Annotated in this window: 56 protein-coding genes (2 of these 56 only partly in view); 17 read left to right on the top strand and 39 right to left on the bottom strand. The window is 66.9% G+C overall.

Annotated features, from left to right (window positions below):
* Positions 1 to 229, top strand: partial view of a PaaI family thioesterase gene (locus tag VHP37_01775; GenBank protein HEX2825050.1) — the final stretch only. The gene continues 239 nt to the left of window position 1, outside the view; the window shows 229 of its 468 coding nt (coding positions 240–468); its start codon lies off the left edge, out of view; its stop codon occupies positions 227 to 229.
* Between the two features lie 51 nt (positions 230 to 280).
* Here VHP37_01775 and VHP37_01780 read toward each other — a convergent pair whose 3' ends face one another.
* Positions 281 to 895 carry a carboxymuconolactone decarboxylase family protein gene (locus VHP37_01780; GenBank protein ID HEX2825051.1) on the bottom strand — a complete coding sequence of 205 codons (615 nt, stop codon included), beginning with the start codon at positions 893 to 895 and terminating at the stop codon, positions 281 to 283.
* 88 nt (positions 896 to 983) lie between these two features.
* On the opposite strand from VHP37_01780, the gene VHP37_01785 reads away from it, so the two are divergent.
* Positions 984 to 1,949 carry a tripartite tricarboxylate transporter substrate binding protein gene (locus VHP37_01785; protein HEX2825052.1) on the top strand — a complete coding sequence of 322 codons (966 nt, stop codon included), beginning with the start codon at positions 984 to 986 and terminating at the stop codon, positions 1,947 to 1,949.
* A gap of 128 nt (positions 1,950 to 2,077) precedes the next feature.
* Here VHP37_01785 and VHP37_01790 read toward each other — a convergent pair whose 3' ends face one another.
* From VHP37_01790 to VHP37_01830, 9 genes are all read right to left on the bottom strand, one after another.
* Positions 2,078 to 3,274, bottom strand: coding sequence for a CoA transferase (locus tag VHP37_01790; protein ID HEX2825053.1), 1,197 nt, complete (start codon positions 3,272 to 3,274; stop codon positions 2,078 to 2,080).
* Between the two features lie 301 nt (positions 3,275 to 3,575).
* The gene (locus VHP37_01795; protein ID HEX2825054.1) at positions 3,576 to 3,710 is read right to left on the bottom strand and encodes a hypothetical protein; all 135 of its coding nucleotides are present in this window, start codon (positions 3,708 to 3,710) and stop codon (positions 3,576 to 3,578) included.
* Between the two features lie 31 nt (positions 3,711 to 3,741).
* Complete coding sequence (locus VHP37_01800) at positions 3,742 to 4,350, bottom strand: Spy/CpxP family protein refolding chaperone (protein HEX2825055.1); 609 nt, start codon at positions 4,348 to 4,350, stop codon at positions 3,742 to 3,744.
* A gap of 151 nt (positions 4,351 to 4,501) precedes the next feature.
* Complete coding sequence (locus VHP37_01805) at positions 4,502 to 5,386, bottom strand: LysR family transcriptional regulator (GenBank protein ID HEX2825056.1); 885 nt, start codon at positions 5,384 to 5,386, stop codon at positions 4,502 to 4,504.
* Positions 5,387 to 5,445: 59 nt separating this feature from the next.
* Positions 5,446 to 6,138 carry a response regulator transcription factor gene (locus tag VHP37_01810; GenBank protein HEX2825057.1) on the bottom strand — a complete coding sequence of 231 codons (693 nt, stop codon included), beginning with the start codon at positions 6,136 to 6,138 and terminating at the stop codon, positions 5,446 to 5,448.
* 4 nt (positions 6,139 to 6,142) lie between these two features.
* The gene (locus tag VHP37_01815; protein ID HEX2825058.1) at positions 6,143 to 7,882 is read right to left on the bottom strand and encodes a hypothetical protein; all 1,740 of its coding nucleotides are present in this window, start codon (positions 7,880 to 7,882) and stop codon (positions 6,143 to 6,145) included.
* An 82-nt stretch (positions 7,883 to 7,964) separates the two neighbouring features.
* Positions 7,965 to 9,473, bottom strand: a complete 1,509-nt coding sequence (locus VHP37_01820; protein HEX2825059.1) for a tripartite tricarboxylate transporter permease — start codon at positions 9,471 to 9,473, stop codon at positions 7,965 to 7,967.
* A gap of 1 nt (position 9,474) precedes the next feature.
* On the bottom strand, positions 9,475 to 9,927 hold the full coding sequence (locus VHP37_01825) for a tripartite tricarboxylate transporter TctB family protein (GenBank protein HEX2825060.1): 453 nt from the start codon (positions 9,925 to 9,927) through the stop codon (positions 9,475 to 9,477).
* A gap of 92 nt (positions 9,928 to 10,019) precedes the next feature.
* Positions 10,020 to 10,397 carry a response regulator gene (locus tag VHP37_01830; GenBank protein ID HEX2825061.1) on the bottom strand — a complete coding sequence of 126 codons (378 nt, stop codon included), beginning with the start codon at positions 10,395 to 10,397 and terminating at the stop codon, positions 10,020 to 10,022.
* 471 nt (positions 10,398 to 10,868) lie between these two features.
* Between VHP37_01830 and VHP37_01835 the strand changes: the two genes are divergently transcribed.
* Complete coding sequence (locus VHP37_01835) at positions 10,869 to 11,372, top strand: TerD family protein (protein HEX2825062.1); 504 nt, start codon at positions 10,869 to 10,871, stop codon at positions 11,370 to 11,372.
* Between the two features lie 107 nt (positions 11,373 to 11,479).
* On the opposite strand, the gene VHP37_01840 is transcribed toward VHP37_01835, so the two are convergent.
* The gene (locus VHP37_01840) at positions 11,480 to 12,280 is read right to left on the bottom strand and encodes an alpha/beta hydrolase (protein ID HEX2825063.1); all 801 of its coding nucleotides are present in this window, start codon (positions 12,278 to 12,280) and stop codon (positions 11,480 to 11,482) included.
* A 131-nt stretch (positions 12,281 to 12,411) separates the two neighbouring features.
* Positions 12,412 to 13,368: a tripartite tricarboxylate transporter substrate binding protein gene (locus VHP37_01845; GenBank protein HEX2825064.1), complete on the bottom strand. Its 957-nt coding sequence runs from the start codon at positions 13,366 to 13,368 to the stop codon at positions 12,412 to 12,414.
* A gap of 79 nt (positions 13,369 to 13,447) precedes the next feature.
* Here VHP37_01845 and VHP37_01850 point away from each other — a divergent pair, with 79 nt between their 5' ends.
* The 3 genes from VHP37_01850 (at position 13,448) to VHP37_01860 (ending at position 16,251) form a co-directional block, all read left to right on the top strand.
* A complete protein-coding gene (locus VHP37_01850; protein ID HEX2825065.1) occupies positions 13,448 to 14,425 on the top strand; it encodes a tripartite tricarboxylate transporter substrate binding protein in 978 nt (325 codons plus the stop codon).
* A gap of 203 nt (positions 14,426 to 14,628) precedes the next feature.
* Positions 14,629 to 15,480, top strand: coding sequence for an aspartate/glutamate racemase family protein (locus VHP37_01855; GenBank protein HEX2825066.1), 852 nt, complete (start codon positions 14,629 to 14,631; stop codon positions 15,478 to 15,480).
* 9 nt (positions 15,481 to 15,489) lie between these two features.
* Positions 15,490 to 16,251 carry a glucose 1-dehydrogenase gene (locus VHP37_01860; GenBank protein ID HEX2825067.1) on the top strand — a complete coding sequence of 254 codons (762 nt, stop codon included), beginning with the start codon at positions 15,490 to 15,492 and terminating at the stop codon, positions 16,249 to 16,251.
* Positions 16,252 to 16,396: 145 nt separating this feature from the next.
* On the opposite strand, the gene VHP37_01865 is transcribed toward VHP37_01860, so the two are convergent.
* Positions 16,397 to 16,870 (bottom strand): RidA family protein, encoded by a 474-nt coding sequence (locus VHP37_01865; GenBank protein HEX2825068.1) that lies wholly within the window; start codon positions 16,868 to 16,870, stop codon positions 16,397 to 16,399.
* 323 nt (positions 16,871 to 17,193) lie between these two features.
* Between VHP37_01865 and VHP37_01870 the strand changes: the two genes are divergently transcribed.
* Positions 17,194 to 18,162: a tripartite tricarboxylate transporter substrate binding protein gene (locus VHP37_01870; protein HEX2825069.1), complete on the top strand. Its 969-nt coding sequence runs from the start codon at positions 17,194 to 17,196 to the stop codon at positions 18,160 to 18,162.
* Here VHP37_01870 and VHP37_01875 read toward each other — a convergent pair whose 3' ends face one another.
* The 8 genes from VHP37_01875 to VHP37_01910 all read right to left on the bottom strand — a co-directional run bounded on the left by VHP37_01875 (position 18,163) and on the right by VHP37_01910 (position 29,814).
* Positions 18,163 to 19,116, bottom strand: coding sequence for a tripartite tricarboxylate transporter substrate binding protein (locus tag VHP37_01875; protein HEX2825070.1), 954 nt, complete (start codon positions 19,114 to 19,116; stop codon positions 18,163 to 18,165).
* 220 nt (positions 19,117 to 19,336) lie between these two features.
* A complete protein-coding gene (locus tag VHP37_01880) occupies positions 19,337 to 20,299 on the bottom strand; it encodes an SDR family NAD(P)-dependent oxidoreductase (GenBank protein ID HEX2825071.1) in 963 nt (320 codons plus the stop codon).
* A 35-nt stretch (positions 20,300 to 20,334) separates the two neighbouring features.
* Entirely contained in the window at positions 20,335 to 21,744 is a 1,410-nt protein-coding gene (locus VHP37_01885; GenBank protein ID HEX2825072.1) for an MmgE/PrpD family protein, read from the bottom strand.
* Positions 21,741 to 22,727, bottom strand: a complete 987-nt coding sequence (locus VHP37_01890; GenBank protein HEX2825073.1) for a tripartite tricarboxylate transporter substrate binding protein — start codon at positions 22,725 to 22,727, stop codon at positions 21,741 to 21,743. Before VHP37_01890 ends, VHP37_01885 begins: the two co-directional genes overlap by 4 nt.
* Complete coding sequence (locus tag VHP37_01895; GenBank protein ID HEX2825074.1) at positions 22,687 to 24,759, bottom strand: acetate--CoA ligase family protein; 2,073 nt, start codon at positions 24,757 to 24,759, stop codon at positions 22,687 to 22,689. Before VHP37_01895 ends, VHP37_01890 begins: the two co-directional genes overlap by 41 nt.
* A gap of 7 nt (positions 24,760 to 24,766) precedes the next feature.
* Positions 24,767 to 25,729 carry a tripartite tricarboxylate transporter substrate binding protein gene (locus tag VHP37_01900; GenBank protein HEX2825075.1) on the bottom strand — a complete coding sequence of 321 codons (963 nt, stop codon included), beginning with the start codon at positions 25,727 to 25,729 and terminating at the stop codon, positions 24,767 to 24,769.
* A gap of 214 nt (positions 25,730 to 25,943) precedes the next feature.
* Entirely contained in the window at positions 25,944 to 28,637 is a 2,694-nt protein-coding gene (gene acnA, locus VHP37_01905; protein ID HEX2825076.1) for an aconitate hydratase AcnA, read from the bottom strand.
* Between the two features lie 16 nt (positions 28,638 to 28,653).
* Positions 28,654 to 29,814 (bottom strand): acyl-CoA dehydrogenase family protein, encoded by a 1,161-nt coding sequence (locus VHP37_01910; protein ID HEX2825077.1) that lies wholly within the window; start codon positions 29,812 to 29,814, stop codon positions 28,654 to 28,656.
* Between the two features lie 109 nt (positions 29,815 to 29,923).
* Here VHP37_01910 and VHP37_01915 point away from each other — a divergent pair, with 109 nt between their 5' ends.
* Both VHP37_01915 and VHP37_01920 read left to right on the top strand, forming a co-directional pair.
* Positions 29,924 to 30,631: an enoyl-CoA hydratase/isomerase family protein gene (locus VHP37_01915; GenBank protein HEX2825078.1), complete on the top strand. Its 708-nt coding sequence runs from the start codon at positions 29,924 to 29,926 to the stop codon at positions 30,629 to 30,631.
* 34 nt (positions 30,632 to 30,665) lie between these two features.
* The gene (locus VHP37_01920) at positions 30,666 to 32,789 is read left to right on the top strand and encodes an acetate--CoA ligase family protein (protein ID HEX2825079.1); all 2,124 of its coding nucleotides are present in this window, start codon (positions 30,666 to 30,668) and stop codon (positions 32,787 to 32,789) included.
* Between the two features lie 390 nt (positions 32,790 to 33,179).
* On the opposite strand, the gene VHP37_01925 is transcribed toward VHP37_01920, so the two are convergent.
* Both VHP37_01925 and VHP37_01930 read right to left on the bottom strand, forming a co-directional pair.
* Positions 33,180 to 33,704 carry a carboxymuconolactone decarboxylase family protein gene (locus VHP37_01925; protein HEX2825080.1) on the bottom strand — a complete coding sequence of 175 codons (525 nt, stop codon included), beginning with the start codon at positions 33,702 to 33,704 and terminating at the stop codon, positions 33,180 to 33,182.
* A 93-nt stretch (positions 33,705 to 33,797) separates the two neighbouring features.
* Positions 33,798 to 34,349 carry a peroxiredoxin gene (locus tag VHP37_01930; GenBank protein HEX2825081.1) on the bottom strand — a complete coding sequence of 184 codons (552 nt, stop codon included), beginning with the start codon at positions 34,347 to 34,349 and terminating at the stop codon, positions 33,798 to 33,800.
* Positions 34,350 to 34,529: 180 nt separating this feature from the next.
* Between VHP37_01930 and VHP37_01935 the strand changes: the two genes are divergently transcribed.
* Positions 34,530 to 35,432 (top strand): DUF2971 domain-containing protein, encoded by a 903-nt coding sequence (locus tag VHP37_01935; protein ID HEX2825082.1) that lies wholly within the window; start codon positions 34,530 to 34,532, stop codon positions 35,430 to 35,432.
* A gap of 77 nt (positions 35,433 to 35,509) precedes the next feature.
* On the opposite strand, the gene VHP37_01940 is transcribed toward VHP37_01935, so the two are convergent.
* The 4 genes from VHP37_01940 to VHP37_01955 all read right to left on the bottom strand — a co-directional run bounded on the left by VHP37_01940 (position 35,510) and on the right by VHP37_01955 (position 37,512).
* Entirely contained in the window at positions 35,510 to 35,902 is a 393-nt protein-coding gene (locus VHP37_01940) for a PPOX class F420-dependent oxidoreductase (GenBank protein ID HEX2825083.1), read from the bottom strand.
* Between the two features lie 10 nt (positions 35,903 to 35,912).
* Positions 35,913 to 36,266: a VOC family protein gene (locus tag VHP37_01945; GenBank protein ID HEX2825084.1), complete on the bottom strand. Its 354-nt coding sequence runs from the start codon at positions 36,264 to 36,266 to the stop codon at positions 35,913 to 35,915.
* Positions 36,267 to 36,375: 109 nt separating this feature from the next.
* The gene (locus VHP37_01950; GenBank protein HEX2825085.1) at positions 36,376 to 36,702 is read right to left on the bottom strand and encodes a hypothetical protein; all 327 of its coding nucleotides are present in this window, start codon (positions 36,700 to 36,702) and stop codon (positions 36,376 to 36,378) included.
* Between the two features lie 135 nt (positions 36,703 to 36,837).
* A complete protein-coding gene (locus tag VHP37_01955; protein ID HEX2825086.1) occupies positions 36,838 to 37,512 on the bottom strand; it encodes a lytic transglycosylase domain-containing protein in 675 nt (224 codons plus the stop codon).
* A 193-nt stretch (positions 37,513 to 37,705) separates the two neighbouring features.
* Between VHP37_01955 and VHP37_01960 the strand changes: the two genes are divergently transcribed.
* On the top strand, positions 37,706 to 38,608 hold the full coding sequence (locus tag VHP37_01960) for an SMP-30/gluconolactonase/LRE family protein (GenBank protein HEX2825087.1): 903 nt from the start codon (positions 37,706 to 37,708) through the stop codon (positions 38,606 to 38,608).
* Here VHP37_01960 and VHP37_01965 read toward each other — a convergent pair.
* The 7 genes from VHP37_01965 to VHP37_01995 form a co-directional block, all read right to left on the bottom strand.
* The gene (locus tag VHP37_01965) at positions 38,605 to 38,799 is read right to left on the bottom strand and encodes a zf-HC2 domain-containing protein (GenBank protein HEX2825088.1); all 195 of its coding nucleotides are present in this window, start codon (positions 38,797 to 38,799) and stop codon (positions 38,605 to 38,607) included. The two genes, VHP37_01960 and VHP37_01965, sit on opposite strands and share 4 nt — an antisense overlap.
* Positions 38,800 to 38,895: 96 nt before the next feature.
* Positions 38,896 to 39,474, bottom strand: a complete 579-nt coding sequence (locus tag VHP37_01970; protein ID HEX2825089.1) for a sigma-70 family RNA polymerase sigma factor — start codon at positions 39,472 to 39,474, stop codon at positions 38,896 to 38,898.
* Positions 39,452 to 40,402: an FHA domain-containing protein gene (locus tag VHP37_01975; GenBank protein ID HEX2825090.1), complete on the bottom strand. Its 951-nt coding sequence runs from the start codon at positions 40,400 to 40,402 to the stop codon at positions 39,452 to 39,454. The genes VHP37_01970 and VHP37_01975 overlap by 23 nt, the downstream gene beginning before the upstream one ends.
* A complete protein-coding gene (locus VHP37_01980) occupies positions 40,390 to 41,670 on the bottom strand; it encodes a serine protease (protein ID HEX2825091.1) in 1,281 nt (426 codons plus the stop codon). The genes VHP37_01975 and VHP37_01980 overlap by 13 nt, the downstream gene beginning before the upstream one ends.
* A 53-nt stretch (positions 41,671 to 41,723) precedes the next feature.
* Positions 41,724 to 42,047, bottom strand: coding sequence for a hypothetical protein (locus tag VHP37_01985; protein ID HEX2825092.1), 324 nt, complete (start codon positions 42,045 to 42,047; stop codon positions 41,724 to 41,726).
* 22 nt (positions 42,048 to 42,069) lie between these two features.
* Entirely contained in the window at positions 42,070 to 42,279 is a 210-nt protein-coding gene (locus VHP37_01990; GenBank protein ID HEX2825093.1) for a hypothetical protein, read from the bottom strand.
* Positions 42,280 to 42,521: 242 nt separating this feature from the next.
* Entirely contained in the window at positions 42,522 to 43,496 is a 975-nt protein-coding gene (locus VHP37_01995; GenBank protein ID HEX2825094.1) for a tripartite tricarboxylate transporter substrate-binding protein, read from the bottom strand.
* Between the two features lie 161 nt (positions 43,497 to 43,657).
* Between VHP37_01995 and VHP37_02000 the strand changes: the two genes are divergently transcribed.
* The 3 genes from VHP37_02000 to VHP37_02010 are packed head-to-tail and all read left to right on the top strand — an operon-like array spanning position 43,658 to position 46,345.
* Entirely contained in the window at positions 43,658 to 44,638 is a 981-nt protein-coding gene (locus VHP37_02000) for a tripartite tricarboxylate transporter substrate binding protein (protein HEX2825095.1), read from the top strand.
* 59 nt (positions 44,639 to 44,697) lie between these two features.
* Positions 44,698 to 45,480 (top strand): aldolase/citrate lyase family protein, encoded by a 783-nt coding sequence (locus VHP37_02005; protein ID HEX2825096.1) that lies wholly within the window; start codon positions 44,698 to 44,700, stop codon positions 45,478 to 45,480.
* 1 nt (position 45,481) lies between these two features.
* The gene (locus VHP37_02010) at positions 45,482 to 46,345 is read left to right on the top strand and encodes an isocitrate lyase/phosphoenolpyruvate mutase family protein (GenBank protein ID HEX2825097.1); all 864 of its coding nucleotides are present in this window, start codon (positions 45,482 to 45,484) and stop codon (positions 46,343 to 46,345) included.
* On the opposite strand, the gene VHP37_02015 is transcribed toward VHP37_02010, so the two are convergent.
* Entirely contained in the window at positions 46,332 to 47,165 is an 834-nt protein-coding gene (locus VHP37_02015) for an amidohydrolase family protein (protein ID HEX2825098.1), read from the bottom strand. The genes VHP37_02010 and VHP37_02015 overlap by 14 nt on opposite strands.
* A gap of 1 nt (position 47,166) precedes the next feature.
* Positions 47,167 to 48,042 carry a tripartite tricarboxylate transporter substrate binding protein gene (locus tag VHP37_02020; GenBank protein ID HEX2825099.1) on the bottom strand — a complete coding sequence of 292 codons (876 nt, stop codon included), beginning with the start codon at positions 48,040 to 48,042 and terminating at the stop codon, positions 47,167 to 47,169.
* An 83-nt stretch (positions 48,043 to 48,125) separates the two neighbouring features.
* Here VHP37_02020 and VHP37_02025 point away from each other — a divergent pair, with 83 nt between their 5' ends.
* Positions 48,126 to 49,106 carry an IclR family transcriptional regulator gene (locus VHP37_02025; GenBank protein HEX2825100.1) on the top strand — a complete coding sequence of 327 codons (981 nt, stop codon included), beginning with the start codon at positions 48,126 to 48,128 and terminating at the stop codon, positions 49,104 to 49,106.
* Here the strand turns inward: VHP37_02025 and VHP37_02030 are convergent, their stop codons facing one another.
* From VHP37_02030 to VHP37_02040, 3 genes are read right to left on the bottom strand one after another with little or no spacing between them, the layout of a single operon-like run.
* A complete protein-coding gene (locus VHP37_02030; protein HEX2825101.1) occupies positions 49,107 to 50,471 on the bottom strand; it encodes an MmgE/PrpD family protein in 1,365 nt (454 codons plus the stop codon).
* A 10-nt stretch (positions 50,472 to 50,481) separates the two neighbouring features.
* Positions 50,482 to 51,645: an amidohydrolase family protein gene (locus tag VHP37_02035; protein HEX2825102.1), complete on the bottom strand. Its 1,164-nt coding sequence runs from the start codon at positions 51,643 to 51,645 to the stop codon at positions 50,482 to 50,484.
* A gap of 41 nt (positions 51,646 to 51,686) precedes the next feature.
* A complete protein-coding gene (locus tag VHP37_02040; protein HEX2825103.1) occupies positions 51,687 to 52,655 on the bottom strand; it encodes a tripartite tricarboxylate transporter substrate binding protein in 969 nt (322 codons plus the stop codon).
* 242 nt (positions 52,656 to 52,897) lie between these two features.
* On the opposite strand from VHP37_02040, the gene VHP37_02045 reads away from it, so the two are divergent.
* On the top strand, positions 52,898 to 54,058 hold the full coding sequence (locus VHP37_02045) for an amidohydrolase family protein (protein HEX2825104.1): 1,161 nt from the start codon (positions 52,898 to 52,900) through the stop codon (positions 54,056 to 54,058).
* Between the two features lie 27 nt (positions 54,059 to 54,085).
* A protein-coding gene (locus tag VHP37_02050; protein HEX2825105.1) for a rhodanese-like domain-containing protein crosses the window boundary here: on the top strand, positions 54,086 to 55,675 show its 5' portion. Its footprint extends 12 nt past the window's final position; the window shows 1,590 of its 1,602 coding nt (coding positions 1–1,590); the start codon lies at positions 54,086 to 54,088; its stop codon lies off the right edge, out of view.

Raw genomic sequence — 55,675 nt, forward strand, 5'->3', positions numbered from 1 at the left:
CGGCGCGGTGGCGCACCGTCCCGAAGGCTATCGCGGCGGCACGATCGAATCGAAGACCAACTTCTTCGCGGCGGGCGTCGGTCCGGTGCTGCACGCGGTGAGCATTCCGCTGCACGTCGGGCGCACCACGTCGGTCTGGCAGACGACGATCAGCAACGCCGACGGCCGCATGGTCGCGATCGTCACGCAGACGCAGATCTCGGTGCCGGCTTCGGCGAGCGCCGAGTGATGACCTGACGTAGGGTGCGTTCGCCGGCAGGCGTAACGCACCGGCGCGGCGTCAGCCGCGCGGCGCCGCGACGATCTGGTCCGGCAGAGGCGCCAGCGGCAGCGGCTTGCCGTCGGGTATCGCGGTGCGCGCGACGTTCATCACCATCCCGATCATGACGTAGTAGCCGACGGTCCCGACGAGATCGACGATGCCGGGCTCGCCGAACTGCTCCAGCGCCTGCGCGTACGTGGGATCGCTCACGCCGCCGTTCTTCAAAAGCTCCGACATGAAGTCGTAGACCACCGCCTCGTCCGTCTGCATGCCCGGCGGGCGGTAGCCGTCGCGGATCGCGTCGATCGTCGACGGGTCGAGGCCTGCTTTCAGCGCGTGCGGGATGTGGACGTACCACTCGAACTGCTGCGTGTAGTGACGCGCGCCCATGAGCGCGCCCATCTCGCGGATGCGCATGTCGAGCGGCGACTCGAAGCGCACGTAAGCGCCGAGCTTCTGGCAATGCGCCATGAAGCCGGGGCTGCGCAGGATCGAGATGTAAGGACCGTGCACGCTGCCGCGCGGCCCGCGCGCAAGCTCGTCGGCCGCGGCCTTCTGCGCGTCGGTCATGCGCTCGCGCGGAATCATCGGCATGCGCTCGGGCGCGACCTTGAAAGTGACTTCGTTCGGCATGCGGTCTTCTCCTCCGGGTTCGGTTGCGCGTATCGGCCGATGTTAGCTTAGACTCGGGTCATAACTCACGAGTGAGGAGGCGCACGAGATGGACAGAGAGGGTTTCGTTGCGTGGGCCGCGCTCGGTCTGGCGCTCGCGTGCGGCGGCGTGCACGCCCAGGATGCCGCGAAGCGCCCGATCCGGCTGCTCGTGCCTTCGCCCGCCGGGGGTCCGTCCGATTTCGCGGCGCGCCTCATACAGACGCGGCTGTCCGAAGCGCTTCAACGCACCATCGTCATCGACAATCGCCAGAGCGTGAACGGCATCCTCGCGAGCGAGATCGCCGCCAAGTCGCCGGCGGACGGCAGCACGCTCCTGATCGGCAACAACGGCACTCTGGTGATGAACCCCGGGCTCTACAAGAAGCTGCCGTACGATCCGCTGCGCGATTTCGCGCCGATCACCCAGCTCGTCTCGGCGGGCACCGCGCTGGTCGCGTCGACCAGGTTTCCGCCGCAGACCTTCAAGGACTTCGTCGCCGCCGCGCGCAAGGAGCCGGGGAGGATCAACATCGGCGTCGCGGGCGCGAACGGCGCGGTCGGCACCGAGGTGCTCAAGCTCGCCGCGGGCATCAAGCTCAACAACATCCCGTACAAGGGCAGCGCGCCGACCGAGCAGGCGATCGTCGGCGGCGAGATCGACGTCGCCTTGCTGTCGGTGCCGGTCGTCGCGCCGCAGGTCAAGGCGGGAAAGATGAAGATCTACGGCGTCACGAACGCCAGGCGCTCGCCGATGATGCCGGACGTCCCGACCATCCGGGAGCAGGGTGTCGAAGGCTACGAGTTCGGCAACTGGCACGGCCTGCTCGCGCCCGCGGGCACGTCCGACCGCATCATCCGCGACGTCCACCGCGAAACCGTGAAGATCCTCCACAGCAAGGACATCGCCGACGTCGTCGCCCACCGCGGCAACGAAGTCATCGCCAACACGCCCGAGGAATTCGCGGCGAAGCTGAAGCGGGAGATTCCGAGGTACAAGAAGATCATCGCGGAGTCGGGGATCGAGATACAGTGACGGTAAAGAAGTGACGGATGAGGCGGTGACGGGTGACGGATGAAACGGTGACGCCCCTCACCCCCGACCGCATCAGCCTTTCGTCACCGCTTCACCCGTCACCGCTTCACCCGTCACCGCTCTATCCGTCACTTTTTTGTAACCCCGGCATCCACCATTGCCGCTACCTCTGCGTCCGAGTAGCCCGCCTCCCGCAACACCTCGACGCTGTGTTGACCCAACACCGGCGCCGGCCGCATGCGATCGGGCTCGGACTCCGACCAGTGGCTCGGCACGCGCATGCTGCGGATCGTGCCTTCCGACGGGTGCTCGACGGTCCGGAAAAATCCGGTGGCGTTGAGGTGCTCGTCTTCGAGCAGGCTCTCGAGGGTATTGAGCGGCATGACCGGAATGTCGGCCGCGGTGAGGGCTTCGAGCCACTCGGCGCTCGTGCGGGTGCGGATCTGCTCGGCGACGAAAGCGTAGGTCTCGGCGAAGTGCTCGGAGCGCCGGCGCTGGGTGGCGAAGCGCTCGTCCTCCTCGAACATCTCCTCGCGTCCCAGCAGGCGGAAGAACGCGCGCCACTGCTTGTCGTTGTACATGAGCAGGCAGAGGTAGCCGTCCTTCGTGGCGTACGGATTGCGGTCGGGCGCGAGCATGCGCGAGTAACCCATGCTCGCGATCGGCGGCTCGAAGGTCTTGCCGGACATGTGGTCACCGAGCACGAACTGCGCGAGGCTCTCGAACATCGGCACCTCGACCGACTGGCCCTTGCCGGTGCGCTCGCGATAGAACAGGGCGGCGGTCACGGCGTTGACCGTATTGAGGCCGGTGATGCGGTCGGCGACGGTGGACGGCACGAAGCGAGGCCGGTCGGCGCCCGCCATTTTCAGCAGGGTGGGCAGCGCCACCATGCCCTGGATGAGATCGTCGTAAGCGGGCTTCGCCGCATAAGGCCCGTCCTGCGCGAAACCGTAGGCGCCGACGTAGACGATGCGCTCGTTCACCGCGCGCACGTCGTCGTAGGTGAGACCGAGACGCGCCATCGCCTGCGGCCTGACGTTGTAGACGAGCACGTCGGCGGCGGACGCGAGCTTCAACAGCGCCTCGCGTCCCTGCGGCTTCTTCAGGTCGAGGACGAGGCTGCGCTTGTTGCGGTTGAGATGCAGGAAGATGTGGCCCATGCCCGGACTCTTCATCGGGGCGCTGTGCCGCATGTTGTCGCCGTCGGGCGGCTCGACCTTGATCACGTCCGCGCCGAGATCGCCGAGGATCTGGGTCGCATAGGGGCCGAGGATGACGGACGTGAGGTCGACGACCCTCACGCCCGTGAGCGGCCCGCTCATTCAGAGCGGGCGCACGCGGGGGATTGCATGCTGATGAAAGGGGTCATCAGCGGATTGTAGAAGATCGTCATCCCCGCGAAGAGCCTGCCCCCTAATGACGTAGTCGGGGGCGGGGATCCGAAAAGGACGGTCATCCCCGCGAAGGCGGGGATCCGAAAAGGACCGTCATCCCCGCGAAGGCGGGGATCCGAAAGGGACCGTCATCCCCGCGAAGGCGGGGATCCATTTTTCAGGCTTTGAGGCTTTGCCCATGGATTCCGGATCGCGTCCATTGGACGCGTCCGGAATGACGAGGTGTAAGTCAGGCGAGGAGTGCTTCATGCTCCGCTGCTTCTCTGGTCCGGCACCAGCCGATCACGACCAGCCTCGCGGCGATCCAGACTTCGTAGATCCACCCGCCTCTCTGGGCGGGGTAGACGCTGACGTCCTTGTTCATGAGCACACCTCCTCCCGTAAGCCGTTACGCGTTACGCGGCCGGCTTCTGCCCGCGGTGATGCATGCGGTGATGACCGTGGCCGTGACCGTGGCCGCGCTTCGCGAGGATCGTGTCGGCGACCTGCTTCTGCTCGGGCGAGAACGACGCGTAGAGCGGCTTGGCGGCCGCGAGCACGTCGTTCAGGCGCGCCGAGGCTTCCTGCAGGCGCTGCTGACGGTGTTCCATGCGCTCGATCGCGCTCACCTGCGGGCGCTGTGCACGCGCGTCCTTGCCCTGCGCTTTTGCGGCTTCCCACTTCGCGCGGCGCTCCTGGAAGCGCGCGTCCATCGCGCGGGCCTGGGTGCGGAGCACGCCGGCGAAGTTCTCCCACAGCGTGTTCTGCGCGTCGGTGATCTTCAGTTGGGTCCTGGCCGCGGTGAGGCGCGCTTCGACGCGCTGGCTCGGGAGCTGGAACTCACGGGCGTGACGCTGTCCCTGTCCCTGCGCCGCCTGGGCCTGGCCCTGCGGGGCGACCTGCGCGAGGACGGTCGGGGTGTCGGCGGTCAGCTCGGCCAGGACGTCGGGCGTCTCGGCGGAGGCGAACGGCGCCGCGAGGGCGAAAGCGGCGGTCAGGGCGGTGACCAGCAAGGTCTTCTTCATCTGTAGTGTCTCCAAAGGTCGTCTGAGTAACCCCGGGCGTGCAGGGTCTACAGCTAAGAACGGATGAGACTGCGTACCGTTCACGACCGTTTGTAACACTTTATTTCCCGCGGCCTCCCCGGCGCAGTGCGTATACGCACCGCAAAACGCATCAATCCGGCGCGTCGGTGCGCGTGATCTCGACCAGGAAATCGATCATTACCCGCACCTTTTTCGGCAGGAATTTCGTCGGGGCGTAAAGGACCGCGATGGACCGGCCCGGGACGCGGTGGCGCCGCAGCACTTCGACCAGGGTGCCGGCCTCGAGGTCCTGCCGGAACAGCCACCAGTTCGAGCGGGCGATGCCCAGGCCCAGGAGAGTCGCTTCCCGCAGCGCATCACCCTCGCGCACGACCAGGTTGCCCTTGACGGGCAGCTCGACGACCCGGCCGCCTTCCCTGAACCGCCACAGCGCCGAGCGGCTCACCAGGCAGTTGTGCTTGAGGAGGTCGTCGATCGTCTTCGGCGTGCCGTGGCGCTCGAGGTACTCCGGCGTGGCGGCGCACAGCATGTGGCTGCGGGTGAGATTGCGGCTGGCGAAGCGCGAGTCGGTGAGCTCGCCGCTGACCACCGCGAGGTTGATGCCTTCCTCGATGATGTCGTCGTAGCGGCTGCCGAAGCGCACCTCGACTTCGACCTGCGGATAGCGCGCGTAGAACTCGTGCAGGCGCGGCAGCAGGTTGATGCGGCCGAAGAACATCGGGCAGAGCAGCGTGACCTTGCCCTTCGGCGCTTCCTGCGACTGGCGCAGCGCGTTCTCGACGTTCTCGATCTCGCCGAGGACCTTGCGGCAGCTCGCGTAATACTCGCGCCCGAAGTCGGTGACCGTGATGCGCCGCGTGGTGCGCATGAGGAGCTGGGTGCCGAGGTCGGCTTCGAGGCGGCTCACGTTCTTGGTCACCGCGGAGACCGAGATGCCCAGGCGCTGCGCGGCGCTCGTGAAGCCGCCCGATTCGACGACGCGAACGAACGCGAGCATGCCGGCGAGCTTGTTCATGGCGCCGTATTGTGCTCGAAAATCGGGGGAAAGCTACATCGAAAGCGAAGAACGAAGCGTCAATCGGTGCGGTCGTTCATGTGCTGCATGCTGAAGACGTAGAGCTCGAGCCGTCCGGACACCCGGAGCTTGTCGTATATCGAGGTGAGATGGTTGCGCAGGGTGCGCTCGGTGATGCCGAGAGCCGCTGCGATCTCGCGCAGCGCCTGCTTGGGGTGCTCACGCAGCCGCACGACGATGTCGCGCTCTCGCGCCGTCAGGGACGCGATTTGCGCCTCTTCGGCGCTGCGAGGCGGCGCAGCGCTGCCGCGCGCGATCGTCCCGAGCAGCCGCTCGGTCGTGACCTGATCGACCGTGAGCTGGCCGCGATGAACGCGATGGATCGCCTGCAGGAGCTCGGTAGGGGCCGCTTCCTTGCCGATCACACCCAGAGCCCCTGCGCGTATCGCGCTTTCGTGCGCGGCGGAATCGCGCACCCCGGTCAGCACCAGGATCTTGACGCGGCAGCTTTCCAGGAGGTGCGGAATCGCGTCCAGGCCGTTCTCGGTGCCGAGATCGAGATCGAGCACGACGACGTCGGGAGCGCCCTCGATGATGAGGGGAATGGCCGACGCCACCGACGTCGCCTTGCCGATCACGCGCATCCGCGGTCCTTCGGTTTCTATGAGGCGCTCCAGTCCCCAGAGGATCGTGATGTGATCGTCGATCAGGAAGACGCGGATCGGCGCGTCGGAGGTCTCGGCAGGCGACACGGCATCATTCCCGGGGAACGAAGGCTTCGACCCAAGTGTAACCGTCGCTGTGCTCGACGCGCAGCGTGCCGCCGAGCGACTCGACGCGCGAGCCGATGGACTTGGGCACGAACGCACGCTCGGGCGGCGTGGCGACCTCGTTCCCTACGTGAACGCGGACCCCGCCCGGTTGCGATGCCACGCGCACGAATGCGCGGCGCGAGCCGGTGTGCTTCACCACGTTGGTGAGCGCCTCGACGACGATGAAGAAGACCTGCGAGGCATCGCGTCCGGTCATCGCGCCGCCGGCGGCATCGATGTCGGTCGCGACGTCGAGGCCGTAGAAGCGGCGATGGCGATCGGCCTGCATCAGGATCGCCGCGCCCAGTGTGCCGCCCGGAATCTCGTTGCCCGCGACGAGCCCGCGGGTATAGCCCCGCAGGTCGCGCACCGTGGTGTTCGCCATGTCGATCAGGTCGTGTATGCGTCCCGACAGCGGGTTGGCGGGGCCGCCTTCGAGGTATAGCGCCTCCAGGGCGAGCCGCAGGCCGATATAGGGCTGGACGGTCGCGTCGTGTATGTCGCGCGAGATCGTGGTGCGCTCGCGCTCGGCCGCGCTCGACACGAGCTCGGCGACGAGCCGCAGGTTCTCGACGACTTTGGCGAGCGCTGCGGCGAACTGGAGCACGAAGGCCAGATCCTCGCGCGTATAGCGGCGGCTCGAGGCGAGGAACAGCCGGCCGTACGTGCCGTCGCTCTGGCTGTAAGGCACCCCGACGAAATGCGGCGCGTCGAGCAGGCCGGCGATGAGCTCGTAATCGACGGCCGGCAGCGGGATCTCGCGCAACTCGCCCGTCCGCCCCGCGCTGAAGGCGCTGGCACGGGGCCGCCCGAGCCAGCGGCGCGTAGCGTACAAGATGCACGCGGTGCGCTGCGCCCCGAGCAGCTGTTCGGCCGAGATCCGGTCGATCTCGCGCGGCGCGCTCGTCCGCTGCTCTTCGGGCGAAGCGGAATACATGAGATAGCGCGACGGGCCGCGCGCGCCGCACACGAGGAGCGCGCAGCTCGCCGCGTCGTGGAACTCGCGCAGCCTGCGCACGCTCGCAAGCAGCACGTCGTCGACGTCGGCGCGCGCGCTCGTCGCCGTGACGTCGCGCAGCAGCATCAGGCGACGCTTCAGCGAAAGCTCGCGGCCGCCCCAGCGCGCGATCATGTAGCCCAGCGCGAGCAGGTAGACGGGCCGGATCAGCGCGAGGTCGAGCTCGTAGGTGACGATCGGCGGGCTCGCGATCGAGCCGGACACGAGGAAGGCGGCCAACGAAGCCACCGTGAACGCGAGGCCGTCGCGATACCCGTGGGAGAACGAGACGACGAGTATCGGGAACAGGAAGACGTAGAAGAAGATGCTGTTCGTGCCGTGCGTCCAGAGCACGAGGAACGCGCCGAAAACGATGTCGAGCGCGCACAGCAGCCTCTGGTCGAGCGCCGTCTCCGCTTTCCACGTCGTCACGAGCACGCCGAGCGCGTACGCGCAATAGAGCGCGAACGCGCCGTAGGTCGCTGCCGCGTTCGCGCTCGGCTCGGTCGGGTCGAGATAGATGATCGCGAGCCCGGCGAAGGCGAGGATGAAACGCATCGCCGCGAACAGGCGCGCATCGCGCGCATCCGCGGCGGGTGCGCCCTGGCTCGGCAGCGTTACGTGTAGATCGTCGAGGACGGTCCGGCTTGCCGCGCGGACCGGCTCGTCAAGGCTGCTGGGTCGCATGTCCGGGGGGTCTCAAAGGGGATGGCCGCCGCGGCCGTCGGCGGCGCATTCCCCGGGAGCGTGGACTATACCCCGGCGGCGCTCAGCCGCCGCCTTCCACGTAGGCCTTCTCCTTCTTCTGGCGCACCGCCGGCAGGACCATGGTGATGAAGATGAGCGCGGTGGCGATCATGAACGCGAGGCTGATGGGGCGCGTGAAGAACACGCTGGGATCGCCGCGCGAGATGAGGAGCGCGCGCCGCAGGTTCTCCTCCATCAGCGGCCCGAGCACGAAGCCGAGGATGAGCGGGGCGGGCTCGCACTCGAGCTTCACCAGGATGTAGCCCAGGATCCCGAACAGCGCGCAGAGGTAGACGTCCATCGAGCTGTTGTTGATGCTGTAGTTGCCGACCGCGCAGAACATGATGATCGACGGGAACAGCCAGCGATACGGCACCTTGAGCAGCTTCACCCACAGGCCCACCAGCGGCAGGTTGAGGATGACGAGCATCGCGTTGCCGATCCACATGCTCGCGACGAGGCCCCAGAACAGGTCGGGCTTGGACGTCATCACCTGAGGTCCCGGCGCGATGCCCTGGATCGTCAGCGCGCCCAGCATGAGCGCCATGGTGGCGCTGCCGGGAATGCCGAGCGTGAGGGTCGGAATGAACGAGGTCTGGGCCGCGGCGTTGTTGGCCGCCTCCGGCGAGGCGACGCCTTCGATCGCGCCTCTGCCGAAGCGCGACGGATCTTTCGCGATCTTCTTCTCGAGCATGTAGCTCGAGAACGCCGAGATCGACGGTCCGGTCCCGGGCAGCGTGCCGAAGAACGAGCCGATGGCGGTGCCGCGGACGATGGGCCATCCCGAGGCCTTCAGGTCGGGGATCGTCGGGTAGAGGTTCTTGATGTCCTTGGTGAACACCTCGGCCTTCTCGGTCGTCTCCAGGTTGCGCACGATCTCGGAGATCGCGAACAGGCCGACCGCGATGACGGTGAAGCCGATGCCGTCGGTGAGCTCGGGCAGCCCGAACGAATAACGCGCCATCCCCGAGTTGACGTCGGTGCCGATCACGCCGAGCAGCAGCCCGAGGAACACCATCGCGAGCGACTTGATCATGTCGCCGTGCGCGAGACACGCCGCGGCGACGAGCGCCATCAGCATCAGCGCGAAATACTCCGGCGCGCCGAACTTCAGCGCGATCTCGGCGAGCGGCGGACCGAACAGCGCGATCAGCAGGGTGCCGATACAGCCCGCGATGAACGAGCCGACCGCGGAGATCGCGAGCGCCGGCCCGGCCCGACCCTGCCGCGCCATCTGGTAGCCGTCCAGACACGTGACGACCGACGCGGTCTCTCCGGGCAGGTTGACGAGGATCGACGTCGTCGACCCGCCGTATTGCGCGCCGTAGTAGATGCCGGCGAGCATGATGAGCGCGGGCACCGGCGGCAGGTTGAAGGTGATCGGGAGCAGCATCGCGATGGTGACGAGCGGCCCGATGCCGGGCAGCACGCCGATCGCGGTGCCGACGAAGCACCCGATGAAGCAGTAGATCAGGTTCTGGATCGAGAGCGCTACCGAGAAGCCGAGGATCAGGTTGTCGAAGAGCTCCATGTCAGAACCCCTGAACCAGCGGATAGGGCATGCCGAGCAGGTGCACGAACACGACCACCGAGAAGATCGTCATGATCACGGTGAGCACCAGCACCTCCACGAAGCGGAACTCGTGGCCGCCCAGCGTGGCGAGCAGGAACATCGCGACTAGCGCCGGCACGAGCCCGTAGCGCTCCATCGTGAATCCGAAGACGATCAGCGAAACGCAGATGAACGCGAGCGCTTTCCAGCCCCAGCGGCCCTCGACCCGCTCCCCGGTGCGCAAGCCCCGCACCAGCACGAAGGCGCCGAACGCCATCAGGATGCAGGCCAGGACGCGCGGAAAATAGCCCGGCCCCATGCGCAGCGCCGAGCCGAACGGGTAATCGAGCGCGACGACGAACCCGATGCCGCCGATGCCGAGCATCAGCAGGCCGGCGAGCGCGTCCTTGTTGTAGGCGAGAGCGGTCTTCATGTGCGTGACGCGCTCCGGGTGCAGCAGGTGATTTTCATGGGTTCTCTCCTTTGGGTCGACAGGGTTGTAGTGCGGCAGCGCTGGCCGCGGCGTCAGCAATCGGCGGCCGCGCACGCGGCTTGCGCGTGGCGCAGCATGTCGAGCAGGCGCTCCTCGGCGAAGGGCTTCGCGAGGAAGCCGATCGCGCCGTTCCTCAACGCTTGCGCGGCGGCGGCCTCGTCGCCGTGCGCCGAGATGAGGACGATCGGCAGCGTTGTCCCGCGGGACGCGAGCGCCTCCTGCAGCGCGAGCCCCGACATGCCGGGCAGGCACAGGTCGAGCACCAGGCAGACCGCGGCATCGGCATCGCCGCTCTTCAGAAACCGCTCGGCGTCGGGAAAAGTCGACACGGCATAGCCGGCCGACTCGAGCAGCCATCGCAGCGAATCGCGGCATGCAGCGTCGTCGTCCACGACGTAGACGAGAGGCATCGGGTGTTTCGGAAGATCCTGGTTATGTGTCATCACGTCGGGCGGACACTCATCGCCGGAACGGCAGGTTAGCGAAGGCCACGGCGACGGACATGAGCCGCGCGTACCGCGTGCGCCCCGCGCACGCGTGAACATCCTCATGCGCCGGCCATGACTTCTCTCCCATGCGTCGCAGGCGCCGCTGCGATAGAAAAAGCACGGGTCGAGGAGAAAAAGGCTCGAACGGCGAGCCGGCGTGTCCGCCCGGAGCAGCGGCCGCGACACGCCCGCAAGATCTTTCGAAAGATGCTTCAGATGACCGAGATGCTGCCTGGCAGCGTTCCCGGTATGCTGTCCAGAATGCTGCCGTGCGATGTGCTGATCGTGCCCGCGGCCAGGCGTTCCGAGACCGCCGGCGAGCGCGCGGCAGCGGACCGGGTTGAGAGGCATGCATCGCGATTCGGGCCACGCTGCGGTAGCCGCGGATAAATAATGAACCTTCGGGCGGAACGCGTTTCGATCGACGTCGCGGGTACTCTGGTGCTGGGCGTTCATTGGACGCCGACTTTTCATCGCCAGGGGCGCAGCGCCGAGGTCGCGGCGGATCTCGACGCGGTCTGCGAGTTGCGCGACCGTCAGGGTCGGCTCCTCGAATTGGTCGGACCGCTGCGGTTACACAACGCGAACAGCAGCGTCCTGCACACCGGCGACTCGCGCATCGGCGCCGGATCCTGGGACGACGAAAGACTCTTCGTATTCGTCGACGCGTTACCGGAGAACGTCGCGTCGGTGGTCCTCAGCGTCGAGAGCAGCAACGGGCACGCTTTCGGCGACATCACGGATGCCTGTTGTCACGTCACCGACTGTGCGCTGGAGGAAAAGCTGCTGAGCGTGCGGCTCGCTCAATTGGGCGCCACGACCGGACACGTGATCGCCACGCTGGAGCGCCATCCGCGCGGATGGACGCTGACCTCGCCATTCATGGAGAGGGGATAACCTTCCGGAAATAAAAACGCCCGGCGGGCCGGGCGTTTCAATTGGGCGGTGCGCTCGGGCGCACTCGTGATGGTTCTTGTTCTTGCTCCTCCTCCCTGCTGAATCGGTTACCTGCCTTTGGCCTCGTCGAGGCAGAAGGCGGAGATGACTTTCGCGAATTGCTCGGGCTCGTCGTACATCGGGAAGTGGCCCGAGCTTTCGAAGTAGCGGATCGGCAGGTTGGGCGCCGATTGCTTGAAGCGGTCCTGGGCGCCGATCGTCGGTCCGCGGCGGCCGTAGAGGATGACCGCGGGGCGCGTGATCGTCGAGGCGGCGGTGCGCACGTCGAACTCGCGGATCGCCCACATGACGCCGACCATCGTCTTCGCGCCGGCTTTCCTGCGGTCGATGTTCCAGCGCTGGAGCAGGGCGGCATCGACTTTCGCGACGCGCTCCTTCACCTGGCCTTCGTTCTGCACCGGCAGGCCGAAGTTGCCTTCGGTGTGGCCCCAGTTCGCGGCCCATTCCCGGGGTGTGCGCGCCGGGGTCTCGATCAGCATCGCCGAGGTCGTGCGGTCGCCGTAGCGGCTGGCGAACGCCGCGGTGATCGAGCCGCCGACCGACGAGCCGCCGACGTGCGCCTGCGAAAGATCGAGCGCGTCCATGAACTCGGCGAGCGCGGCGGCATAGTCCTCGATGCTGTAATGGCGCGACAGAGGGTCGGAGTCGCCGTGGCCCGGCATGGTCCACGAGATCATCCGGAACTGCTTCGCGAGCAGCGGGGCGACGACATCGTGCTGGTACGCCGAGCCGCCGTTGGTGTGCATGAGGATGAGCGGCTCGCCGGTCCCGAGCTCGCGGTAGTGGATGCGGCCGTGGGATCTGGTCCTGGCGAAGCCGTCTTCGATGCTCGTGCTGGCGGATTCCATGGTCTTCTCACCTCTGGACGAATAGCGGCGATTCTATGGAGAAGGGGCCCGGCGATATAGCGGCGTACGGGCGCAGGTGTATTTCCGTTCGGTCAACAATCGCCCTGCGGGCGATTGCTGACAAAGCGCATCTACTCGGGTTTTATCCCCGCCGCTTTCGCCACCTTCGCCCACTTCTCGGTCTCGCTGCGGATATACCGCGCGAACTCCTCCGGCGAGTTGCCGCCGGCGTCGCCGCCGTCGGCGGCGAAGCGCTCTTTCACGTCGGGCGAGCGGAGGATCGTCACGAGCTCTTTGTGCAGCCGCGCGACGATCTCCTTCGGCGTATGGGCGGGCGCGAGCACGCCGTACCACTGCACCGCTTCGTAGCCCGGAACGCCGGCCTCCGAGATCGTCGGCACGTCGGGCGCGATCGCGCTGCGCTGCGTGCCCGAGACGCCGAGCGCGCGCAGCCGTCCGCTGCGCACGTGCGGCAGCCCGGTGAGCATCGTCGCCATGCTCAGCGGCACCTGCCCGGCGACGAGATCGACGATCGCCGGCGCCGAGCCTTTGTACGGGATGTGCACGATGTCGAGCTTCGCCATGGAGAGGAAGAGCTCCATGCACAGGTGAGGGTTGGTGCCGGTCCCCGCCGACGCGTAGTTGATCTGCCCCGGCCGCGCCTGTGCGAACCAGATCAGCTCTTTCACGTTCTTCACCGGCATCGACGGGTGCACGACCAGGATGTTCGGCGCCGATAGCACGAGCGTGATCGGCGCGAAGTCGGTCAGCGCGTTGTACGGCACCTTCCTGTAGATCGCGGGATTGGTCGCCAGCGTCGAGATGCCCAGCAGCAGCGTGTAGCCGTCCGGCGCCGCGCGCGCGGCCGCTTCGTTGCCGATCATCGTTCCCGCGCCCGCGCGGTTCTCGATCACGATCTGCTGGCCGAGGCGCTCGCTCATTTTCGGCGCGATGATGCGCGCGATGATGTCCGAGCCTCCGCCGGCCGAAGACGGCACGATCATGCGCACCGGTTTGCCGGGATAGCCCTGAGCGCCGGCGCTCGAGCACGCGCACGCGAGCACGCACGCGGCAAATATTTTCTTCATCGCGACTCCTCCTCGTTTTGTGCAATGGTAAATTAAAACGGCAGGTCGACAACTCGAATAAATCCCGATCGGAGGAGTGATGAAGTCGAGCCGCATCGCGCTCGCCGCCGCATGCCTGTTCGCGGCGAGCGCCGTTCACGCCGCAGAGAGCCCTTATCCCAATAGACCCATACGGATGATCGTGCCGTTCGCGCCGGGCGGCGCGTCCGACTTCGTCGCGCGCATCATCGCGCCGAAGATGGGCGAGATCCTCGGCCAGCAGATCGTCACCGACAACCGCGCCGGCGCCTCGGGCAACATCGGCGTCGAGATCGCGGCGCGCGCGCCGGCCGACGGCTATACCCTGCTGCTCGGCAACGTCGGCACGATGGCGATCAATCCCGCGATCTATCCGAAGTTCCCGGTCGTGCCGGTGCGCGATTTGATCGGCGTCAGCATGCTCGTCGATGTGCCCGGCGCGTTCGCGGTGCATCCTTCGGTGCCGGCGAAGAACGTCGCGGAGTTCATCCAGTTCGCCAAGACAAAGCAGGGACAGCTCAACTACGGCTCGTCGGGCGCGGGCAGCGCACAGCGCCTCGCGTTCGAGTTCCTGATGAACAAATCGGGGATCAAGCTCGCGCACATCCCTTATAAAGGCGGTGCCGGCGCGGCGACGACGGCTGTGCTCGCGGGCGAGGTCGTGGCGACGATGGTCACGGTCGCCTCGTTCATCCCGCACCACAAGTCGGGCAAGGCGCGCGTGCTGGCGGTGATGGCGCCGCAGCGCGTGCCCGCATTGCCGGACGTGCAGACGATGACCGAAGCCGGTTTCCCCGAGCTGACGCTCGGCTCGTGGCAGGGCATGTACGTGCCCAGGGGCACGCCGCAAGCGATCGTCGCGAAGCTCTACGACGCCATGATCAAGACCATGACCGACCCCGAGACCATGAAGCGGCTCCAGACCGGCGGGGCGGAGATCGTGACGAGCAAATCGCCCGAGGAGTTCGCGGGCTTCATGAAGACCCAGAATGCGTTCTGGGCGAAGATCGTGAAGGACGTGGGCGCCGTGGCCGAGTAAAGCTCTTTGGACCGCAAAGGACGCAAAGGACGCAAAGGAGAGGCGAATGTCATTGCGAGGAGCGCGAGCGACGAAGCAATCCCGAAGCGTTCGAAACGTGCGTCACGAGATCGCCACGTCGCTCCGCTCCTCGCGATGACGATGTTGGTTTTCCTTCGCGTCCTTTGCGTCCCTGGCGGTCGATCGCTTTTGAAAGTTCGAATATGACCAAACGCTACCGATTTCTCCTCATCCAGGCCTTCCACCTGCCGAAGGAATCGCAGTACCTGCATCGCGCCGTCGACGGGGCGAAGGAAGCGATGCTGATGAACTTCGAGAACGTGAAGCCGCTGCTCGACGACGTCGAGTGGGACCTGCATCGCGGGCCGCTCGCGACGTACGGCGACTGGCCGGTCGAGACGCGCGAGGAGTTCGCGCTCGTCGCGGGCGGCAGGCTGCCCATCGTGCGCGAGGCGTGCGCGAGCGGGAAATACAACGGGATCGTGCTGCTCGGCGGCGGCGAGCCCGGCTTTCCCGCGGCGCGCGAGGTCGCGCGCGAGTACGGGATCCCCGTCACCGCGTGCGCGTTCGCGCAGATGCACGTCGCTTCGATGCTCGGCAACAAGTTCAGCGTGATCGACCTCGCCGAGAACCACAACATGTATTACTACGACCTCGTGGTTCACCATCGCTTCGACCGGCGCTGCGCATCGATCCGCAACATCAACTACCCGCTGCCGCGCCCGCCGTACACCGAGTCGCAGGTGCACCTCGCGAAGAACCGCCACCAGCGCGGCGAGACTTCGGAAGTGGTGGAGACCGCGGTGCGCGAAGCGGTCGCCGCGATCGAGGAGGACGGCGCCGACGTGATCACCTTCGGCTGCTCGGCGCTGTTCTGGCTGCAGCCGGTGCTCCAGAAGCGGTTGAACGACATGGGCTGGGAAGTGCCGGTGCTCGAGGGCTACAGCACCGCGATCACGCTGTGTAAGGCGATGGTCGACCTCGGCGTGAACGCGAGCGGGCTCGTCTATCCGGGCGCGCATCCGAAGAAGATCCGGCGCAAGAAGACTTTCTAGGGGAACGCGATGGCAGATCAGGGCACTCGACGCACCGCGCTCGTCACCGGCGCGTCACAGGGGCTCGGCGCGGCGATCGCCGAGCGGCTCGCGCGCGACGGCTTCGACGTCGCGGTCACCGAGTTGACCGAAGCGCCGCTCGCCGCGGTCGTCGAAAAACTGACAGGGCTCGGTGCGCGCGCGCTGCCGATCGCGCTCGACATTTGCTCGCAGCCGAGCGTGGACGCGGCGATCGCGAAAGCCGCGCAGGCTTTCGGACGGCTCGACGTGCTCGTGAACAACGCGGGCGTCACGCAGCGCCGCTTTGCGGTCGACATCACGCACGAGGAATGGCAGTCCGTCGTCGACGTGAACATGAGCGGCACGTTCTTCATGAGCCAGGCGTTCGCGAAGCACTGCATCGCGGCCAAGCGCGAAGGCGCGATCGTGAGCCTCGCGTCGACGCATGGGGTCGTGGCGCTGCAGGAACGCCTGACCTACGGCATCACCAAGGCCGCGATCATCCACATGACCCGCATGCTCGCCTACGAGTGGGCGGCGCACGGCATCCGCGTCAACGCGGTCGCGCCGGGGACGATAGAGACGCCCTCGCGTGCGGCGTATTTCGCGGAGAACCCGGGCGCGCGCGAGGCGATGCTGAAGCGGGTGCCGGTCGGCAAGTTCGGCACCGCAGCCGACGTCGCGGGCGCGGTGTCCTACCTTGCAGGCGCTGACGCAGCTTTCGTTACTGGTCAGACGCTTCTGATCGACGGGGGTCTGACGACTTATTAAAGGCGTTTTTACCGTAGAGGACGCAGAGGACGCACAGGACGCAGAGGACGCAGAGGAAAAGCAAAAACAAAAAGCGATAACGCGTCATTGCGAGGCGTTCGAGACCGTTTCGTTTTCCTGCGTCCTCTGCGTCCTCTGCGGTTAATTAGCCTTTCTTGAGCTGAAAGACGGCCTCCACTTCCACCGCCGAATCCATCGGCAGCGCGGAGACCCCAACTGCGGTGCGCGCATGCCGGCCGCGCTCGCCCATCACCGCGACCAGGAAGTCCGAGGCGCCGTTGATCACCTTGGGGTGGTCGTAGAAATCCAGCGGGCTGTTGACGAAGCCGCCGACGCGCACGCAACGCTCGACGCGGTCGAGGTCGCCGCCGCATGCTTCCTTCAGTTGGGCGAGGAGGTTGACCGCGCAGAGCTTCGCCGCTTCGGCGCCCTGCTCGACCGTGAGATCCTTGCCGACCTTGCCGGTGTACTTCATCTTGCCGGCCTCGCGCGCGACCTGTCCCGCCATGAAGGCGAGGTCGCCGACGACCACGAAGGGGACGTAGTTGCCGCCGGGCGCGCCGGGCGGCGGCAGGGTGATGCCGAGATCGGCGAGCTTCTTCTCGATGCTGGACGCCATCGTTACCTCTCATGTGTCAGAAGCGCCCATTATAGGAGCGCCTCCGGGCTTGGCGCCGAGGCCGTCACAGGTTAACCTCCGCCTCGACCGCGGAAGCGACGCCCGAGCGCTTCGCAGCGGCAACTTCGCTGCGCATCCGCGGTCGAAGTCTTCGATGTTCGTGCCTGCGACCTGCATGTAGTGCTGCTGCGCGAGTGTGTGGCGTTCGGCGGCCTGGGTCGAGCACGCGGCAGTTGCTTTTACATTCACGATCAATCCCCTGAAGTCAACGGCACGGCGGAATGTGCGAGGTATGTGCGCGTTCCCCGGCCTCATAAAGAACCATGAAACTCAGCTCTCTACTCATTCCGATCGCAGCGGCGTACGCCGTATCCGCCTCCGCGCAGTCCTATCCCGAGAGACCCGTCAGGGTCGTGGTGCCGTTCCCGGCGGGCGGCGCAGCCGACATCGTCGCCCGCCAGGTCACGCAAGGGCTCGCCGCCGGCCTCGGCACGCAGTTCGTCGTCGACAATCGCGGCGGCGCCGGCGGCGCCATCGGCGCCGAAACGGTGACGCGCGCGGCGCCCGACGGCTACACGCTGCTCTTCGCGTCGTCGAGCGCGCTGTCGATCAATCCCCACATCGCCGCGAAGATCTCGTATGACGCGCTGCGCGATTTCACGCCGATCGCCCTCATCGGTTTCGCGCCCAACGTGCTCGTGGTGCACCCTTCGGTGCCTGCCAAGAACGTGAAGGAGCTGATCGCCGTCGCGAAGTCGAAGCCGGGCGCGCTGAACTTCGGCTCGAACGGGACCGGCACGCTGAGCCACCTCACCGGCGAGCTCTTCATGCAGCGCGCGGGCGTGAAGATGGTGCACATCCCTTACAAGGGCGCCGCCCCGGCGGTGATCGACACCATGGCGGGCAACGTCTCGGTGCTGTTCGCGGCGTTCCCCAGCGTCTCCGGACAGGAGCGCGTGGGCAAGCTGCGCGCGCTGGCGGTGACGAGCGCCAGACGCGCCGCGGTCGCGCCCAACCTGCCGACGGTCGCCGAAGCCGCGCTGCCCGGATTCGAATCGAGCCAGTGGTGGGGATTGTTCGGACCGGCGGGGTTGCCGGCGACTATCGTCGCCCGGCTCAACGCCGAAACGAACAAGGTGCTGAAGAGCCCGGATCTCAAGAAGCGTCTTGCCGCGGACGGCGCAGAGCCGGCTGCGCCCAACACGCCGCAGCAGCTTGCGGCGCATCACCGCGCCGATTTCGAGAAGTGGGCGAAAGTCGTGAAGGCGGCGGGCATCAAGCCGGAGTTCTGATCACTCGGCTTTGATTCCGGCTGCGCGCACGACCTTGCCCCACCTGGCGAGGTCGCTCTTCAGATAAGCGGCGAGCGGATCCGGTCCCATGTAGAACGATTCGTAGCCGAGCCCTTTGAGGCGCTCGGCGACGTCGTTCGCCTGCAGCACGGTGCGCACGCCGCTGTCGAGCTTCGCGACGACGTCTCTGGGGAGGCCCGCCGGCGCGAGCAGCGCGAACCACGAGCCGACTTCGACGCCGGGAAAGCCCGCTTCTTTCATCGTCGGCAGGTCCGGCGCCAGCGCGGTGCGGTTCGCACTGGTGACGGCGAGCGCGCGCAGCTTGCCGGCCCTGACGTAAGGCATCGACGCCTGCAACGTCGGGAACATCATGAGGACGTGGCCGCCGACGAGGTCGATCGTCGCGGGACCGCCGCCTTTGTACGGCACGTGCACGATCGTCACGTTCGCGACGCTCTTGAAGAGCTCGCCTGCGAGATGACCCGACGTGCCGTTGCCGGGCGATGCGTAGTTGAGCTGTCCCGGCTTCGACCGCGCGAGCGCGACCAGCTCCTTCACCGATTTCACCGGCAGCGTCGGGTGCACCGCGAGGAACAGCGGCGCCGCGGCGATGCCGGCGATCGGCGCGAAGTCGCGGATCGCGTCGTAGGAGAGGTTCGAATAGAGCGCGGGATTGACCGTGTGCGCGCTCGGTGCGGAGAGCAACGTGTAACCGTCGGGCGGCGCCTTGGCGACGAGCGCGGTGCCGAGCGTGGTGTTGGCGCCGCCGCGATTCTCGATCTCGACCGGCTGCTTCAGCAGCTCAGAGAGCTTGGGCGCCACGATGCGCGTCAGCGTATCGTTCGCGCCGCCGGGCGGGACCGGGACGATGATGCGGAGGGGTTTGGAGGGGTATTCCTGTGCGAAGGCGGCGACGCTGATCAGCAGGGCGACACTCGCGGCGATTACGCGCATTCGAACCTTCCTCCCGATCGTCATTCCCGCGGAAGGCGGGAATCCATTTGTCTTTAGCTTAACGTCAAAATGGATTCCCGATCACTTCCGCTACCGCGGGTCGGGAATGACGAGTCCTACCGCGGGTCGGGAATGACGAGCCCTACCGCGGGTCGGGAATGACGAGTCCTACCGCGGGTCGGGAATGACGAGTCTTACCGCGGGGCGGGAATGACCAACGCTAGATCGGATCCCAGGAGAACACATCCTGGTTCCGCTCGAGCGCGTAGAAGTCCGCCTTGAGCGCCGGGATCGCATGCTCCGCGACGCTCTGCGGTGTCCAGCCTTCGGCGCGATGCACGCCGCGCAGCGGCCGCATCTGGCTCATCAGGAAGATCTCGTTCTTGCGCGTGTAGAACACCTGGCCGTTGACGTCCTTCGCGGCATCGCTCGCAAGATACACGACCAGCGGCGCGTTCTTGTCGGGCGTCACCGCCTGGCGCTGCGCGACCCGCGCGGCCTTGTCGGGCGTGTTCGACGGGATCGAGCCGGTCATGCGAGTCCACGCAGAGGGAGCTACGGCGTTGGAGCGCACGTTGAACCGCTGCATGTCGAGCGCGAGGTGCTTGGAGAGCATGATCATGCCGGCTTTGGCCGCGCCGTAGTTCGCCTGCCCGATGTTGCCCGCCATGCCCGAGTTCGACGTCATGTGCACGAAGCAGCCGCCGTTCTGCTGGCGGAAGTGCGTCGCGGCGGCGCGGCTCATGTTGAATGCGCCGTAGAGCATCACCTTCACCACCGAATCGAAGTCCTCGAACGACATCTTGTGGAAGATGATGTCGCGGAGGATGCCCGCGTTATTGACGACGCAGTCGATGCGGCCGAAGGTATCGACCGCCTGCTGCACGATGCGATGCGCGCCGTCCCAGTCGGCAACGCTGTCGTACGCGGCGACCGCTGCGCCGCCGTTCTTCCTGATCGCGGAGACCACTTCCTCGGCCGGCGTCTTGTCGGTGCCTTCGCCGCCGAGCGACGTGCCGATGTCGTTCACCACGACCTTCGCGCCCTCGCGCGCCGCCAGCAGCGCGATCTCCTTGCCGATGCCGCGTCCCGCTCCGGTGACGACGACGACCTTGCCTTCTACGATTCCTGCCACTTCCACAGCTCCTTGGGTTGCGTCATCCTGGCGAACGCCAGGATCCATTTTCAAACGCGTTGAAAGTCAAAATGGATTCCGGATCACTTCCGCTGCCGCGGGTCCGGAATGACGACCCTTAGCAATTCCTGCGTATCCGTTTGTTGTTCGAAATTCCACACGATCTCGCCGAGCCGTTCGCACTGCGCCTTGCCGATCACCGGCTCGCAGTTCGAGTTGAACTTGCGCCTGAGATCGTCGTCCGTCATCGGGCTCTCGCCTTCGCCTTTCGGGTCGAGCACGCGCGCATCGAAGCTGCGGCCGTCGGCCAGATCGATGCGCACGTAACCCGAGCGCCGGCCGGGATAGATGCGCTCGCACTCGTCGTCGATCGCCGCGTCGGCGGCTTCGACCAGCCGCTGCACTTCCGGCCGCTCGAGGCTTTCGGGCACGAAGCGATGCGCCGCGATCTCGCCGTCGACGACCGCCAGCGCGGCCGCGACCGGCGCGCTCATCTGCGCGTCGAGCAGGTTCTCGTAATGCTTGTGATCGTGGCCGTTGAAGCCGACCGCGTAGAGGCCGATCGCGATGTGCTTCACGTCCTTCGCGGTGAAGCCGTGCTGCGCGCGCAAAGCCAGGATGCCGTCGATCACCGCGTGATAGTGGCGGCAGCACGGATACGGCTTGAAGTACGCGTGCTCGATCTCGTAGCGCTCGCCGATGCCCAGCAGCAGGCGGTCCCACTTCATCTCGCCCGATGCGAAGATGTTGCCCCAGCCGTAGCGGCCTTCGAGCACTTTCGCCGGGCCGGTGATGCCGCGCTTCGCGAACTCGGCGCAGATGAGACCGTCGCGCGCCGCCTTGCCCGGATGGATGCGCTTGATCTCGGCGCCTTCGTCCAGATACTCGCGGATGCCGCCGGAGAAGCTTCCCGCGAGCCCGAGCGCGTTGCGTGTCTGCTCGGCATTCAGGCCCAGCAGCTTCGATACCGCGGCGGCCGCGCCGAAGACGCCCGCGAGCGGCGTGTTGTGCCAGCCGCGGCGCGCGGTCGCGGGGTGGCCCGCGGCGGCGATGCGGCACATGACGTCGTACCCCATCACCGCGGCGAGGATGATCTCACGCGGCGAGCTGCCGTATTGCTGCGCCGTCGCGAGCACCGCCGGGAAGATCGCGCCCGACGGATGCGCCGAGCCGTTGGTGTGGCCGTCGTCGAAGTCCAGGGCGTGGGTGTTCGCGCCGTTCACGAGCGCCGCGTTCTGCGCCGAGAGCTTCGCGTTCGTGCCGACGACGGTCGCGGTGCGCGACGCGTCGGTGTCGCTGAAATAATCGAGCAAGGCCTGCGATACCGGCATCGCGGCGCCTGCGATCGCGCAGGTGAGGTGATCCTGGAACGCGCGCTTGTATGCGTGGACCGTCTTCGCCGACAGCTTCTCGTAACGCGCGTGAGCGACGTGCTCGGCGAGCTTCTGCGTCGCGCCCGCGCCGGGGGTGATCTCTTTCGGAACTGCGCTCATGAACCCTCCTTGAGTCCTGCGGACTTGATGACTCTCGCCCACTTCGCGTGACACGCGCGGATATACGCGCCGAACTGCTCGGGCGTGTTGTAGGCCGGCTCCGCGCCGTCGGCGATCATGGTCTCGCGCACGTCGGGCATTTGCAGCACCTTGATCATCGCGGCGTTGAGCCGGTCGACGATCGGCTTCGGCGTGCCCGCGGGGGCGACGATGCCGTTCCACGTATTCGCTTCGTAACCGGGATAGCCGGCTTCGGCGACGGTCGGCACGTCGGGCAGCGCTTTCGCGCGGCGATCGCCGGCGACCGCGAGCGCGCGCAGCTTGCCGTTCTTGACCTGCGGCACGGTGGCGATCGAGCCGCCGAACATCACCTGCACCTCGCCGCCCATGACTGCGATGAGCGCGGGACCGGTGCCCTTGTAGGGCACGTGTCGCATGTCGATGCCCGACATCTGCTTGAACATCTCCATCGGCAGCGCGGTGCCGTTGGAGCTCGCGCCGTAATTGAGCTGCCCGGGTTTCGACCGGGCGAGCGCGACGAGCTCTTTGACATTGCGCACCGGCACCGAGGGGTTCACGACCAGCACGGTGCCCGAGGCGGTCGTCTGCGTGATCGGGGCGAAATCCTTCAGCGGATCGTAGGGCACTTTGCGCAGGTTCGGCGTGAGGCAGAACGTGCCGAGGTTCGCCACGATCAGCGTGTAACCATCCGCAGGCGATTTCGCACCGAGGTCGGTGCCGATGACGCCGTCGGCGCCGCCGCGATTGTCGACGATGAAAGGCTTGCCGAGCTGCTCGCTCATGCGCTGCGCGAGCGAGCGGGCGACGATGTCGGTGCCGCCGCCGGCGGAGAACGGCGAGATGAAGCGGACGGGTTTGCTCGGGTAGGTGTCGGCGGCGTGGGCGAGGGCCGCGATGCAGCCGAGCACGGCCACCGCCGATTTACTCAAATACGACCAGCCCGTCGACTGCGACGACGCCATTACCTTCCTCCTTCACGATCAAGGGGTTTATCTCGGCGTCGCTGACGACGCGCGTATCGACGGCGGCCAGCAGCGACATCGCGCGGACGGCCTGGGCGAGCGCTTCGACGTCGCCTTTCGGCAAGTTGCGAAAACCCCGCAGGATTCCGAGCTCGGGGATTTCGAGGATCATCTCGCGCGCGGTCTCGAGCGTCACCGGCGCGACGCGCACCGCGATGCGCTTGATCAGCTCCGCGGTGACGCCGCCCATGCCGAGCAGCACCACCGGGCCGATCTCCGGATCGCGGCGGTAGCCGACGATCACCTCGGCGAGCCCGCGCTCCATCTGCTGCACGAGGATGCCGTCGACGCGCGCCTGCGGGTAGCGCTGCTTTGCGTCCTGGAGCATGCGCTTCGCCTCGGCGCCCGCGCTTTCGCGAGACACGTTGAGCTTCACCATCCCGGCTTCGGTCTTGTGCAGGATGTCGGGCGAGAGCAGCTTCACCGCGAAGGGACCGGCGGGCTCGACCGCTTCGTCGCCGGTCTTCAGCACGACGTGATCGGCGGTGCGGATGCCGAGCGCCGCGAAGAGCTCGCCCGCTTCGCGCTCGCTCACGCGCGGGGTTGAAAAGCGCGCCGCGACCTTCGAGGCGGCATTCGCCTTGTCCTCAGGACGCTCGCCGGGCGCCCTCCAGTTCAGATACGCGTTCACTGCGTCCGCGCACGACTCGGGCGTGCGGAAGCTCGCGACGCCGCTTTGCTGGAGCTGCACGAGCCCGTTATCGGCCCGGGGCGCCAGGAACACGCCCAGCGGTTTGGCGTCGCGGGGCGATGCCGCGAGCACGCGCTCGACGATGGTCTGCGGGTTCTGCGCGCTGGAGCCGATCACCGACACCACCGCATCGGTGTGATCGGAGGAGAGCAGCGCCGACAGGATCGTCGAGTAGCGTCCGCCTTCGCTGCGGCCCATGGGGATGTCGGTCAAAGGCGCATCGCTGACGTGGATGTCTTTCCCGGCGAGCTTCGCGATCACTTCGGGCGAAGGCCCGACGACGTCCGCGCCGAGCACGCCGAGTCTATCGACGACCATCGCGGCGGCGCCGCCGGTGCCGGTGACGACCGAGACACGCTTGCCTTTCGGCGGCTTCTGGCCGATGACGAGCTGCGCGGTCTCGAACAGGCCTTCGAACGTATCGACGCGCACGATACCGTGCTCGCGGAAGAACGCGGTGGCGAGCTCGTCGGGACCGGTCATTGCGCCGGTGTGCGAGGTCGCGGTCGCGCGGCCGACCGGCGAGCGGCCGAGCTTGTAGGCGATGACAGGCTTGCCCGCTGCGTAGGCGCGGCGCGCGGCTTCGGCGAGCTTGTCGGCGTCGCGAAAGGTCTCCAGGAAGAGCAGGATCGCGCCGGTGTCCTCGTCGTCGACGAGCATGTCGGCAAGCTCGCCGACGCCGAGATCGGATTCGTTGCCGACCGAGATGATCTTGGAGAAGCCCAGGCCCCGCGCCTGCGCGCGCGAGAGGATGCTGCCGGTCATGCTGCCGCTCTGCGAGACCAGCGAGAGCGGCCCCGGCACGAGCTCTTCGCGCTCGATCACCGCGTTGACCGTGAGTGGGATGCGATCGTGGACGTTGATGACGCCCATGCAGTTCGGGCCGAGGAGACGCAGGCCCGCCGCACGCGCCTGTTCCACCATCGCGCGCTGGCGCGCCTTGCCTTCGTCGCCCAGCTCGGCGAAGCCCGCGCTGAACAGCGTCGCGACCGGGATCGAAAGCTCGCAGCACTGGTCGATCACCGCCGGCACCGCCGGCGCGGGCACCATGATGAACGCGTGGTCAATCGGTCCGGGCGCCGACTTCAGATCGGGATACGCGCGCAGCCCGAGGATCTCTTCGCGCGACGGGTTGATCGGGTATACCGTTCCCTTGAATCCGAAGCGCTCGAGGAAGCGCTGCGGCCGGGAATTCACCTTCTTCAGATCGGGCGTTGCGCCCACGAGCGCCACGCTCTTCGGCTGCAGGAAGGCTTTCCGCAGCGTGCTGTCTATCGTCACTCCTTGCTCACTCCACTCTGATGTTGGCCTCGCGCACGACCTTGCCCCACTTCGCCTGCTCGGACTTGATGAACGCGGTGAATTCCTCCGGCGTGCTGCCGGTCGGCGTGGTGCCGTCGGCCGCGAGCCGGTCGAAGGTGCCGGGCGTGCGCATGATTTTCACGATCTCGACGTTGAGCTTGTCGACGATCGCGCGCGGCGTGCCCGCAGGCACCGAGATGCCGTTCCACGAGCTCGCGTCGTAATGGGGCAGACCGCTCTCGGCGAACGTCGCGACGTCCGGCAGCGCGTCGCTGCGCTTCGGCCCCGTGATCGCGATCGCGCGGATCTTGCCGGCGCGGGCCTGCGGCGCCGCGATCAGGATCGTGCCGAACATGCTCTGCACCTGGCCGCTGATGAGATCGTTGAGCGCGGGCGGGGCGCCGCGATACGGCACGTGTACGATGTTGGTCTTCGTCACGCTCTTGAAAAGCTCGCCGGCGAGGTGCCCTGAGCCGCCGGGCCCGGACGACGAATAGTTGATCTGTCCCGAGCGCGCCCTGGCGAGCGCGACGAACTCCTTCACCGTCTTCACCGGCAGCGCCGGGTGCGTCATCAGCAGCACCGGCTGGCGCGTGGTGTGGCTCACCGGCTGGAAATCGCGCAGCGCGTCGACCGGCGGGTTCTTGTGCACGAACTGGCCGATCGCCATCGTCGACACGCCGCCGAGATAGAGGGTGTAACCGTCGGGCGGCGCTTTCGCTGCGAGCGTGGCGCCGATCATCCCGCCGCCGCCGGGACGGTTGTCGATGATGACGTTCTGTCCCCACGCTTCGGTGAGCTTCTGACCGATGAGCCGCCCGACGATGTCGGTCGGCCCGCCCGCGGGGAAGGACATCACCATGCGGATCGGTTTGACGGGGTAGGGCTGTTGGGCGTGCGCGCTGAAGGCTGCAAGCGCGACCAGCCCTACATACGCCAACGTTCTCACGAACCCCTCCGGTCGAAATTGTTTAACCGCAAAGGACGCCAAGGACGCAAAGGAAAAGCGAAGGTGTCATCGCGAGGAGCGATAGCGACGCGGCGATCCCGTGGCGCACGTACCGGACGCTCCGGGATTGCTTCGTCGCTGCCGCTCCTCGCAATGACCGTATTTGAAGTTCCTTTGCGTCCTTTGCGTCCTTGGCGGTCAATCAGCCTTTTAACTACGCGGCAGCGAGCAGGTCCCGCAGCACGTACGGCAGCACGCCGCCGTGCTTGAGGTAATCGACCTCGATGCCGGTGTCGATGCGCAGCGTCAGGGTGACTTTTTGCTGTTTGCCGTCGGCGCGCGTGATCGTCATCGTGACGTCCTGCATCGGCTCCACGTCGCCGCCGGCGATGCCTTCGATCGTGAACTGCTCGGTGCCGTCGATGCCCAGGGTCTTCACGTCCTCGCCCGGCTTGAACTGCAGCGGCACCACACCCATGCCGATCAGGTTGGCGCGGTGGATGCGCTCGAAGCTCTTGACGATCACCGCGCGCACACCGAGGAGCTGCACGCCTTTGGCGGCCCAGTCGCGCGACGAGCCCATGCCGTAGTCGTCGCCGCCGAAGATGACCAGCGGCGTGTTGCGCTCGCGGTAGATCTCGGACGCTTCGAAGATCGTCATCTGGCTGCCGTCCGGCTGGACCTTGGTGACCGGTCCTTCGGTGCCCGGAGCGACCGCGTTGCGCAGGCGCACGTTGGCGAACGTGCCGCGCACCATCAGCTCGTGGTTGCAGCGGCGCACGCCGAAGTGGCCCCACTCCGAGGGCGGCGCGGGGAAGCGGCTCAGCCACTTGCCGGCCGGAGTACCCGGACGGATCGGGGTGGACGGGCTGATGTGGTCGGTGGTGATCGAATCGCCGAGGATCGCGAGCGCACGCGCGCCGACGATGTCGGTGACCGCGCCCGGCGTGCGCGTGACGCCGTCGAAGAACGGCGGCTCCTTGATGAACGTGGAGTTGTCGTCCCACTTGTAGACCGCGCCTTCGACGGTCGGGATCGCTTCCCACAGCGCCTTGTTGCCCGACAGGTCGCCGTACTCGCGGCGGAAGTTCTCGGCGTTCGACGCGAACTTGGCGAGCGCCGCGACTTCTGCGGCCGTCGGCCAGAGGTCCTTGAGGTACACCGGCTTGCCGTCGCTGCCGGTGCCGACCGGATCCTTGGACAGATCGGTGCGCACCGTGCCGGCGATCGCATAGGCGACGACCAGGGGCGGGCTCGCGAGATAGTTCGCGCGCAGGTTGGCGTGGACGCGCGCTTCGAAGTTGCGGTTGCCCGAGAGCACCGCGCACGCGACCAGGTCTTTCTGCACCACCGTTTCCTCGGTCTTCGCGTCCAGCGGGCCGGCCGCGCCCATGCACGTGGTGCAGCCGTAGGCGACGACGCCGAAGCCGAGCTGCTCCAGATAGGGCAGCAGGCCCGCGTCACGCAGGTACGCGGTCACGACGCGCGATCCGGGCGCGAGCGAGGTCTTGATGCGCGGGTGCGGCTTGAGGCCTTTCTCGACCGCTTTCCTGGCGAGCAGACCCGCGGCCAGCAGCAGCGCCGGGTTGGAGGTGTTGGTGCACGAGGTGATCGACGCGATCAGCACGTCGCCGTGGCCGACGTCGAAGCCGTTGGCAGTCGCCTCGCGGCGGGTGAGATCGGCCGCGGGACGGGCGTAGCCGTTCTTGTCGACGGGCGCCGAGAACAGCGCATCGAAGTTGCGGCCGAGATCGGGCACGCTGACGCGATCCTGCGGGCGCTTCGGACCCGAGAGGCTGGGCACGATCGAGCCGAGGTCGAGCTCGATCACGCGCGTGTAGTCGATCTCGCCTTTGGCCGGCACGCCGAACATGCCCTGCGCCTTGTAGTAGGCCTCGATCGCGGACACCAGCTCCGGCGAGCGGCCGGTCATCCTGAAATACTCGAGGGTCTGCTCGTCGACCGGGAAGTAGCCCATGGTCGCGCCGTATTCGGGCGCCATGTTGGCGACGGTGCAGCGGTCGGCGGCGGTGAGCGCGGACGCGCCTTCGCCGAAGAACTCGACGAACTGGCCGACGACCTTCGCCTGCCGCATGATCTGCGTGACGGTCAGCGCGAGATCGGTGGCGGTGACCCCTTCGCGCAGCTTGCCGGTCAGGTGGCAGCCCACCACGTCCGGCGTGAGGAACGCATTGGGCTGGCCGAGCATGGCGGCTTCGGCCTCGATGCCGCCCACGCCCCAGCCGACGACGCCGATGCCGTTGACCATGGTGGTGTGCGAGTCGGTGCCGAAGACGGTGTCTGGAAACCAGACGCCGTCCTTCTCCCACACGCCTTTCGACAGGTACTCCATGTTGATCTGGTGGATGATGCCGTTGCCGGGCGGCACCACGCGCACCGTCTTGAACGCGCCCTGCGCCCACTTCACGAAGAGATAGCGCTCGGCGTTGCGCTTGAACTCGATCTCCTGGTTGCGCTGCACGGCGTCGGGGCGGTTGTGGACGTCGATCTCGACCGAGTGGTCGACCACGACGTCGACCGGCACCAGCGGCTCGATGCTGCCGGCCGACACGCCGAGGCGCTCGGCGGCGGCGCGCATCGCCGCGAGATCGTTGAGCGTGCCGAAGCCGATCAGGTCCTGCAGCACCACGCGCACCGCGATGAAAGGAATCTCGGTGGTGCGCGCGCCGTTGGCCTGCCATGCGGCGAGCGCCTTGACGTGGTCTTCGGTGACGCGCTTGCCGTCGCACTGACGCACCAGCGCTTCGAGCACGACGCGCAAGCTGCGCGGCATGCGCGACACCTTGCCGAGGCCCGCGGCTTCGAGCGCCGCGAGCGAGTGATATCTGCCGGTCTTGCCGGGCGACGGGGTGAATTGAGTGAGCGTTTTGAACGTGTTGTCGGTCATCGGGTACCCCTAGAAGTCAGAGTTGTTTGGGCGGCCGCGGCGGGCGCTGAGAGAAACGCCGCTCGAAAATGATCTCGGCCAGCCGGTTCTTCATCATCTCGATCGAGCCGCCTGCGATCATCCAGCCGCGCGAGCGGCGCAGGCAGTACGAAACCAGCGTGTCTTCGGTGTAGCCGAGGCCGCCCATCACCTGCATGGCCTCGTTCGCGATGTCGAAGCCCACCTGGTTGCACATGAGCTTGGCGATCGTCATCTCGTCCACGGCCGGAAAACCGCGGTCGGCGTTGGTGGCCGCACGGTAGAGCAGCAGCTGCGCTGCGTCGAGCTTCACTTTCATGTCCGCGAACTTCCACTGCAAACCCTGGAATTCGCAGAGCGGACGGCCGAACTGCCTGCGCTCCAGCGCGTAGGTGCGCGCGAGATCAAAGCAGTAGCGTCCGTAGGCGAGCGAGCGCGCGGCGTTGCCGCAGCGCTCGGCGTTGAAGCCCGAGATCTGTTTCTTGAAACCGCCCGCGGGCAGGAGCACGTCCTCGGGCGGCACGTAGACGTTGTCGAAGAAGATCGGCGCCCATTCGTTGCCCGACATGAACTTCGACTCTTTGCCGATGGAAAAGCCGGGCGCGTTGCGCCTGAGCATCACCGACCCTATGCCTGCGACCCCCGGGCCGTAGCGCACGTACACGAGGTAGATGTCGGCGTGCGGGTTGGGGAAGACTTTCGAGCCGTTGATGCGCCAGCCTTCGCCGTCGGGCGTCGCGGTCGTTTTCAGATCGGTGGTCGCGGAGCCCGCGTCGGGCTCGGTCATGCCGACCGCGATGACTTCCTCCGCGCGCAGCACGGGCGCGAGAAAGCGCTCCTTCTGGTCTGCGTTGGCGAATGCCGCCAGCGTGCGGATCGCGCCGAAGTTGCCTTCCTGGATGACGTCGGCGCTGCGCGGGCAGAATTTCGCGATCTCTTCGATCGCGATGACGGCATCCATCACGGTGCCGCCGGCGCCGCCGTCTTCTTCGGGGAGAAGGATGCCGAGCAGGCCGGCCTCGGCCATCTTCTTCGCGATGTCGTGGGGAAACTCGGAGGAGTGCGCGCGCTCGAGCGCGCCTTCGGCGAGCTCCTTGCGCGCGAACGCGGCGACCGAGTCGCGGAACATCTGCTGCTGTTCCGTGAGTGCGAAATCCATACTGCGAACTCCGAGGGGTTTCCTGCTGGCGCGCTTCGAGGGGGCGCGAGGTTGAGTGGTGCCTCGAAAGCAACTAGTATCTGCGCCCTGATTTTACTTCAGCGCGACCATGGACGACCAACTCAAGATCGAGCGCCGCGCCGCCGCACTGTGGATGACGCTCAACCGGGCCGACAAAGCGAACGCGCTTGCCGTCGGCATGATGGAAGGCGCGGTGAAGGCGCTGCGTGACGCGGCGGTCGACGATTCGATCGAGGCCGTCGTGCTCACCGCCGCCGGCGAGCGCGCTTTCTGCGCGGGCGTGGACGTACGCGAGCAGCCCGCGGACGGCGACGCGGCCGCGCATCGCAAGCGCCGCTCCGCGGCGCTCGCCGCGTTCATCGACGCGGTCGTGGATACGCCCAAGCCTGTCGTCGCGGCGCTCAACGGCATCGCGAGCGGGGGCGGCGGCATGCTCGCGCTGCTCGCCGATTACCGAGTCGCCGTGGACAGCGCGGCGATCGCGCTGCCCGAGATCAACCTCGGCATCTCGACCTTCATCGGCGCCGAGATCGCGATGGAGATCGGCGGTCTCGCGCTCGCGACCGACCTGGTGCAGACCGGGCGGCGCATGTCCGCGGACGAAGCGTTCGCGCGCGGCCTGTTGAACCGCGTCGTGCCGCGCATCGAGCTGGAAGCCGCCGCGGCGCAGGCCGCGGCCGAGCTCGCGGGCAAGGACGGCAAGGCGTTCGCCGCGAACAAGGCGTGGCTCAATCGCCGCGTGAAGCGGGTGCTGGCGGAGGCGCGCGAGGAACACGAAAGGCATAGAAAAAAGTGACGGATGAAACGGTGACGGGTAAAGCGGTGACGGAATGAAACAGTTCGACAGGTTGTTCAATGCACGCGCGATCGCGGTCGTCGGCGTGTCCGAAGACCCGGTGCGCCCGGGATCGCAGACGGTGCACACGCTGCTGCGCAACGGCTACAAAGGCCGCATCTATCCGGTCAATCCGAAGTACCCCGATTTCGAAGGGATGAAGTGCTACCCGTCGATCGCCGCGATCGAAGACGAGATCGACGTGGTGGTGATCGGCGTGCCGGCCCGCGGCGTGATACCGGTGATCGAGGAGTGCGCCGCGAAGCGAGTGCCGTTCGCGGTGGTGCTCTCGGGCGGATTCCGCGAGAGCGGCCCCGAAGGCATCGAGCGCCAGGACCGCATGCTCGCGATCGCGCGCGCAGCCGGCATGCGCATCGTCGGACCGAACTGTCTCGGCCTCGCGAACATCCACGACGACGTCTACGCGGCGTTCGGCAGCATCACGCGTGATCCCAGGCTCGAGAAAGGCTCGGTCTCGCTGGTCACGCAGAGCGGCGGCTTCGGCTACAGCATCGCGCTCGCGTGCTGGACCGCGCACATCGGCTTTTCCAAGGTCATCGCGGTCGGCAACGAAGCCGACATCGGCGTCGTCGAGTTCATCGACGGGCTGCTCGACGACGACAAGACCGAGATCATCGTCGCCTACATCGAAGGTCTCGCCAACGGCCGCGCCTTGCTGGAAGTGGGCCGGCGCGCGCTGGCGGCGGGCAAGCCGGTCCTCGTGTGGAAAGGCGGCGTGACCGCGCAGGGCGCGCACGCGGCGGCTTCACACACGGCCAACCTCACCGGCAGCTACGACTACTATCGCGCGATGTTCGAGCAGTCGGGCATCGTCGAGATCCGTGAGATCCACGAGGTGGTGGATGCGATCAAGGCATTCCGGTCGGGCCGCTTCCCGATGGGCAGGCGTTGCGCGGTGATGGGCGGCTCGGGCGGGTCGGCGATCGTCTTCGCGGACGCCGCTGAGCGCGCGGGGCTCACGCTCGCGACATTCACCGCAGAGACCGAGCGCAAGCTGTGGACGGTCGTGCCGGCGATCGGGGCGGTGCACAACCCGGTGGATTTCACCGCGGGCTATATCCACGGCGGCAATCGAGAAAAGTTCAGGACCGCGGTGCAGACCGTGCTCGACGATCCCGGCGTCGACGCGCTGTGCGTGAACTTCGCGACGGTCGGGGGCGCCGGCGGTCTCGCCGGCGCGGAAGTGCTGCGCGACATCGCGCAGAAGACCGACAAGCCGATCGTCGTCTTCCTGTCGGTGCCCGAGCCCCATACGGCCGGGGCGCTGCCGGTGTTCGAAGCGGCGGGCATCCCGGTGCTGCCGTCGCCGGGAAGGGCCGCGCAGGCGATCGCCACGCTCGCTCGCTACCGCGAAGCTCAGGCGCGGGTAGCCGAAGGCGCCGCGGCGTTTTCGTCGGATGAGGACCTGCCGCAGGCCATGCGCCCGGCGCTGCTCCGCAACGCCGTCGGCACGCTGTCGGAATCCGATTCGAAAGGCATCCTGCAAGGCATCGGCATCGACTGCACGCGCGACGTGCTCACGCGCTCGGTCGGCGACATGCCGCTCGACACGCTGCGCGCACCCTACGCGGTTAAGATCGTGTCCGCCGACATCCCGCACAAGACCGAGATCGGCGGGGTCAAGCTCAACGTGAGCGCGGACGATCTCGCCGAGGCGGTCGAAGCAGTGAGGACCAACGCGCGCACCCGCGCGCCGGGCGCGCACGTGGACGGCGTGCTGGTCTCGGAGATGATCACCGGCGGCTTCGAGCTCATCGCCGGCGTGGTGAACGACGTCGTGTTCGGGCCGGTGGTGGTCGTCGGCGCCGGCGGCATACACGCCGAGATGTTGCGCGACACCGCGTCCAGGCTTGCGCCTTTCGACGAGGCGACGGCGAGGGCGATGCTCGACGAGCTGCGCTGCAGGCCGATCCTGAACGGCGTGCGCGGCGCGCCGGCGCTCGACGTCGGCGCGGTGGCGCGCGCGCTCGCGGCGCTGTCGCGCTTCGCGTGGGCGAACCGCGACGTGATCGCGGAGATCGACATCAATCCGTTGTTCGCCCTGCCGAACGCGGCGGTGGCGGCGGATGCGTTGATCGTGACGAAGCGGACGGGTTAGACGATCGTCATTCCCGCGAAGGCGGGAATCCATTCTGAAGTTGCGACTCGAACATGGATTCCCGATCCGCTCCCGCTATCGCGGGGTCGGGACTGACGATTCGGCGAGTCCCGTAGGGATCTGACGAAGCGGACGGGTTAGACGATCGTCATTCCCGCGAAGGCGGGAATCCATCTTGACGTTGCGACTCGACAATGGATTCCCGATCCGCTCCCGCTGTCGCGGGGTCGGGAATGACGATTCGACGAGTCCCGTAGGGATCTGACGAAGCGGACGGGTTAGACGATCGTCGTTCCCGCGAAGGCGGGAATCCATTCTGAAGTTGCGACTCGACAATGGATTCCCGATCCGCTCCCGCTATCGCGGGGTCGGGAATGACGATTCGGCGAGTTACGCGCCTTCCGCCTCCAGCGCCAGCGCCGCTGCGGTCACCACCGCCGCGATGCGGCCGACATCGCGCAGCTGCTGCGCCGTCAGACCGTTCTCCTTGAGCATCTTGTAGTGCGACTGCACGCAGAAGTGGCACTTGCCGACGATGCTCGCGGCGAGGGCGAAGAGCTCGAAGCGCTTCTTGTCGACGCCGCCGTGCGTGGCGTAGGCGTTCATGCGCAGCTCGGCGCGCTGGCTCTTCAGATCGGGATCGTCGGCCATCTCGACGTACGGATACCAGACGTTGTTCATGCCCATCAGCGCCGCGGCCTGCAGCGCCGCGTTCGCGTCGGTGTCCGAGAGCTGGCCCGAGCCGCGGATCGCGTCGACGATCGTCTTGGAGCGCGCCGCATAAGCGGCCGCGAGGCCCGCGCCGAGGGCATCGGCCGCGTCGAGGCTGCTGCGCGCCAGCACCCCGTCGAGGTTGAGCCTGATGTCTTTTGCGTAATCGGGAATGCGCTCCTTGAGCGCGTTCAGGAAGTCCATGTTGTCTCCTCTGAAACGAAAACGCCCTCACCGCGACGGTGAAGGCGCCTGGGTGAGTCGCGCCGTGACGGACCACGGCGCGCGGTTCACGTCTTACTTCAGCGTCTCACCGCCGACCGTGCGGTTGCACGGGCACAGCTCGTCGGTCTGGAGGCCGTCCAGGATGCGCAGCGTCTCTTCGGGGCTGCGGCCGACGTTCAGGTTGTTCACCGTCACGTGCTGGATGGTGTTCTCCGGATCGACGATGAACGTCGCGCGCAGCGCAACGCCCGCACCCTTGTCACGCACGCCCAGCTGGTCGACGAGCTGGCCGGTGGTATCGCCGAACATGTAGTGGTTCAGGCTCTTGAGGTCCGGGTGCTCGCGGCGCCAGCCGAGCTTGCTGAACTCGTTGTCGGTCGAGCCGGCGAGCAGCACCGCGTCGCGCTCTTCGAACTGCTTCGCGAGCTTCGCGTAGCCGGTGATCTCGGTCGGACACACGAACGTAAAGTCTTTCGGGTAGAAGTAGATGACTTTCCACTTGCCCGGGAAGGACTTTTCGGTGATCGTTTCGAACGCCGACTGGCCTTTTTCTTCGTGCTGGTTGAACCCCGGCTTCACACCGGTGACGCTGAACGTTTCGAGCTTGTCGCCTACAGTCTTCATAAATTGCGTGTTCCTTTACCTGTGGTTGCTTCGAGAACAGCTTCGTCCCGAGACTTCGAAGATACGGCATACGCCCCGATAGGGGAAGTTGACTTTTTGTATCGAGGCGATAGATGCATCCTATAGAGGGCTGCAAGCGGCGCCCGTTCGGCGGGCGCATTTCTTGCGGCATGTAAAGCCATGTCCGAGCCGACCGACATGCTGGTCTCGCCGCGGGATCTCGCCGAGCGGCATCTCTTCGCGGTCGAGCCGCCGGAGGTGCTCTATCACTACACCTCGCTGCCGTCCGCTTACGCGATCCTGCGCAGCGACGCGCTGTGGATGACCAAGATCCGCTATCTCGACGACACCAGCGAGCTCGAGATCGGCATCGCGACGTTCAAGCTGCTGCTCGAGGAGCACCTGAAAGCGCCGGCGCCGCCGGACGAGCACCAGCTCTTCGAGGCGGTGCACAACGGCCTGGGCTCGGTCGCCGCGAGCAACATCTGCGTCACGAGCTTCTGCGAGCACGGCGACCTGCTGTCGCAGTGGCGATGGTATGGCGAGGGCGGGCGGGGGCTTTCGCTGGGCGTGTCCATGAAGGTCCTGCGCGGGCTCGCGCGCGGGACGATCAACCTCTGGAAATGCATCTACGACGCGGACGCGCACCGCGAGCTCTTACAGTCGATGATCGAGCGCCTGCTCGCCGCTTACCGCCTGGAGTGCGACGGCTCGGGCGGGCCGCTCGGCGCCGAGGCGAGGCACTACCTCGTCGAGCGCTTCTTCGCGAGCTTTCTGCAGATCGCGCCGATCATCAAGAACCCGAACTTCGCGGAGGAGCGCGAGTGGCGCCTGGTCACGCTGCCCGTCGACATCGACGACGAAGCCTACGGCGTCTCCATGACCGGCGATCGCATCATCGAGCGCTACGAGCTGCGCTTCCCGCGCGATGCGGACGGTATCTGCCGCGCGATCCCGCGCATCGTCGTCGCGCCGACCAAGGATCCGGAGCTGATCGGCGAAGCGATCGCGCTGCTCTGCCGCAAGCGCCGCATCGCGTGCGACACCATCGCGTACTCGCAGATACCGTTCCGGCACCGCTGACGTAGGGTGCGTGATAACGCACCGATAAAGGCGCGGTGCGCTCGCGCGCACCCTACGCAGGCCATTGCGTGGGGCTTTCAGCCCATTCCAACAGTCTTGAGTATCTCGATCCTGTAGATCACCCGCTGCTCGCCCGGCTGGCGATACGGATACCTGTCCTGCCCGAGATACTTCTTCGCCATCGCGTCGATGTGCGCGTCGGCGCCGTCCTGCGTGATCTCGCGCACGCGGCCGCGCACTTCGACGTAGCGATAGGGGTTGTCCGGATCGGCGATCGCGATCGCCACGCGCGGGTCGCGGCGGACGTTGCGGTCCTTCTGCCGCCCGACCGCGGAGTTCACCCACACCTCGCCGTCACGGTAATCCACCCACACCGGCGTCGTCTGCGGACTGCCGTCGGGCATGAGCGTGGTGAAAGCGCCGAACGCCTTCTTGTCGAAGAGATCGCGATACTTTTCCGGAAACGGCATCGAAGCGCTCCTACTTCATCTCGATGAATTCGAGCTGCACGCCGTCCGGGCCTTCGAAGAAGCACACGCGGCGGCCGCCCGAGACGACGGTCTCTTCGAGGATGTGGATGCCGCGCGCCTTGAGCTTCTCGACGATCGAGTCGAGCTCGTCGGTGTCGATCGCGAGGTGCTCCATGCCGTATTTCTGTTCGCGCTTCTGCTGTTCCAGGAACTTCGAGACGTTGAGCGACAGGCCGTGCAGGTCGAGGCGGTAGCCGCCGGCGGCGTTCTGGCTGACGATCTTCGCGCCGAGGGTCTCGACGTAGAACTTCGCAGTCGCTTCCGGATCGCGGGTCTTCAGGTGCAGGTGGTTCATCTTCAGCATGGCGGTCTCCTCCCTGTGGGAATGCGCATTGTGGCGCATTTGCCGTCGGGCCGTCATGCCGTCAAATGGATTCCCGATGGCTCCCGCTATCGCGACTCGGGAATGACGTTCAGCGCGCTTCGAGCCTGGTGTGCTCGATGAGCTTGTTCGCCCGCCACCAGGCGAGGAGCTCGCCGAAATCGCCGCCGAATTTGGTCTCCTTGAGCGCTTCGAAGACGCTGGTGCACGCGGCGATGGGCGTGGCGTCGATCCCCTGGACGGTGGCGGTGTGATCGCAGATCCAGAAAGCGCGTTCGAGCACTTCGGGCGGCAGGGTGTTCAAGGCGGGCGTTTCCGCGAGCGTCGAAGGCAGGGGCTCGGCGTGGACCGCCGCAGCGAGCGCGCAACACGCTACCAGGAAGAGGGCACGGGAGGGCGCAGGGGCTTTCGCGGGCATGGCCGGTCTCCTTTCAAGACGACGCCCGAGTCTCGCCCATGCGCGCGGGGCGCGAATCCGCCTCACTGCGTACCCCGCCGCGCCGTACGGAAACGACCTAGGCAGGCCGTCCCAGCAAGAACGCGGCCGCGAAGGTCAGAGGCTGGAGCGGAACGATTCGTAGTACTGGAGGACTTTCGGGACGTACGCCTGCGTCTCGGCATACGGCGGGATCGCGTTGCCGTTGCGCATGACCGCGCCCTCGCCGGCGTTGTAGGCGGCGATGGCGAGCTTCTTGTCGTTGCCGAACATCGCGAGCAGGTCCTTGAGGTACTTCGCGCCCGCGGTCAGGTTCTTGATGGGATTCAGGAGGTCGGTGACGCCGTAGCGCTTGCCGGTATCGGGCATGACCTGCATGAGGCCGGTCGCGCCCTTGCGCGAGCGCGCCCTGGGGTTGTAGCCCGATTCGGCGAGCACGACCGCGTGCAGCAGCGCGGCGTCGACCTTCTGCTCGGCGGCGACTTTGGCGATCATCTCGGTGAAACGGGGGGTAACCTTGACGCCGTGCGTCGGCCGGAACGACGGGCCGGCGACTGCCGTGGTCGTGGCGCCGTCGGCCGTATCGATGGTCAGCGTGCCTGCCGCGGCCGCGGGGGTGGCCTCGACGACCGGGGGTCTGGTTTTCAGGAACAGCTCGTAACGCGAGTTCACGCGGACGTCGGTGAAGTGCGCGCGCCCTTCTTCGTCGATGTAGCGATAGATATCGGCGGAAGCGGGCGCTGCGGCAGCAGCGAGCAACACGAGTCCGAAGACGTGACTGCGTCTGATCATCCAAACCTCACGAGCGATGGGTGAAAAACGGCGCGGGGAGCGTGCTTCGCGTGCCCCCTCGTTTTTGCGCGACCGGGCGTCTGACGCTCACAGGCGACAGAAAGTTCACGGCTTTTTTGCGACAATTCATGAGCTTGCCGGGGCGTCCCGGCAGAATTCAACGATCGCAGCGACTTGCAAGGAGGAATGGAGAATGAGCGCGAACTACCTGCCCGAGGTTCTGGAGACCACCGAGGCCGAGCGCCTGGCCACCGGCTTCACTTTCACCGAGGGACCGCTGTGGCACCCCGACGGCTTCTACTATTTCGTCGACCTGCGCCAGAACAAGCTCTACCGGATCACCCCCCGGCAGAAGCCGGAGCTCGTCCGCGAGACCCAGGAAGGCAACGGCACGACCTTCGACCTCCAGGGCCGGGTGATCCACTGCGAGCACAACGCCCGCGCGGTGACGCGGCTCGACCCGGCCACGGGCAAGGTCGAGGTGATCGCCGACCGCTACAAGGGCGCCCGGCTGGCCAAGCCGAACGACGTCGTGTGCCGCTCCGACGGCAGCCTCTTCTTCACCAACCCCGAGAAGCGCGTGCCGTTCGACCAGCGCGATGCGCCGAGCGATGCGAAGGAAACCAACGTCTGGGACACCGCGGGCGTCTTCCGCATCGCGCCGGACGGCGCGGTCTCGCTCGTCGGGAACTGCGAATATCCGAACGGCCTCGCGTTCTCGCCGGACGAGCGCACGCTGTACGTCGCCAATACGCGCTCGTCGAAATACATCCACGCGCTGGAGATCGACGCCGCGGGAACGATGGTGAAGCGCAGCATCTTCGCCGACATGAACGAAGGCGAGAAGCCCGGCATCCCCGACGGCCTGAAGGTCGACAGCCGGGGCCGCGTCTACTGCACCGGCCCGGGCGGGATATGGGTGTTCACGCCCGACGGCAAAAAAGTCGGCGTGATCGAGTTTCCCGAGCAGTCGGTGAACTTCTGCTTCGGCGGCCCGGACCTCAAGACGCTCTTCTGCTGCGCCCACACCTCGGTGTACACCCTGCGCGTGAAGGTGCCGGGCAACCCGCACCCCTGGTACAAGCTGCGTCGCTAGCGCCTGCGATCGTCGTCCGGCGAGGAGTAGCTCTTCAGCGCGCGCCGGATGAACTCGAACTGCGCCTTCACTCGCGTGCAGGCGTCGCACAGCGTGAGGTGCAGCCGCAGCGACGCGCGCTGCGCGAACGTGAGCTTGTGGTCGAGGTCGAGCGAGAGGAGGCGGCTCGCCTCCTTGCACGTGATCCTCATTGCGCCGCCCCCGGCGCAATCAGGATCACATTCGTCCGGCCGATCCTCATTGCGCCGCCCCCGGCGCAATCAGGATCACATTCGTCCGGCCGAGTCTCATCGCGCAGACATGAACCAGCGCTGCTCGAGGCACGCCCGCAGCGCCATGCGCGCGCGGTAGATCAGCACCCAGCAGTTGTTGGCGGTGATCGAGAGCTCCTTGCAGATCTCCTCGACCTCGATGCCCATGATCTCGCGCATCCTGAAGACGAGCGCGGCGTTCTTCGGCAGCTTGTCCATGCAGGCCTCGAGGACCTCGAAGAACTCGCGCTGCGTGAGCGCCTGCTCGGGATCGGCCCACGCCGCCGGCCGCTCGAGGTAGTGTCCGTCGTCCTTGAAGAGCGCGTCGAGGTCGTCGAGGTTGGTCTCGTCCTCGATCGGCAGCGGCCGCTCGCGGCTGGCGCGCCTGAAGTGATCGAGGATCTTGTGCTTGAGGATGCCGATCAGCCAGGTGCGCACCGCCGAGTTGCCGCCGAAGCGCCCGGCGTTCCTGATCGCCGCTTCGATCGTCTCCTGCACGCAGTCTTCCGCGTGCGACTCGTCGCGCAACTGCGCCATCGCGTAGCGCAGCAGCGCGCGGCGGTGGGATTCGAGCTCGGCGAGCTCGATCACCTCACTGCTTCCGGTTGAGCGCATCGACTTTCGCCTTGAGCGTCTGCGCGTCGTTCATGAAGGTGTCCAGTGTAACCCCGCGCGCGACGAGCACGCTCGCCGGCTTGATCGCGGCGCTGTATTCCTGGCTGCCTTCGTCGACGTCGAGCAGCCATGTGAGCGCGAGCGCGCCGCCGAAGAGGAGCACCGAAATTCCGGTGCCGACGAGCCCCAGCGTGCGCCGGCGCGCCCGGCTGTTGAGGAGCAGGTGGCGGAACAGCATGTAGGCGAGCACCGCGGCCGCGGCGGGGATCGCCACCCAGCCGATCCAGCCCTGGTCGAACGCGAACTCGAGGTATTCCAGTGCGCTGTCGAGCGCCATCACGGCGAGGAAGGCGGCGCAGGCGATCGAGCCGTGCGCGGCGAAGTTCGGCGTGCGGCCCACCGCGCTGCTCACGAACGACCAGATCGAGATCCACACCGCGATGCCCGCGGCGAACGCGAGCACCGGCGCGACGAAGGTGTATTTCTCTTCTTCCTCGAACGTCCGGACCCAGCCGTTCGCGAGCATCACCGCGAGCACCAGCGCCGCGAGCGCGACGAACACGATCGGCCGGCGGTAGAGCGCCACCGCGCGCATCGGGCGTTCCGCCGCGACCGCGTGGCCGCGCGGCCGCACCCGCAGCTGGGTGTGGCCGATGCGCACGAGATCGTCCGGTCCGATCGTCGCGGCGCTCACGCGCTCGTTGCCCGGCCGTACCGAGAGGCCGTTCAGGGTGCCCGTGCTCGAAACGCTGTAACCGGTGTCGGCGGCGGGCTCGATAACGAGGTGCGCAGGGGCGATGTACGGATCGTCGATGATGACGTCGGCGTCGTAGCCGCGCCCGATGCGGCAAGGCCAGCGGTAGACTGCGTGGCGCACCGTCACGTCGCCGTGGCGGTCGACGATCTCGACGAAGGCTAGCGGTTCCATTCGATGCTTTCGATATAGCGCCGCGCGAAGCTCATCGCGGCCTCGAACGGCACGCCCTGCATGTTGAGCGACGAGTGGAGCGCGCGCTTCGAGCTGTCCACCGTCGCCAGCCGCGCGAACACGTCGTACAGGCCGGTGAAGCGCTTGTAGGCGCGGCTGCAGATCACGAGCTTGCCGCGCGTGCCTTTGAGCGCCACGACGCTGTCGTGGCAGGCCCAGCGCGTGTGGTGCTTGCGGTCGTAGCCGCTGGCGCGCGGATCGAAACGGCTTTCCTGGAGGCTCGCGAAGCGCAGCGTCCCGAGCTTCACGCTGCGCAGCACGTTGTGCCGAAAGGCGACGGTGCCGGTCTGCAGCCGCGGATCGATGTACAGCGAGGACGGCAGATGGCAGCCGTAGCTGTCGATGGTGTAGGCCTTGTCGGTCTCGCGGTTGGTCGACGCCGAGCACTGCATGAGCTCGCCGGTCTTGCCCGGCAGGGTGAACTCGTCGAACTTCTCGACCGCCATGCGGCCTTTGAGCACCGCCTGCATGAGCGATTGCCCGTGCGCGAGCAACTGCGCCCCGACGAGCGTGCGGAAGTCGGCTTCGGTGTGCTCGGTCTTCGCGGCGGTGTCGAGGAGCTGCCGCGCGTACTTCGCCGGCACCATCAGGCTCACGAGCTGACCGTCGCGGCGGCTCGCGACGTTCACGCCGTACACCCGGCCGTTCGCGTCGAGCGCTGGCCCGCCGCTCATTCCCGGATTCACCGCGCCGGTGAAATGGAAGTGCTCGTAGTACTGGTCTTCCGATCGGCCGTTGTACGTGCCTTCGGTGACGGTGATGCCCTGACCGAGCGGATAGCCGATGGAGAAGGCGCGGTCGCCCTTGGAGAGCGCGGCGTCGCGAAACTTCAGCGGCGGCGCGTCGGCGATGTCGCTCTGGACGACGGCGAGGTCGTGCACGACGTCGATCGCGAGTATGCGCAGCGGTCCGCGGCGCCCGTCGGGCAGCACGTATTCGAGGCGGTAGGTTTCGGGCTCGAGCGCCTTGTCGGCGACGACGTGGTAGTTCGTCACCATGACGCCGTGAGAGCCGGCGACGAAGCCGCTGCCGGTCGACGTATGCGAGTTGCTGCGGCCGAGCAGGACGCGGATCTGCGCGACGCTCGCGCGGCTGTGGTCGAAGATCGCACGCGCGTGCGCCGAGAGATCGTTCTCCTGGGCGTTTGCGGCGGAAGCGAGCATCGCGGCTGCATGCGCGATGAGGAAGGCGAGGATGCGGATGCGCATGAGCCGAATTGTAAGGCGATCGCCGGCGGGCCGGCGATCGCCTCGGACCGCGCTCAGCGGTTCGGACCGCTCTCCGACGGCGAGCTCGGGAACGTGAACGTCTTCGTCATCATCTTCCTGTCCATGAACTGCGAGCCGGTGAGCATGCCTTTCCTGCCGGTGTCCATCATGTCGTACTGCTGGCCCATGTAGGTGAGGAACTCCTGGCGGCTCACCATGCCGTCCTTGTTGTTGTCCATCGCGCGCATCATGCGCTCGCTCCAGAAGTGGCTGGAGAACTCGACCGCCGCCGACGGGAAGGGGCTTTGCGCGGCCGCGCCCGTTGCCGCGAACGCGAGCACGCAGGCGGCGAGCATCGTCTTCATTCGAGTGATCATCGTCGTCTCCTCGCCGCGCGCGTCAGATGATCGCGCCGAGCGTGCTGCCGTGCTCGTACGCCGCGGTCGGGAAGGTCGGCGTGCGCGCGCCCTGCGCGTCGGCGGGGACGACGATGCGCTCGGCATACCACGCGCCGGGCGCTTCCGACACCGACGTCGGCGTGGCCTGCGCCGCGCCCGCGGCGAGCAGAAGGGTGCCGATGAGAAGCTTCGAAACAGAGGCTTTGGTCATGACGATTCTCCTGTAAGGGTGGGGTAGCCGGCGCGCTCGCACGCACCGTGCGCGTTAGACGCGACCGGTGCTGCGCCCTTACGGGAGAATTTTTGGGGGACTGCTGTAAGGAAGTGCGGTCTGGAGCGACGCGCGGTCGGCAAAGAGATCGTCATTCCCGACCCGCGTCAGCGGGATCGGGAATCCATTTTGAAAGGGCCTCGAAAATGGATTCCCGCTTTCGCGGGAATGACGGACGCGGGTTATTCCGCTTTCAAGCCCGCCGCCCTGATGATCGGAAACCACTTGTCGATCTCGGCGCGGTGGTGCTTCGACAGCCCTTGCGGGGTCTGCTCTTCGCGCGTCGGGATGTCCTGTCCGAGGTCGGCGAATCGCTTCTTCACGTCGGCGTCGGTGAGGGTGTCGACGATCGCCGCGTTGAATTTGCCGACGACGTCGCGCGGCGTGTTCTTCGGGAACCAGTAGCCGTGCCAGACCGCGGTGTACAGGCCCGGGAGGCCGGCCTCGTCCACGGTCGGAATCTCGGGCGCCGCCGCTTGCCGTGTCTTTGCGGTCACGCCGTATGCGCGCAGCTTGCCGGCCTTGAGATGCGCGGAGATGTTCGATACCTGCGTGACGTAGAGATCGGCTTCGCCCGCGAAGAGCGCTTGCAGCGCCGGCGCGCCGCCGCGATACGGCACGTACTGGAACGTCGTGCCGATCGCGTTCTGGAAGTAGAGCGCCGCCATGTGCGATGCGCCGCCGACGCCGCCGGTGGCCATCAGCGCCTTGCCCGAGTTCGCCTTGGCCCACGCGACCAGCTCCTTCAGGTTCTGCGCGGGGACGGCCGGCTTGGAGATGATGACCTGCGGGTTGGTCGCCACCATCGCCACCGGCTCGAGGTCGGTCACGAGGTTGTAGTTGAGGTTGTAGTACGCGCCGTTCACCACGTGCGTGCCCCAGTGGCCGAGGCTCACCATGTAGCCGTCGGGCGCGGCGCGGACCACTTTCGCCACACCGATGCTGCCGCCGGCGCCGGTGGTGTTGTCGACGAGGATGGGCTGCCCGAGCACCTTGCGCATGCGCTCGCCCATGATGCGCGCGAGCGTGTCGGTGGGGCCTCCGGCGGAGAACGGCACGACGATGGTGATGGGCTTGGCGGGGTAACCCTGCGCCGCCGCCGGGACCGCGGCGAGCAGGGCCGGGACGAACACACAGGCGAGCAGCGGTGCTTTCATTTGTTTCCTCCTCCTTGGACTTGGAAAACCTGCACGGCGCAGCGGTGGTCGCGGACAGTCTATACCTGGCGATGCGCGGTGCGTTACGCTTCAGCCTGGCGCGCCGAAAACCAATGTACGGTGCGTGGCAACGCACCGCAAAAGAGCCCAGGGGAGGAGTCATGCGTCCCGATCACGTCGGCTATCGCAGGTCGGGAATGACGATCGTAACGATCGCGGTCTCGCTCATTGCGCTGCCCTGCTTTGCCCAGACCTATCCGGCCAAACCCATCCGCATCGTCACCGCCGAGCCCGGCGGCGGCAACGACTTCACCGCGCGCACGATCGGCCAGGCGATCGGCGGCCGGCTCGGGCAGCCGTGGGTCGTCGACAACCGCGGCGGCGCGGGCGGATTGATCGCGGCGGAGATCGTCGCGCGCGCGCCGGCAGACGGTTACACGCTGCTCGTCTACGCCGGCAACATCTGGACGATCCCGCTGCTCCAGCCCAACGTGCGTTACGACCCGCTGCGCGACTTCGCGCCGATCTCGTGGGCCGCGCGCTCGCCGAATACGCTCGTGGTGCATCCCTCGCTGCTGGTGAAGTCGGTGCAGGAGCTGATCGCGCTCGCGCGCGCAAAGCCCGGGGCGCTCTCGTATGGCTCCGGCGGCACGGGTGCGTCGACGCACTTCGCAGCCGAGCTGTTCAAGTCGATGACCAGGACCGACATCCTGCGCGTGACGTATCGCGGCAACGGTCCCGCGCTCACCGACCTCGTCGCGGGAAACATCCAGGTGATGTTCAGCCCGACCGGCGCCGCGACGCCTCATGTGAAGAGCGGCCGCGTGCGTGCGATCGCGGTGACGAGCATCGAGCCCACGCCGCTCGCGCCGGGACTGCCGACGATCGCGTCGGCGGGACTGCCGGGCTATGAGTCGATACAGATCTACGGCGTCTACGCGCCGGCGAAGACGGCCGAAGCGATCGTGCGCCGGCTCAACGAAGCGGTCGTGGCGGTGGTGGGCGTGTCCGAAGTGCGAGAGCGCTTTCTCAATTCGGGCATGGAGCCGGTGGGCAGCACGCCGGCGGAGCTCGCTTCGGCCATGAAGACCGATATGGCGCGGCTGGCCAGACTCGTGAAAGAAGCGGGGATACGCGAATAAAAGCGTTTTAACCGCAGAGGACGCAGAGGACGCAGAGGAAATCAAAGGAGAAGAACGAAATGCGGCATCCACTTAGAGAGAAGTTCGAGGCGGGCGGCGTTGCGCTCGGGTTGCTGACGAGGCTTGCGCGGTCGGCGGACATCGCGCGCATCGCGAAGACGACCGGCCACGATTTCGTGATGATCGACGGCCAGCACGGCGCCTACAACATCGAGACGATCTCGGGGATCGCGCAGGCGGCGCTCGCCCTCGGCATCGCGCCGCTCGTGCGCGTCCGGAGCTGCGACGATCCGGCGACGCAGGTGATCCTCGACGTCGGCGCGACGGGCATCGTGTTCCCCGACATCAACACCGCGGCGGAAGCGAAGCGCGCAGTGGATCGCGCGCGCTTTCCGCCGGTCGGCCGGCGCTCGGTGGCCGGCGCGTATCCTCAATTCGATTACCGGCCGATGTCGATGCCGGACACCGTCGCCGCGATCACCGATAACACGCTCGTGGTGTGCATGATCGAGACGCCCGAAGGCCTGGACAACGCCGCCGCCATCGCCGCGGTGGAAGGGGTCGACGTGATCCACGTCGGCTCGAGCGACCTGCTCACCGCGATGGGCAAGCCCGGTGCGATGGGCAGCCCGGAGCACATCGCTGCACTCGACCGCGTGTTCGCCGCGGCGAAACAGCACGGCAAGGTCGCGGGCGTCGGCGGCGACCGCAACGTGCCGCGGCAGATGGATTCGATCAGGAAAGGCGCGCAGTTCCTGACGACCAACAGCGACATCGCGTTCATGATGGCCGAAGCCAACCGCGTGACCGGCGAGCTGCGCAAAGCGATGAAGGAGGGTTGAGATGCGACACACCGAGCTGCGGCAGCGGGGACGGGCGATCCTTCAGGGCAACGAGTGCGTGTCGCCGGCGAGCGTCTACGACGCGCTGTCGGCGCGCTGTGCGGCGCTGGCGGGATTCGAGCTGGGCTTGCTGTCCGGGTCCATCGCGTCCGCAAGCACGCTGCCCGCGCCAGATCTGGTGGTGATCACGCTGACCGAGTTCGCCGATCGCATCCGGCAGGTGGTGCGCGCGGGCAACCTCACGCTGATGGTCGACGCCGACCACGGCTACGGCAACGCGCTGAACGTGATGCGCACGATCGAGGAGACCGAGCATGCGGGCGTCTCGATCGTGGCGATCGAAGACCTCGTGTTGCCGACGCCGTTCGGCGCCGAGTCCGACCGGTGCGTGTCGATCCCCGAGATGACCGGCAAGCTGCGCGCGGCGCTGGCGGCGCGCAGCGATCCGTCGCTGGCGATTGCAGCCCGCTGCGCGGCGCCCGGCATCGAAGGCACCGAAGCGACCGTCGCCCGCGCGAAAGCGTACGCGGCGACCGGCGTCGATGCGATCTTCATCGTCAACTTCGAGGATTTCGCGGTCGTCGAGGCGGTGCACGCCGCGGTGAGCCTGCCGATCATCACCGGCTCGGCAGGCGGCGGCGTCGATCGCAAGCGCCTGCGCGACGCGGGGGTGCGCATCGCGCTGCAAGGCCACCAGCCGATCGCGGCGGCGGTGAAAGCGTTGACCGAGACTTACGAGCACCTGAAGAAAGGCGGCTCGCCGTCCGACTTGAAGCCGCGCATCGCGTCCGCCGACCAGATGGCGCGCGTGACGCGCGCGGCGGATTACGACGGATGGCAGCGGGATTATCTCAGCGTGCGCTGACCGGCCAGCCCAGCCACTCGCACGCCGCGCGTCCCATGATCCACTCGAGGTCTTCGCCCGACAGCCACGGCATCTCCTCGGTGAACAACGTCACGCACTCGCGGTAGCTGCCGCGCAGGCGTGAGAGGTCGCTGCCCCACAGCATGCGCTGCGGGCCGAAGGCGTCGTAGACGCGACGGACGTATCGATGGAGGTTTCGGTACGGATACGGCGCGTCGGTATAGGAGGGCAGCGAGCTCACCTTGACGCCGATGTTGGGGCGCTTCGCGACCGCGATCAGCTTGTCGAAGTTGCGGAAGGCGTGGTCGTCCTTCACGCCCTGCTCGAGCGCCATGTGATCGAGGATGAGCTTGAGCGCGGGGTGCTTGTCCGCGATCGCGTCCATCACGTGCAGGTTCTCCTGCGAGATGCCGACATAGATCGGCACGCCGGCTTGCTCGGCGGCGCTCCACACCCAGTCGGCGTCGCCGCTCGCCAGGGTCTCGGGCGAGCGCTTGAAGTTGAAGCGGATGCCGAGCATGCCGGGCTGGTCGCGCCACGTCGGCATCCATTCCCGGTATTTCGGATCTTTCGCGTCGATCTTGCCCATGACCGCGTAGCGATCGGGATGCGCGCGTGCCGCGTTCAGCGCGAGATCGTTGCGCGTGCCGTCGAGCCGCGGCGGCACGATGACGACGCGGTCGACGCCGGCTTCGTCCATCTCGCGCAGAAGCTCGTCCGCGCCCAGCGGCTCGGGCTGGTGCGCGCGCGTGTTCGGCATCCACGGCCGCTCCGGCGTGTTGGCCGCCCAGATGTGCACCTGCGAATCGACGATCAGCACGTCACTGCTCCGTGATGCCGGCTTCGCGGATGATGCGGCCCCATTTCTCGCCTTCGCTCCGGATATAGGCGCCGAACTGCTCGGGCGTCATCGTCCACGGCTCGAGCCCGTACGGGCGCAGCGCTTCGATCGTATCGGGCGCGTTGAGGATGCGCACGATCTCCTGGTTGAGCTTCGCCACGATCGGCTGCGGGGTCTTCGCCGGCACGACGAAGCCGTACCACGCGTGCGACTCGTAGCCGGGAACCCCGGCTTCGGCGATCGTCGGAAGCTGCGGGAATATCTTGGAGCGTTTCGCCGTCGTCACCGCGAGCGCCTTGAGCCTGCCCTGCTGGATGAACGTCGCCGCGCTGGGCTGCGACGCGAAACCGAGCTGGGTCTGTCCCGCGACGAGATCGACCATCGCCGGCCCGCCGCCCTTATAAGGCACGTGCAGGAGCTCGATCTTCGTCATGCGGGCGAACAGCGCACCCGCGAGGTGCCCCGCGCCGCCGGTGCCGGACGTGCCGTAGGCCAGCGACTTCGGCTGCTTGCGCGCGAGCGCGATCAAATCCTTCACCGAGCTCGCCGGCACCGAAGGATGCAGCACGAGCACGTTGCCGCTCGACACCGCCGACGTGACCGGCGCGAGATCGCGCAACGGGTCGTAGCCGAGCTTCTTGTAGAGCAGCACGTTGGTCGCGAGATTGCCGACCGCGCCGAGCATGAGGGTGTAGCCGTCGGGCGGCGACTTGGCGGTGAGCTCCGCCGCGACCGAGCCGTTCGCGCCGGCGCGGTTGTCGACGACCACCGGTTGGCCGACCGATTCGGCGAGCCGCGTCGCGACGACGCGGCACACCGCGTCGATGCCGCCGCCCGGCGCCTGGGACGCGATCATGCGGATGGACTTGGAGGGATACTGCTGAGCGTGGACACTTGCCGCCGCCGTCATTGCGAGGAGCAAAGCGACGAAGCAATCCCGTGGCGCACGGTGTCTTTTGTTTGTTCGGCCCAAGCCATCACCTCGACGCGCGTTGCTTCGCGCTGCGTGCCGATGATATCTCGTGGAGCGAGGGTGTTACCAAGGTTTCGAACAACCGCGAGCACGTTCTAATATACAGGACGGTGTTTCATCTGCTACATTTTGTGCCGCCTTCCTGTCGTGACGTTCTTCGTTTCTTTGTGGACAAAACCGCAGCAAAAGTACTACGCGCGTTCGAGCATCTGTGCCGTGTGGAGAATCCCGTCGCGGTGAGCGCGCTCGCGAGCCGATTCAAGCTCACGCGGAGCAACGCGCACCGCATTCTTCGGACGCTGGTCGATCTGGGCTACGTCCATCAGCTCGAAAGCGGCGATTACGCGCCTACGCTCAAGATGTGGGAGCTCGGCAGCCTCGTGCTCGGCCGTCTCGATTTCGTGCAGATCGCCAAGCCCTATCTGAAGCAGCTCAATGCCTCGACCGGCGAGTCCGTCTACCTGGCGGCCGTGAGCGCCGGGACGGTGGTCTACCTCGACGTGCTGGAGAGCAGCTATCCGATTCGCATCAACGCGACGATCGGCGGCGCTGCCCCTCCCCACTGCAGCGCGAGCGGCAAGCTCCTGTTGGCTTTCAACGGCGAGTTCGCGGATGAGTATCTGAAGAAGACACTGGACAAGCACACGGCGCGCACTCTCACCAAGCCGGCCGAGGTGCGGAAGGTGCTCGAGAACGTGCGCAAGAACGGTTACGCGATCAACGACGGCGAATGGCGCGAAGGCGTTTGCGGTGTCTCCGCTCCGATCCACACCGCGTATCGGCAGGGGATCGCCGCGATCGGCATCACCGCTCTCAAAGAGCGCACCAATCGCACGAAGCTTCTCGGCTTCGCCGAAGCGCTCAAGCAGACCGCCGCGCGGATCTCGCGGGAGCTGGGCTACCGTCCGATGCTGGCGCGCGCGGGTTCCTCCACGCTCGCCGCCTGATTACCGAACGCCTGCCAGGAGCGCGTTCGCGTCCGGCAGCGTCTCGAGCGTCAGGATCGTTGCTATCAGACGTTCGGCGCGCTCGCGGTCGAGCGGAGCAGGGCCCGCCTGCAGGCAATCGAGCGCCTTGTCGCTCAGGTCGCGTTCGCTGAGGGGCGCCTTCTCCGAGCCGGGGATGTGCTCGACGTGATGCTCGCGCCGCCCGTGTCGCCGGGTGGTGAGCGCCACCGTCGCGGCACGGCTGTTGCCCCATGCATTCTCCACGCGCACTTCGATCGATCGGGCGAAGCGCACCGTCTGCGGGTCGCAGACCGCCCCCGGCGCGATATCAGCGACTCCGAATCGTTTGCGCAGCATCGCCACCGCGACGGAATACTGGACGCTGAACTGCGCCGCGACCTGCGGATCCTCGCCCGGGTCGAACGGCGCGCCCACCAGGCGGTGCACATAAGGCGAGATCGTTACGTCGGCGCTTACGATGTCCTGGGAATCCGGGGCGAACTCTCGCGCGAGATAGAGCGCGGCCTCGACCGCGGTGTGGTTGCAGGCGCAGCTCGGATAGCGCTTCACCCCGGTGTGCACGTGGGGCCAGGTGCGGCCCAGTCCATCAAACAGGAGTGCGGGCTCGCCGTTCTGATAGAGATCGTAAAAGCCGGAGCGTCCTTCGAACGCCTGAGTCGCCGCGGTGATGCCGCATGCCGCCATCGAAGCCGCGAGCACGCCGTCGTGTGCGGCGAAAGACGACGAGTAGCGTTTCGCGAGGCTGCGTTCGATATTCGGAAGCTGGGTCGCGGCGGCATGGTTCGCCGCGAGCCCGAACGCATGCGCCGTCGCTTCGGCGTCGAGCCGCATGAGACGCGCCGCGGCCGCGGCGGCGCCGAAGATTCCGTAGATGGACGTGAGATACCAGCCTTTGTGCGGCAGCGCGGATGCGGCCCCGAGCCGTGTCACGACGTCGTTACCCAGCACCAGCGCTTCGAGGAGCTCGCGCCCGCTGCGATCCTCTCGCTCGGCGACCGCGAGGGCCGCGGGCAACACGACGCTGTCGGCGTGCACGCTCCCGCGCTCCGTAGCGCGCATGCCGTCGAAGTCGAGCGCCGCGGATGCCGCGCTGTTCAGGAATGCCGCAACGCGCGCGGGCAGGCGCACCGCCGTCGTCCAGACGCTGCCGTGCGCGGCTCCGCCTTCTTCGATCATCAGCGTGCGCACCGACTCTATTCCCGGCGCGTCCGCGCCGGCCCAGGCCACCGCGAGCGTATCGAGTGTCATGCGCTTCGCGGCATCGAGCGCGTCCTTAGAAAGATCTTCCCAGCGAGTCCCGGCGACGTGGGCGGCGAGGCGCTGCGATATCGACAGTTCGTCCATGTGCGCTCCGCTACTGGATGCCGGAGAGGAGACGCTCCGCGTTCCCCGACCAGATGAGCGCCTTGTCCGCTTCGGAGATGCCGCGGTTGTCGGTGAAGAGCTGGACGTCCTTGTATTTCATGCGGCCGCCCGGATCGTCGTGCGGGTAGTCGGTCGCGAAGAGGAACTGCGACGCGCCGAAGAGCTGCACGGCTTCGGTGAGCTCGGCCTCCTCGGTCTCTATCGTGAAGTACAGATTCGACTTGAAGTAATCGCTCGGTGCCTTGCGGTTCTTCGCCTTGTAGTCCTCGGGGGAGACGATGCGCTTGCCGCCCTCGAGCTTGCGATAGTTGAAGCGCGGCGCGGCGTCTTCCGATTCGTAGTCGACGACTTCGTTCTTGAACACCGAATCGAGGTGGGCGACCAGCGGCTTGATGAAGCTCACGCCGGCCTCGGTGAAGACGAAGTTGAGCTTGGGGAAGTCGTCGAGGAGGCCGCTCGTGATGAGTGAGACCAGGCTCATCTGGCCTTCCTGAGGCGCGAGCACATCGAGCCCGTTGTACTGGTAGTTGAGCAGGTTCGTGATCCGGTGGCCGTGCTGGATGTTGTGCAGGAAGAGCGGCATGCCGAGCGCTTCGGCGCGGGCGAAGAACGGCCAGAGCTCGCGGTGGCTGCCGAAAGGATCGGAGTAGCAGTGCTCCTTCACCGGGAAGACCTTGTCGAGGATGACCGCGCAAAAGCCGTTCTCCCGCGCCCACTCCATCTCGCGAATGGCGTTGTCCACGTCCTGGAGCGCCACCAGGGCGCCGCCGATCAGCGCGTCCGGGTACCGCTTCAGGAGCTTGAGGATCGAGAGGTTCCAGGAGTGCGCCATCGCGTTCGCGAGGCGCGGCTCGATCAGATAGGTGAACAGTGCCGAGGTGAGCTGGGGAAACAGGAACTGCTTGTCGATGCCGAGCTTCGCGTAGTCCGCGAGACGCTCGTCCATGTAGTACGCGCCGCGATAGCGCGCGCCGGTGCCGGGCGGGGGCAGCGGCGTCGAGCCGGGAACGCGCGGCGGCGCGCCGGGGAACTGCACGTCGACGAGGAGGCCCTTGTCGTCCCACACGAACTGGGGGCACAGCGCGGCGAATTCGTCGCCGACGTAATCGTAGATGTCGGGCGGCAGAAAATGGGTGTCTGCGTCTATGATCATGAGAGTTCCGGGATGATGAGGGCGCGCAGATCCCCGCGCGCTTACGGTTGTGCGGAGAGGTCGGCGGAGCGCACGAGCCCCGCCGACTGATCGACTTCGGTCTGGAGGAAACGCGCGAACGCTTCGCGCGTCGTGGTCTTCGGCTCCAGGCCCTGTTTGATGAAGCTGTCGCGCATGTCCGGGCTGCCGACCGCAGCGACGATCGTGGCGTTGAGCCGGTCCACGACGTTCGCCGGGACGTCCCTCGGCACCAGCACCCCGTACCAGCCGTAGCGCGCGTATCCCGGCAGTCCGGACTCGGCCACCGTCGGAAGAGACGGCATCACCACGCTCCGGTAGGGCGTGCTGACGGCGAGCAGCCGGATCTTCTTCGCGTCGGCCAGCGGTATCACCGCGGGGAAGCTGCCGAACACCATGTCGACCTGGCCCGTCGCCACACCGGTCACGCCTTCCGCCACGCCCCTGTAGGGCACGTGCACGATCTTCACGCGAGCCATGCTGTTGAAGAGCTCGTTGGAAAGATGCGCCGAGCTGGCGACGCCGGATGAGGCGTAGTTGAGCTTCGCGGGCCGGGCACGCGCGAGTCGGATCAGCTCGGCGACGTTCGCCGCGGGCACGGCAGGATGGACCGCGAGCGCGAACGGCACGGTAACGACGAGCGACACCGGAGCGAAGTCCCGCAGCAGGTTGTAAGACAGATCCTTGCGCACGAGGTGTTGCACGGTATCGGCCGCCGCGGCCATGAGAAGGGTATAGCCGTCGGCGGGCGCACGCGCCACGGCCGCGGTTGCGAGCATTCCGCCCGAGCCCGTCCGGTTTTCCACGACGACGGTTTGTCCCAGGTCGCCGGACATCTTCGACGCGACCATGCGCGCGGTGATGTCCGTGCCGCCGCCGGCGGCAAAGCCGACGAGCATGCGCATGGGCTTGTCCGGATACGCGGAAGCCGCGTGACCGATGCTCGCCGCGGCGAGCATCGCGGCTCCACAGATGGTCTTCGCGATTCGCACTGTCTCCTCCGTCTTATGTTCGATGCGCAGCCCGGGATGCCGCGCCTGTCCTTCGATGAGCGGGTGAAGGCTACTATGGCGGCGGCGCACGCACAACCTCGTGTCCTAAATATTGGAACGCCATTCCATAAATTTGACGCATCGTTCGTCGTGGCCGTAAATTAGCCCGCTGCACCCCTGCGCCATTCCAAAGCCCGCCCCCGCCACGAGACCACGAAGCAGAGCTCACTATGATCATCGACATGGACACGCATATCCTGCCGCGCGACATCTACGACCACATGAGCGGCAGGACCGCGGACCTGCGTCCGCGCTTCGAGTTCGATGCCGAAGGCACGCTCGTCAAGTGGGATTTCCCCGGCAACTACCACGTGCGCGGAACGACGCCGCTGCCGCCGCCCGGCGCCGGCGGCAAGCACAAGGGGCTGACCGACATGGAGCATCGGCTCGAGGAGTTCGACAAGCTCGGCATCGAGCAGCAGCTCCTGCTGCCGCAGTTCTCGGCCATCTATTTCAACTACACGCTCGAGCCCGAGCTCGCCGCGCAGATGGCGCACTCGTACAACCTCAGCATCCTCGATTACCTGCGCAAGTATCCGAAGAACCTGATCGGTTCCGCGCTGGTCGCGCTGCAGGACGTCGACGGCGCGATCGCGGAGATGGAGTGGGCGCGCAGGGAAGGCTTTCGCAGCGTCGCGGTCGACAAGGTGTTCCCGGTGCGCGAGCACCAGTTTTCCGAGACGCTCGGCAGCCACCGCGAGCTGTGGCCGTTCTTCAAGCGGGCGGAGGCGCTCGGCATGCCGATCGTTCTGCACAACATCCAGCACGGTCACCGCATCAGCAACCTGTCGATCTTCCAGCGCGACGGGCTCGACGTCGCTTCGCCGGCCGAGGGCCAGTTGAGCCTCGTCTCGCTCTGTACCAGCGGGCTCTTCGATGACTGCCCGAACCTGAAGGTCGTATTCACCGAAGCCGGCTCGGCGTTCATCAAGCCGATCGTCGAGCGCTTCGACGCCGCGTACGTGAAGCCGCCGCTGAACTACGAGGACGAGGACGCGCAGGCGCGCTTCCATCGCCGCGTGAAGCCGGGCGCGGAGCGGCTCTCGGCAGGTAAGCGCCTCACGACGGTGGAGGAGTACGAGAGCCGCAACAACGAGCCGGTCAGCCATTACTTCAGGAAGAACCTCTTCTTCACGATCGAGACCGAGGAGCCGGAGCTGCCGGACTCGATCGATCTCATCGGCGCCTCGCAGTTCCTGTTCGCGACCGACTACCCGCACGACGATCCGGGCGGGCGCATGAAGTACAAGGACGTGCAGCTCCTGCGCGATCACCCGCGGATCTCGGAAGCCGACAAGGACGTGATCCGCAGCGGCTCGGCGCTGAACATGCTGCCGAACTAGCACACAAGAACAGAAGGAGGAGGGACCATGGAAGCCAGGCTCGTCGGCGCCGATGTCGTCAAACGCATGCTGCACGACGGCGAAGAGATCGCGCTGCTCGACGTGCGCGAGGAAGGCGTCTTCGCCAAGGCGCACATGCTGCTCGCCGTGCCGGCGCCGCTCTCTCAGCTCGAGATCCGTGCGCCGCTGCTCGTGCCGCGCCGCTCGACCCGCGTGGTGCTGACCGACGACGGCGAAGGCCTGGCCGCGCGCGCTGCGGCGGTGCTCGGCAAGCACGGTTACACCGACGTCGCGGTGCTCGACGGCGGGCTGTCCGCCTGGGCCGCCGCGGGTTACGAGGTCTACAGCGGCGTCAACGTGCCGAGCAAGGCGTTCGGCGAGTTCGTCGAGCATCACTATGAGACGCCGCGCATGGAGCCGGCCGAGCTCAAGTCGCGCATCGAGCGCGGCGACGACCTCGTGATCCTCGACAGCCGGCCGCTCGCCGAATACAAGCGCGTGAGCATTCCCGGCGGCATCGACTGCCCGGGCGCCGAGCTCGCGTACCGCGTGCACGACCTCGTGAAGTCCGACGACACCCTGGTCGTCGTGAACTGCGCCGGGCGCACGCGCAGCATCATCGGCGCGCAGTCGCTGCTGAACGCGGGCATCCCGAACCGCGTGGTCGCGCTCAAGAACGGGACGATGGGCTGGCATCTCGCCGGTTTCCCGGTCGCCAACAACCAGGACCTGATCGCGCCCAGGCCGAGCGAGGCCGGGCTCGCCAAGGCCAAAGCGGTGAAGGAGCGCGTCGCGCGGCGCTTCGGAGTGCAGTCGATCGGCGCCGCGCAGCTCGACGCGTTCCAAGCCGAAGCGTCGACCCGCACGCTGTACCTCCTCGACGTGCGCAGCCCCGAGGAGTTCGCCGAGAAGCACATGGAGGGCAGCGTGTCGGCCCCCGGCGGCCAGCTCGTACAGACGACCGACGCGTTCGTCGCGGTTCGCAACGCCCGCATCGTGCTCATCGACGATCACGGCGTGCGCGCGACCATGACCGCGTCGTGGCTCGTGCAGATGGGCTGGGACCACGTCTACGTGCTCGAGAACGCGATGGAATGCGGCCAGTGGGTGGCGGGCCCGGCGGCGCATCCGGTGCTCGGGCTCGACGCGATCCGCTGTGAAGCTGTCTCGCCGGCAGCGCTCAGGCAGAAGCTCGACGGCGACGCCGTGAGCGTGCTCGACCTCGACACGCGGCCGCGCTATCGCGAAGGCCACATCCCCGGCGCGTGGCACGGCATCCGCGCGAACCTCGCGCAGAACCTGTCGAAGCTTGCGCCGGGCAAGCCGCTCGCGATCGCTTCGGCCGACGGCGTGCTCGCGAAGCTCGCGGCCGCGGAAGCCGCGGGGCTCACCGGCGCGCCGGTGCTCGTGCTCGACGGCGGGACCGACGCGTGGCGCGCGGCGGGCTATCCGCTCGAGGCCGGCGAGACGCGGCTCACCGACGACACCGAAGACGTCTGGGTACGCCCCCACGAGCGCACCGGCGACCGCGAGCACGCGATGAAGGACTACCTCACGTGGGAAGTCGACCTCATCACCCAGATCGGACGCGACGACGACGCGCGCTTCCGGCACTTT

It is taken from the genome of Burkholderiales bacterium (assembly GCA_036262035.1).
Taxonomy (GTDB): domain Bacteria; phylum Pseudomonadota; class Gammaproteobacteria; order Burkholderiales; family SG8-41; genus JAQGMV01.

Coding starts and splice junctions, on each gene's coding strand:
- VHP37_01780 (HEX2825051.1), bottom strand. CDS start 895: ATGCCGAACGAAGTCACTTTCAAGGTCGCGCCCGAGCGCATGCCGATG.
- VHP37_01785 (HEX2825052.1), top strand. CDS start 984: ATGGACAGAGAGGGTTTCGTTGCGTGGGCCGCGCTCGGTCTGGCGCTC.
- VHP37_01790 (HEX2825053.1), bottom strand. CDS start 3,274: ATGAGCGGGCCGCTCACGGGCGTGAGGGTCGTCGACCTCACGTCCGTC.
- VHP37_01795 (HEX2825054.1), bottom strand. CDS start 3,710: ATGAACAAGGACGTCAGCGTCTACCCCGCCCAGAGAGGCGGGTGGATC.
- VHP37_01800 (HEX2825055.1), bottom strand. CDS start 4,350: ATGAAGAAGACCTTGCTGGTCACCGCCCTGACCGCCGCTTTCGCCCTC.
- VHP37_01805 (HEX2825056.1), bottom strand. CDS start 5,386: ATGAACAAGCTCGCCGGCATGCTCGCGTTCGTTCGCGTCGTCGAATCG.
- VHP37_01815 (HEX2825058.1), bottom strand. CDS start 7,882: ATGCGACCCAGCAGCCTTGACGAGCCGGTCCGCGCGGCAAGCCGGACC.
- VHP37_01820 (HEX2825059.1), bottom strand. CDS start 9,473: ATGGAGCTCTTCGACAACCTGATCCTCGGCTTCTCGGTAGCGCTCTCG.
- VHP37_01825 (HEX2825060.1), bottom strand. CDS start 9,927: ATGAAGACCGCTCTCGCCTACAACAAGGACGCGCTCGCCGGCCTGCTG.
- VHP37_01830 (HEX2825061.1), bottom strand. CDS start 10,397: ATGCCTCTCGTCTACGTCGTGGACGACGACGCTGCATGCCGCGATTCG.
- VHP37_01835 (HEX2825062.1), top strand. CDS start 10,869: ATGAACCTTCGGGCGGAACGCGTTTCGATCGACGTCGCGGGTACTCTG.
- VHP37_01840 (HEX2825063.1), bottom strand. CDS start 12,280: ATGGAATCCGCCAGCACGAGCATCGAAGACGGCTTCGCCAGGACCAGA.
- VHP37_01845 (HEX2825064.1), bottom strand. CDS start 13,368: ATGAAGAAAATATTTGCCGCGTGCGTGCTCGCGTGCGCGTGCTCGAGC.
- VHP37_01850 (HEX2825065.1), top strand. CDS start 13,448: ATGAAGTCGAGCCGCATCGCGCTCGCCGCCGCATGCCTGTTCGCGGCG.
- VHP37_01855 (HEX2825066.1), top strand. CDS start 14,629: ATGACCAAACGCTACCGATTTCTCCTCATCCAGGCCTTCCACCTGCCG.
- VHP37_01860 (HEX2825067.1), top strand. CDS start 15,490: ATGGCAGATCAGGGCACTCGACGCACCGCGCTCGTCACCGGCGCGTCA.
- VHP37_01865 (HEX2825068.1), bottom strand. CDS start 16,870: ATGGCGTCCAGCATCGAGAAGAAGCTCGCCGATCTCGGCATCACCCTG.
- VHP37_01870 (HEX2825069.1), top strand. CDS start 17,194: ATGAAACTCAGCTCTCTACTCATTCCGATCGCAGCGGCGTACGCCGTA.
- VHP37_01875 (HEX2825070.1), bottom strand. CDS start 19,116: ATGCGCGTAATCGCCGCGAGTGTCGCCCTGCTGATCAGCGTCGCCGCC.
- VHP37_01880 (HEX2825071.1), bottom strand. CDS start 20,299: ATGGATCCTGGCGTTCGCCAGGATGACGCAACCCAAGGAGCTGTGGAA.
- VHP37_01885 (HEX2825072.1), bottom strand. CDS start 21,744: ATGAGCGCAGTTCCGAAAGAGATCACCCCCGGCGCGGGCGCGACGCAG.
- VHP37_01890 (HEX2825073.1), bottom strand. CDS start 22,727: ATGGCGTCGTCGCAGTCGACGGGCTGGTCGTATTTGAGTAAATCGGCG.
- acnA (HEX2825076.1), bottom strand. CDS start 28,637: ATGACCGACAACACGTTCAAAACGCTCACTCAATTCACCCCGTCGCCC.
- VHP37_01910 (HEX2825077.1), bottom strand. CDS start 29,814: ATGGATTTCGCACTCACGGAACAGCAGCAGATGTTCCGCGACTCGGTC.
- VHP37_01915 (HEX2825078.1), top strand. CDS start 29,924: ATGGACGACCAACTCAAGATCGAGCGCCGCGCCGCCGCACTGTGGATG.
- VHP37_01920 (HEX2825079.1), top strand. CDS start 30,666: ATGAAACAGTTCGACAGGTTGTTCAATGCACGCGCGATCGCGGTCGTC.
- VHP37_01925 (HEX2825080.1), bottom strand. CDS start 33,704: ATGGACTTCCTGAACGCGCTCAAGGAGCGCATTCCCGATTACGCAAAA.
- VHP37_01930 (HEX2825081.1), bottom strand. CDS start 34,349: ATGAAGACTGTAGGCGACAAGCTCGAAACGTTCAGCGTCACCGGTGTG.
- VHP37_01935 (HEX2825082.1), top strand. CDS start 34,530: ATGTCCGAGCCGACCGACATGCTGGTCTCGCCGCGGGATCTCGCCGAG.
- VHP37_01940 (HEX2825083.1), bottom strand. CDS start 35,902: ATGCCGTTTCCGGAAAAGTATCGCGATCTCTTCGACAAGAAGGCGTTC.
- VHP37_01945 (HEX2825084.1), bottom strand. CDS start 36,266: ATGCTGAAGATGAACCACCTGCACCTGAAGACCCGCGATCCGGAAGCG.
- VHP37_01950 (HEX2825085.1), bottom strand. CDS start 36,702: ATGCCCGCGAAAGCCCCTGCGCCCTCCCGTGCCCTCTTCCTGGTAGCG.
- VHP37_01955 (HEX2825086.1), bottom strand. CDS start 37,512: ATGATCAGACGCAGTCACGTCTTCGGACTCGTGTTGCTCGCTGCTGCC.
- VHP37_01960 (HEX2825087.1), top strand. CDS start 37,706: ATGAGCGCGAACTACCTGCCCGAGGTTCTGGAGACCACCGAGGCCGAG.
- VHP37_01965 (HEX2825088.1), bottom strand. CDS start 38,799: ATGAGGATCACGTGCAAGGAGGCGAGCCGCCTCCTCTCGCTCGACCTC.
- VHP37_01970 (HEX2825089.1), bottom strand. CDS start 39,474: ATGCGCTCAACCGGAAGCAGTGAGGTGATCGAGCTCGCCGAGCTCGAA.
- VHP37_01975 (HEX2825090.1), bottom strand. CDS start 40,402: ATGGAACCGCTAGCCTTCGTCGAGATCGTCGACCGCCACGGCGACGTG.
- VHP37_01980 (HEX2825091.1), bottom strand. CDS start 41,670: ATGCGCATCCGCATCCTCGCCTTCCTCATCGCGCATGCAGCCGCGATG.
- VHP37_01985 (HEX2825092.1), bottom strand. CDS start 42,047: ATGATCACTCGAATGAAGACGATGCTCGCCGCCTGCGTGCTCGCGTTC.
- VHP37_01990 (HEX2825093.1), bottom strand. CDS start 42,279: ATGACCAAAGCCTCTGTTTCGAAGCTTCTCATCGGCACCCTTCTGCTC.
- VHP37_01995 (HEX2825094.1), bottom strand. CDS start 43,496: ATGAAAGCACCGCTGCTCGCCTGTGTGTTCGTCCCGGCCCTGCTCGCC.
- VHP37_02000 (HEX2825095.1), top strand. CDS start 43,658: ATGCGTCCCGATCACGTCGGCTATCGCAGGTCGGGAATGACGATCGTA.
- VHP37_02005 (HEX2825096.1), top strand. CDS start 44,698: ATGCGGCATCCACTTAGAGAGAAGTTCGAGGCGGGCGGCGTTGCGCTC.
- VHP37_02010 (HEX2825097.1), top strand. CDS start 45,482: ATGCGACACACCGAGCTGCGGCAGCGGGGACGGGCGATCCTTCAGGGC.
- VHP37_02020 (HEX2825099.1), bottom strand. CDS start 48,042: ATGATCGCGTCCCAGGCGCCGGGCGGCGGCATCGACGCGGTGTGCCGC.
- VHP37_02030 (HEX2825101.1), bottom strand. CDS start 50,471: ATGGACGAACTGTCGATATCGCAGCGCCTCGCCGCCCACGTCGCCGGG.
- VHP37_02035 (HEX2825102.1), bottom strand. CDS start 51,645: ATGATCATAGACGCAGACACCCATTTTCTGCCGCCCGACATCTACGAT.
- VHP37_02045 (HEX2825104.1), top strand. CDS start 52,898: ATGGACACGCATATCCTGCCGCGCGACATCTACGACCACATGAGCGGC.